Annotated in this window: 51 protein-coding genes and 1 tRNA gene (2 of these 52 cut by a window edge); 22 read left to right on the top strand and 30 right to left on the bottom strand. The window is 61.7% G+C overall.

Going from position 1 to position 57,438, the window contains the following annotated elements:
* Positions 1-2,335, bottom strand: partial view of an oligosaccharyl transferase, archaeosortase A system-associated gene (locus tag AC6I65_RS04100; protein WP_497902796.1) — the 5' portion only. The gene continues 716 nt to the left of window position 1, outside the view; 2,335 of the gene's 3,051 nt are visible here — the first part of the coding sequence; it begins with the start codon at positions 2,333-2,335; its stop codon lies beyond the left edge, outside the window.
* A gap of 282 nt (positions 2,336-2,617) precedes the next feature.
* Positions 2,618-3,532, bottom strand: coding sequence for an NAD-dependent epimerase/dehydratase family protein (locus tag AC6I65_RS04095; protein WP_497902795.1), 915 nt, complete (start codon positions 3,530-3,532; stop codon positions 2,618-2,620).
* A 134-nt stretch (positions 3,533-3,666) separates the two neighbouring features.
* Here AC6I65_RS04095 and aglG point away from each other — a divergent pair, with 134 nt between their 5' ends.
* Genes aglG through AC6I65_RS04075 form a run of 4 tightly spaced genes read left to right on the top strand, consistent with a single transcriptional unit; the run spans position 3,667 to position 8,130 of the window.
* Entirely contained in the window at positions 3,667-4,587 is a 921-nt protein-coding gene (gene aglG / locus AC6I65_RS04090; RefSeq protein ID WP_497902794.1) for a glucosyl-dolichyl phosphate glucuronosyltransferase, read from the top strand.
* A 50-nt stretch (positions 4,588-4,637) separates the two neighbouring features.
* A complete protein-coding gene (locus AC6I65_RS04085) occupies positions 4,638-5,801 on the top strand; it encodes a glycosyltransferase (RefSeq protein ID WP_497902793.1) in 1,164 nt (387 codons plus the stop codon).
* Positions 5,801-7,315, top strand: coding sequence for an alkaline phosphatase family protein (locus AC6I65_RS04080; protein ID WP_497902792.1), 1,515 nt, complete (start codon positions 5,801-5,803; stop codon positions 7,313-7,315). The genes AC6I65_RS04085 and AC6I65_RS04080 overlap by 1 nt, the downstream gene beginning before the upstream one ends.
* Before the next feature lie 29 nt (positions 7,316-7,344).
* The gene (locus AC6I65_RS04075) at positions 7,345-8,130 is read left to right on the top strand and encodes a polysaccharide deacetylase family protein (RefSeq protein WP_497902791.1); all 786 of its coding nucleotides are present in this window, start codon (positions 7,345-7,347) and stop codon (positions 8,128-8,130) included.
* Here the strand turns inward: AC6I65_RS04075 and AC6I65_RS04070 are convergent.
* From AC6I65_RS04070 to AC6I65_RS04060, 3 genes are all read right to left on the bottom strand, one after another.
* Entirely contained in the window at positions 8,111-9,244 is a 1,134-nt protein-coding gene (locus AC6I65_RS04070; protein ID WP_497902790.1) for a glycosyltransferase family 4 protein, read from the bottom strand. The two genes, AC6I65_RS04075 and AC6I65_RS04070, sit on opposite strands and share 20 nt — an antisense overlap.
* A gap of 83 nt (positions 9,245-9,327) precedes the next feature.
* The gene (locus AC6I65_RS04065) at positions 9,328-10,122 is read right to left on the bottom strand and encodes an FkbM family methyltransferase (RefSeq protein ID WP_497902789.1); all 795 of its coding nucleotides are present in this window, start codon (positions 10,120-10,122) and stop codon (positions 9,328-9,330) included.
* 186 nt (positions 10,123-10,308) lie between these two features.
* A complete protein-coding gene (locus tag AC6I65_RS04060) occupies positions 10,309-11,499 on the bottom strand; it encodes a sulfatase-like hydrolase/transferase (protein ID WP_497902788.1) in 1,191 nt (396 codons plus the stop codon).
* 126 nt (positions 11,500-11,625) lie between these two features.
* Here AC6I65_RS04060 and AC6I65_RS04055 point away from each other — a divergent pair, with 126 nt between their 5' ends.
* Positions 11,626-12,984 carry a sulfatase gene (locus AC6I65_RS04055; protein WP_497902787.1) on the top strand — a complete coding sequence of 453 codons (1,359 nt, stop codon included), beginning with the start codon at positions 11,626-11,628 and terminating at the stop codon, positions 12,982-12,984.
* A 352-nt stretch (positions 12,985-13,336) separates the two neighbouring features.
* On the opposite strand, the gene AC6I65_RS04050 is transcribed toward AC6I65_RS04055, so the two are convergent.
* The 6 genes from AC6I65_RS04050 to AC6I65_RS04025 form a co-directional block, all read right to left on the bottom strand.
* Positions 13,337-14,860 (bottom strand): flippase, encoded by a 1,524-nt coding sequence (locus AC6I65_RS04050; RefSeq protein WP_497902786.1) that lies wholly within the window; start codon positions 14,858-14,860, stop codon positions 13,337-13,339.
* Positions 14,861-14,864: 4 nt separating this feature from the next.
* A complete protein-coding gene (locus AC6I65_RS04045) occupies positions 14,865-15,926 on the bottom strand; it encodes a glycosyltransferase family 4 protein (protein ID WP_497903157.1) in 1,062 nt (353 codons plus the stop codon).
* A 118-nt stretch (positions 15,927-16,044) separates the two neighbouring features.
* On the bottom strand, positions 16,045-16,896 hold the full coding sequence (locus AC6I65_RS04040) for a TrmB family transcriptional regulator (protein ID WP_497902785.1): 852 nt from the start codon (positions 16,894-16,896) through the stop codon (positions 16,045-16,047).
* A gap of 80 nt (positions 16,897-16,976) precedes the next feature.
* Positions 16,977-17,984, bottom strand: a complete 1,008-nt coding sequence (locus AC6I65_RS04035) for an NAD-dependent epimerase/dehydratase family protein (protein WP_497902784.1) — start codon at positions 17,982-17,984, stop codon at positions 16,977-16,979.
* 4 nt (positions 17,985-17,988) lie between these two features.
* Positions 17,989-18,939: an NAD-dependent epimerase/dehydratase family protein gene (locus tag AC6I65_RS04030; RefSeq protein WP_497902783.1), complete on the bottom strand. Its 951-nt coding sequence runs from the start codon at positions 18,937-18,939 to the stop codon at positions 17,989-17,991.
* Complete coding sequence (locus AC6I65_RS04025; protein ID WP_497902782.1) at positions 18,932-20,101, bottom strand: NAD-dependent epimerase/dehydratase family protein; 1,170 nt, start codon at positions 20,099-20,101, stop codon at positions 18,932-18,934. Before AC6I65_RS04025 ends, AC6I65_RS04030 begins: the two co-directional genes overlap by 8 nt.
* 111 nt (positions 20,102-20,212) lie before the next feature.
* On the opposite strand from AC6I65_RS04025, the gene AC6I65_RS04020 reads away from it, so the two are divergent.
* On the top strand, positions 20,213-20,341 hold the full coding sequence (locus AC6I65_RS04020; RefSeq protein WP_497902781.1) for a DUF8595 family protein: 129 nt from the start codon (positions 20,213-20,215) through the stop codon (positions 20,339-20,341).
* Positions 20,342-20,648: 307 nt separating this feature from the next.
* On the opposite strand, the gene AC6I65_RS04015 is transcribed toward AC6I65_RS04020, so the two are convergent.
* Positions 20,649-21,005, bottom strand: coding sequence for a cell division protein SepF (locus AC6I65_RS04015; protein ID WP_253433197.1), 357 nt, complete (start codon positions 21,003-21,005; stop codon positions 20,649-20,651).
* Between the two features lie 193 nt (positions 21,006-21,198).
* On the opposite strand from AC6I65_RS04015, the gene AC6I65_RS04010 reads away from it, so the two are divergent.
* Positions 21,199-22,725, top strand: coding sequence for a S8 family peptidase (locus AC6I65_RS04010; RefSeq protein WP_497902780.1), 1,527 nt, complete (start codon positions 21,199-21,201; stop codon positions 22,723-22,725).
* A gap of 90 nt (positions 22,726-22,815) precedes the next feature.
* The gene (locus AC6I65_RS04005) at positions 22,816-23,529 is read left to right on the top strand and encodes a DUF1028 domain-containing protein (RefSeq protein WP_497902779.1); all 714 of its coding nucleotides are present in this window, start codon (positions 22,816-22,818) and stop codon (positions 23,527-23,529) included.
* A gap of 81 nt (positions 23,530-23,610) precedes the next feature.
* Here AC6I65_RS04005 and AC6I65_RS04000 read toward each other — a convergent pair whose 3' ends face one another.
* Positions 23,611-24,090, bottom strand: a complete 480-nt coding sequence (locus tag AC6I65_RS04000) for an RNA-binding protein (RefSeq protein ID WP_497902778.1) — start codon at positions 24,088-24,090, stop codon at positions 23,611-23,613.
* A 144-nt stretch (positions 24,091-24,234) separates the two neighbouring features.
* On the opposite strand from AC6I65_RS04000, the gene AC6I65_RS03995 reads away from it, so the two are divergent.
* Positions 24,235-24,522, top strand: coding sequence for a DUF7562 family protein (locus tag AC6I65_RS03995; protein ID WP_497902777.1), 288 nt, complete (start codon positions 24,235-24,237; stop codon positions 24,520-24,522).
* Positions 24,523-24,586: 64 nt separating this feature from the next.
* Here AC6I65_RS03995 and AC6I65_RS03990 read toward each other — a convergent pair whose 3' ends face one another.
* The 4 genes from AC6I65_RS03990 to AC6I65_RS03975 all read right to left on the bottom strand — a co-directional run bounded on the left by AC6I65_RS03990 (position 24,587) and on the right by AC6I65_RS03975 (position 28,698).
* Entirely contained in the window at positions 24,587-25,402 is an 816-nt protein-coding gene (locus AC6I65_RS03990; protein WP_497902776.1) for an ABC transporter permease subunit, read from the bottom strand.
* The gene (locus AC6I65_RS03985) at positions 25,399-26,382 is read right to left on the bottom strand and encodes an ABC transporter ATP-binding protein (protein WP_497902775.1); all 984 of its coding nucleotides are present in this window, start codon (positions 26,380-26,382) and stop codon (positions 25,399-25,401) included. Before AC6I65_RS03985 ends, AC6I65_RS03990 begins: the two co-directional genes overlap by 4 nt.
* Positions 26,383-26,703: 321 nt before the next feature.
* Complete coding sequence (locus tag AC6I65_RS03980; protein ID WP_497902774.1) at positions 26,704-27,165, bottom strand: response regulator; 462 nt, start codon at positions 27,163-27,165, stop codon at positions 26,704-26,706.
* A 45-nt stretch (positions 27,166-27,210) separates the two neighbouring features.
* The gene (locus AC6I65_RS03975; protein ID WP_497902773.1) at positions 27,211-28,698 is read right to left on the bottom strand and encodes a sensor histidine kinase; all 1,488 of its coding nucleotides are present in this window, start codon (positions 28,696-28,698) and stop codon (positions 27,211-27,213) included.
* Between the two features lie 262 nt (positions 28,699-28,960).
* On the opposite strand from AC6I65_RS03975, the gene AC6I65_RS03970 reads away from it, so the two are divergent.
* Entirely contained in the window at positions 28,961-30,262 is a 1,302-nt protein-coding gene (locus AC6I65_RS03970) for an RNB domain-containing ribonuclease (RefSeq protein WP_497902772.1), read from the top strand.
* A gap of 76 nt (positions 30,263-30,338) precedes the next feature.
* Here AC6I65_RS03970 and AC6I65_RS03965 read toward each other — a convergent pair whose 3' ends face one another.
* From AC6I65_RS03965 to AC6I65_RS03955, 3 genes are all read right to left on the bottom strand, one after another.
* Complete coding sequence (locus AC6I65_RS03965) at positions 30,339-31,649, bottom strand: RNA-guided endonuclease InsQ/TnpB family protein (protein WP_497902771.1); 1,311 nt, start codon at positions 31,647-31,649, stop codon at positions 30,339-30,341.
* A 223-nt stretch (positions 31,650-31,872) separates the two neighbouring features.
* A complete protein-coding gene (locus AC6I65_RS03960) occupies positions 31,873-32,421 on the bottom strand; it encodes a GNAT family N-acetyltransferase (RefSeq protein WP_497902770.1) in 549 nt (182 codons plus the stop codon).
* A 124-nt stretch (positions 32,422-32,545) separates the two neighbouring features.
* A complete protein-coding gene (locus tag AC6I65_RS03955; RefSeq protein WP_497902769.1) occupies positions 32,546-33,832 on the bottom strand; it encodes an MFS transporter in 1,287 nt (428 codons plus the stop codon).
* 254 nt (positions 33,833-34,086) lie between these two features.
* Here AC6I65_RS03955 and rtcA point away from each other — a divergent pair, with 254 nt between their 5' ends.
* The 4 genes from rtcA (at position 34,087) to AC6I65_RS03935 (ending at position 39,165) form a co-directional block, all read left to right on the top strand.
* Complete coding sequence (gene rtcA / locus AC6I65_RS03950; RefSeq protein WP_497902768.1) at positions 34,087-35,217, top strand: RNA 3'-terminal phosphate cyclase; 1,131 nt, start codon at positions 34,087-34,089, stop codon at positions 35,215-35,217.
* A 125-nt stretch (positions 35,218-35,342) separates the two neighbouring features.
* The gene (gene kdgK1 / locus AC6I65_RS03945; protein WP_497902767.1) at positions 35,343-36,296 is read left to right on the top strand and encodes a bifunctional 2-dehydro-3-deoxygluconokinase/2-dehydro-3-deoxygalactonokinase; all 954 of its coding nucleotides are present in this window, start codon (positions 35,343-35,345) and stop codon (positions 36,294-36,296) included.
* 174 nt (positions 36,297-36,470) lie between these two features.
* The gene (locus tag AC6I65_RS03940; RefSeq protein ID WP_497902766.1) at positions 36,471-37,643 is read left to right on the top strand and encodes a PGF-CTERM sorting domain-containing protein; all 1,173 of its coding nucleotides are present in this window, start codon (positions 36,471-36,473) and stop codon (positions 37,641-37,643) included.
* A gap of 103 nt (positions 37,644-37,746) precedes the next feature.
* Positions 37,747-39,165, top strand: coding sequence for a dihydrolipoyl dehydrogenase family protein (locus AC6I65_RS03935; protein WP_497902765.1), 1,419 nt, complete (start codon positions 37,747-37,749; stop codon positions 39,163-39,165).
* A 109-nt stretch (positions 39,166-39,274) separates the two neighbouring features.
* On the opposite strand, the gene AC6I65_RS03930 is transcribed toward AC6I65_RS03935, so the two are convergent.
* From AC6I65_RS03930 to AC6I65_RS03910, 5 genes are all read right to left on the bottom strand, one after another.
* On the bottom strand, positions 39,275-40,177 hold the full coding sequence (locus AC6I65_RS03930; protein WP_497902764.1) for a serine/threonine-protein kinase RIO2: 903 nt from the start codon (positions 40,175-40,177) through the stop codon (positions 39,275-39,277).
* Between the two features lie 326 nt (positions 40,178-40,503).
* On the bottom strand, positions 40,504-43,365 hold the full coding sequence (locus tag AC6I65_RS03925) for a PAS domain-containing protein (RefSeq protein ID WP_497902763.1): 2,862 nt from the start codon (positions 43,363-43,365) through the stop codon (positions 40,504-40,506).
* A 208-nt stretch (positions 43,366-43,573) separates the two neighbouring features.
* Entirely contained in the window at positions 43,574-44,611 is a 1,038-nt protein-coding gene (locus tag AC6I65_RS03920) for a metal ABC transporter permease (RefSeq protein WP_497902762.1), read from the bottom strand.
* Positions 44,608-45,393, bottom strand: coding sequence for a metal ABC transporter ATP-binding protein (locus AC6I65_RS03915; protein WP_497902761.1), 786 nt, complete (start codon positions 45,391-45,393; stop codon positions 44,608-44,610). The genes AC6I65_RS03920 and AC6I65_RS03915 overlap by 4 nt, the downstream gene beginning before the upstream one ends.
* A gap of 5 nt (positions 45,394-45,398) precedes the next feature.
* Positions 45,399-46,463: a metal ABC transporter substrate-binding protein gene (locus tag AC6I65_RS03910; RefSeq protein ID WP_497902760.1), complete on the bottom strand. Its 1,065-nt coding sequence runs from the start codon at positions 46,461-46,463 to the stop codon at positions 45,399-45,401.
* Between the two features lie 160 nt (positions 46,464-46,623).
* Here AC6I65_RS03910 and AC6I65_RS03905 point away from each other — a divergent pair, with 160 nt between their 5' ends.
* Positions 46,624-47,445, top strand: a complete 822-nt coding sequence (locus AC6I65_RS03905; protein ID WP_497902759.1) for a lipoate--protein ligase family protein — start codon at positions 46,624-46,626, stop codon at positions 47,443-47,445.
* A gap of 146 nt (positions 47,446-47,591) precedes the next feature.
* Here AC6I65_RS03905 and AC6I65_RS03900 read toward each other — a convergent pair whose 3' ends face one another.
* The 3 genes from AC6I65_RS03900 to pcp all read right to left on the bottom strand — a co-directional run bounded on the left by AC6I65_RS03900 (position 47,592) and on the right by pcp (position 50,031).
* Positions 47,592-47,885, bottom strand: a complete 294-nt coding sequence (locus AC6I65_RS03900) for a DUF5808 domain-containing protein (protein WP_497902758.1) — start codon at positions 47,883-47,885, stop codon at positions 47,592-47,594.
* 138 nt (positions 47,886-48,023) lie between these two features.
* The gene (thrC, locus tag AC6I65_RS03895; protein WP_497903156.1) at positions 48,024-49,196 is read right to left on the bottom strand and encodes a threonine synthase; all 1,173 of its coding nucleotides are present in this window, start codon (positions 49,194-49,196) and stop codon (positions 48,024-48,026) included.
* 217 nt (positions 49,197-49,413) lie between these two features.
* A complete protein-coding gene (gene pcp / locus AC6I65_RS03890) occupies positions 49,414-50,031 on the bottom strand; it encodes a pyroglutamyl-peptidase I (RefSeq protein WP_497902757.1) in 618 nt (205 codons plus the stop codon).
* 168 nt (positions 50,032-50,199) lie between these two features.
* Between pcp and AC6I65_RS03885 the strand changes: the two genes are divergently transcribed.
* On the top strand, positions 50,200-50,730 hold the full coding sequence (locus AC6I65_RS03885) for a DUF8050 family protein (RefSeq protein ID WP_497902756.1): 531 nt from the start codon (positions 50,200-50,202) through the stop codon (positions 50,728-50,730).
* A 148-nt stretch (positions 50,731-50,878) separates the two neighbouring features.
* On the opposite strand, the gene AC6I65_RS03880 is transcribed toward AC6I65_RS03885, so the two are convergent.
* Positions 50,879-51,304, bottom strand: coding sequence for a DUF5789 family protein (locus AC6I65_RS03880; RefSeq protein WP_497902755.1), 426 nt, complete (start codon positions 51,302-51,304; stop codon positions 50,879-50,881).
* 127 nt (positions 51,305-51,431) lie between these two features.
* Between AC6I65_RS03880 and AC6I65_RS03875 the strand changes: the two genes are divergently transcribed.
* From AC6I65_RS03875 to AC6I65_RS03865, 3 genes are all read left to right on the top strand, one after another.
* Positions 51,432-52,097: an HAD family hydrolase gene (locus tag AC6I65_RS03875; protein WP_497902754.1), complete on the top strand. Its 666-nt coding sequence runs from the start codon at positions 51,432-51,434 to the stop codon at positions 52,095-52,097.
* A gap of 132 nt (positions 52,098-52,229) precedes the next feature.
* A complete protein-coding gene (locus AC6I65_RS03870) occupies positions 52,230-53,567 on the top strand; it encodes a PQQ-dependent sugar dehydrogenase (RefSeq protein ID WP_497902753.1) in 1,338 nt (445 codons plus the stop codon).
* 120 nt (positions 53,568-53,687) lie between these two features.
* The gene (locus AC6I65_RS03865; protein WP_497902752.1) at positions 53,688-55,538 is read left to right on the top strand and encodes an outer membrane protein assembly factor BamB family protein; all 1,851 of its coding nucleotides are present in this window, start codon (positions 53,688-53,690) and stop codon (positions 55,536-55,538) included.
* 245 nt (positions 55,539-55,783) lie between these two features.
* On the opposite strand, the gene AC6I65_RS03860 is transcribed toward AC6I65_RS03865, so the two are convergent.
* A tRNA-Tyr gene (locus tag AC6I65_RS03860) sits at positions 55,784-55,857 on the bottom strand.
* 124 nt (positions 55,858-55,981) lie between these two features.
* Between AC6I65_RS03860 and AC6I65_RS03855 the strand changes: the two genes are divergently transcribed.
* From AC6I65_RS03855 to ftsZ, 3 genes are all read left to right on the top strand, one after another.
* A complete protein-coding gene (locus AC6I65_RS03855; protein WP_497902751.1) occupies positions 55,982-56,602 on the top strand; it encodes a double zinc ribbon domain-containing protein in 621 nt (206 codons plus the stop codon).
* Positions 56,603-56,817: 215 nt separating this feature from the next.
* Positions 56,818-56,997, top strand: coding sequence for a transcriptional regulator CdrS (gene cdrS / locus AC6I65_RS03850; RefSeq protein WP_253433115.1), 180 nt, complete (start codon positions 56,818-56,820; stop codon positions 56,995-56,997).
* Positions 56,998-56,999: 2 nt separating this feature from the next.
* Positions 57,000-57,438, top strand: the 5' end (the start) of a protein-coding gene (gene ftsZ / locus AC6I65_RS03845; protein ID WP_497902750.1) for a cell division protein FtsZ. The gene runs 809 nt beyond the window's last position; the window shows 439 of its 1,248 coding nt (coding positions 1-439); the start codon lies at positions 57,000-57,002; its stop codon lies beyond the right edge, outside the window.

The following is a 57,438-nucleotide window of genomic DNA, read 5'->3' as shown; positions in this document are numbered from 1 at the left end:
GGTCGGCCGCCCGTGCCTCCTCGAGCATCGCCGAGATGTTGTCCGCCTGGTCACCGACGGCTCCGACCCGACCGGAGCGGGTCGTCACCGGGTACAGCCCGTTCGGCGTCTGGAGCAACTGCGTCCCCACGATCGAGTACGAACTCGATTCGTGGACCAGTCGGTAATGCTCCATGCCCTCCGCGTCGTGGAGGTACAGCGAGGCGAGCATCGTGTCGTGGTAGGCCTCGCTCGTCGTCGGCACGTCGAACTCCTGGCCGCTGAGATTTGCCGTCTCCTGGGTCTGGAACCGACTGTACGCCGGGTTGGACCACTGCGTGATCGCACTGAACTTCCCACCGGCCATCTCATCGTCGATCATGACGTAGCGCATCTCACCTTCGTCGGCACTGTCGGCGTTCTCGAGGTCGCTGCGGATCGTGTCTTCCGGCTGATTCACCACCGGAACGCCCGCAGCGATCCCGTCGAGGATTACCTCACCGTGGGACTCCTCCTCGGCCAGCAGGTACCACGAGGACGACTGCGCGTTCTGCTGGAACGGGTTCGAGTGTGGAATGCGCTCGCCGTTGGTCGTGATCAGGTGGCCGTAGTCCCACCAGGACATCACGCCGTAGGAACCGCCCGGATAGTCGAAGTCGCCGTCGGCGGGGCGGTCGTAAGTTCCGTAATACTCGAGGTCGCTCTGGTTGCCTGCGCCCGCCCAGTTCCCGGGTTCGGGCGTGCTCTCGAGGAGCCACTGCGTCGACTCGTCCCAGGTCATCGCGTCGTCGCTCGGCCCGACGTTCTCGCCGCGCTCCCAGGTGGTGGTGCCGTCGGCCGCGATTGGCGGGAGCAGGGGCATGAACAGCATCACGACGATGAGGACGATCGCGATCACCTGGTAGGTCTCGACGTCGCGAATCGAGTCGGCCGTACGGTGGAAATCCAGGCTGAGGAGGCGGGCGATGTCCGCGACGAAGACTGCGTTGACGACCGCAACCGCGACCGCGAGGTAGTAGGAGAACCGCGTCTGGGTCGCCGCCATGCTGATCAGGAACAGCGACCAGACGATCACGAGGGTGTACTCGGCGCGCCACTCGCGTCCGAACAGCGGGCGAAGCAGGAGGAACGCGAGTCCGCCGAGCATCGTGAAGAACGCGGCTCCGAACTCGTTAAAGACGTACTGGGTGAAGTCGTCCGGAGGCTGGGCCTCCGAAACGGTGAGCGCCCCAGTCGAGGGGTCGAGCGGCAGTAGCCGTCTCGTGATATTTGTAATCACAGTGGAGTAGAGCTCGGGAACGATGACGGCCATCACGCCGAGTCCCACGATCAGGAGGCCGGCGATCGCAGCCGGGTAATAATGGCGGTCGACCTCAAGGTCGTCCCACTGGCGAGCGAACCAGGCCATGAACGCGCAGCCGAGTGCGACGCCCAGGGCAAGCGTCGGCTGGAGGTAGCCGAAGTGAGAGACGCTGCCGGACCACTGTTCGAACAGGAGCACGGATCCGATTGCCGTCACACCGAGGCTGACGGCCCCGACGAAGGCGACGTGGTCGGGAGAGATCCCTCGGACGTAGTCGACACAGAGCTGGATGCAGAAGAAGACGCCGAAGATACCGATCAGCAATACCGCCGAGGGCCAGACCCAGATGAACAGCGTGAGCGCGAGACCGGCAAGGACCGAGTAGATGGTTGGGCGACGAAGGGCGTCCCAGTCGCGGTCGGCGACGAGTTCGTAGATCGGGCGGTCACGTTCGCCCGCCCGGACGGCGACCATCATCGCGAGGACCGCAATCGCCATGAACAGCGCCTCGCCGATGTGATGGTCGAGCTGGCCGACGGCCGAGCGGTAGAAGAACGACCCCGGCACGAGCGCGAGGAGGACGACCGAGACGAGTCCACCGATGGTTCCGCCTAGTCGACGGCCCATGTAGAAGACGGGAATTGCGGTGAGCGCGCCCATCAGCGGGATGGACACGAGGGCGACCATGTAGAGGGTTTCAGGGGAAGGATTCCCGAGACCGACGATCATCGCCGCCGTGACGATAAGCTGGTCGAATAGCGTGCCGAAGTGGCCGACGTAGGTCCCTGTAGGGTAGCCAGTATAGACCTCATAAGGCATCGTGAATGGATAATTCTCGGCGGTCCACTGGATCGTCCGCCAGTGGTACCACGAGTCGACGCCGGACAAACGCGGCGAGCCGTCGGCGACGAAGTTCTCGTAGGACCGGAGGCGAGTCCACAGCATGAATAGTATCACCAGCCCGAGGAGGGGAAGGTGATACCACTCCTGCCACGCCTCGAGGGTGGAGGGCGTTTCGGTTCCCTCGTCGACGTGTTCAGTGTCAGTACTCATTACGTCCCACCAGTGCAATATGGCGAATAAACTTTGTTATCTGCTGTTGGAAGCTTTTGGTGAGACTGTTTTCATGTGTAGTTGACCGAATGAGAATCTGACCGTATCCAGCGCAATTCGTCCCAGCGATCGCAAAGAGCAAATTGGCCGATAGATCATAAAAACACGAGAGGTACGCCGTATTGAGTGATCAACACTGGTAGCCAACGCGGCTTAGTAAGTTCCTGAGCGCTATCGAGAAGCAGGCATTTACAGTTCTCGAATTCCAGGCTAACCACCGGCTTAGTCGAGGTAGGGCTGGCACACCATATTCACTCCATCTTCGAAATCGATCGAAGGGGCCCAACCCGTTGCTCGAGAGAATTTCGATGGGTCGGCACATGTGTGTTCGACGTAATCGTCAAAGGGACAGTCAACGTACTCTGGCTCGACATCAGTGCCGAGTTCATCATTGATCAGTTCGATCATCCTGTTGAAACTGTAGGCATCGCCCGTTCCGACGTTATATACCCCGCCAAGTTCGTGATCTGCAGCGAGTTCGAACGCGCGCACGACATCATCGACGTGAGTAAAATCTCGAGTCTGTGTACCATCGCCGAACACTTTTGGCGATTCACCGGCGGCAATTCGATCCGTGAACTGGGCGACGGTATTTGCGAACTTACCTTTGTGTTCCTCGTTACCTCCGAATCCTTGATAGACAGAGAACAGGCGAAGGCCAGCCATCGAGAGTCCATGGTGATTGGCATAGTATTCAGCGTAACGTTCGCGAGCCAATTTCGATGCCTCGTACCCTGTATGTGCCTCGACATCCATGCTTTCAACGGATGGTTCGGTCTGACTACCGTAAATAGACGACGTAGAGGCGTAAACGACGGTTTCACAACCCTGTTTACGCACCTGCTCAACCGCATTGACGAAGCCCTCGACGTTGATACGACATCCACGTCGTGGATCATCTTCGTGCATATTCCGAGAGGAGAGTGCTGCGAGGTGGAACAGGATATCAACATCGGACGGGAGGTCATCATCAAGGACGCTCACGTCGTGGAATTCGACTTCGTCGATAAGATTGTCGGTGGTCCCCAGGTAGAGATCGTCGACGACAACCACCTCATTTGTAGAAGCAAGATAGTTTGCGAGGTTAGAACCAATAAACCCAGCACCGCCCGTGATGAGAACGCGTTTTCCTTCCATGCACCAATGGTCTGCTCGTTTCATTAAATAACCTGATGTTCCGTTGGTTGCCATCGACAGTCCAAGTAACGGCTACCCTGCGCCCGAGGCCGTTTACCGAAATAACTAACTCTCTCAGTTTCGCAGGCCCGTACATGCGCGTCTCGGTGGTCGTCTGTGAACACACGCTGGACCGGTATCAGGACCTTCGAGATGCAGTCAATAGCATTCTCGCCCAGAGCCACAACGACATTGAACTTGTACTGGTAGCCGACGGGAACGAAGAAGTCTGCCAGCAATTCTATGAGGACTACGACGACCACGAAAACGTATCGATACACTGCAACGAAAACAATGTTGGGCTTCTCGAGAGTCGAAACAACGGGGCCCAAGTGGCGACCGGAGACGTGGTAGCGTTCATCGACGATGATGCCGTAGCGGATCCCGAATGGGTGGCCGAACTCGTCGAAGTATATGGGAACTTGAATGCGCTCTCTGTGGGTGGAAAAATGGTTCCACTCTGGGTGGCTGGACGACCGAGCTTTCTCCCCGAAGAGTTCTACTTTCTCGTCGGAGTTACCCAACGTGGATTCGCCGATGGCAAGGGTGAAGTTCGAAACACTTTCGGCTCGAATATCTCCTTTCGCCGCGAAGTTTTCCTCGATTTGGGCGGGTTCGATACAACTATTGGCGGTCGTCAGGGGGATGAGAACCTCCAGGGCGGCGAAACGGAACTGTGTGCCCGGCTTCGTAGCGAGTACAACCAGAGCGTCTACTACAACCCCGAAGCGGAGGTCGCCCACAAGGTGTTCGATTACCGGACAAAACCGCTGTGGTTGCTCGACCGCGCCTTCTGGCAAGGGTATTCCAAGCGCGGAATGGAAGTACTGGTCCCCGAATCGACCGGCGAGGAGTACGATTTTCTTGGCCGACTCTTCCGCAAGTTCGTCCCAGCACGTACGAGGAACCTCGTTCGTAACCCTTCTTTGGAAAAGGCCGTTCAATTCATCATGTTGTTCGCCTTTACCGGCGCTGTTGGGTTTGGTTACTTATATGGAATGACGAAGTGGCGTTGACGTGAACGCTTGCCGATACGCTTATACAGCCGACTTTGTTCGGTAGAAATATGAGTGACTCTTCAGTGGACGAGGACACAGACTTGCGGCTACGTGATCTCGACATCGCTATCGCCCACTGGGGAATCAACGCCTGGGGAGGCGCAGAATACCTTGCAACGATTCTTGCGGATGTCCTGGACGTGGACCGGATCTATACAATCGGAGAACCCAACCCAGATGATCCAAATCCGTATGGAAACGTACGGTTCGTAGACGTGACGGAGGATCTCTCTCCCCGCCTGCTTCGGAAGGTTCAGGCGCACGTAGGTCGACCTTTTGAATACGCTCTCTGGGAAGACGTTGATTGGCGTGAGTACGGATCTCCCGACGTGTTGATCACGTCGGGAGCGACGACTCGTTCGGTCATTACGCCGGCAAATACCTTGCATCTGAACTACTGCCACTCACCTCCGCGCTGGTTTTACGACCTATACCACGACCGAAAAGATTCCCCGACCGGGGTGCTCGCCAGACCACTGATTCGATATCTTCGGATGCGCGATCACACGATCGACCCGCGCGTAGACGGCTACTTCGCAAACAGCCCGATTATCGCTCAGCGCTTACAGAAATACTACAAACGTGATTCGGAGGTGCTGTATCCGCCCGTCGCCGTCGACTCCTACCACGAAGACGACGACGACAGGTTCTACCTTCATCTTGGCCGTCTCGACGAGGAGAAGGGCGTCCCAGAGGTGGTCGAAGCGTTTGAGGGACTCGACCATCAGTTGGTACTGGCTGGCGGCCGTGGCGACGTCGAAGACACGGTCGTCGAGAAAATAAATCGGAGTGAGAACCTCGTGTACCGCGGATTCGTCGATGAAGACGAAAAACGAGATCTATTGGCGACCTGTCGCGCTGTCGTGTTCAACGGCCGGAATGAAGACTTTGGGATCGTTCCGATCGAAGCGAATGCCAGTGGGAAGGCCGTCCTGGTGCGCAACGACGGATTCCCAGGCATATACGTTGATGACGGTGAGAACGGGTACCGTCACGACGGGACGCCGGCAGGGATTCGGGCCTCCGTCGAACGGTTCGAGTCGAACGGGCTCGACGGTGACCCTCGGTCCGAAGTCGAAACGTTCTCAACCGCTGCCTTCGAGAAGCAACTGAAATCGGCTGTCGTCGATCGGTACGAGGCGTTCGCGACGGCGGCGAGAGGGAACCACTGATGACTGAAACAATCGTACTCGGTCTCGACGGGGCGAACTGGGCGCTACTCAAGCCATGGCTGGAAGAGGAGCGCCTCCCGAACATCGAAGCGCTCCGGTCCGAAGGCGTCGTCGCAGATATGGAAAGCTGTCTCCCTCCGGTCACGTGCCCGAACTGGCGGTGTTACTCCACAGGAAAGAACCCGGGAAAGCTGGGCGTGTTCTGGTGGGAGCGCATCGACACGGACAGGCGCACGCTTACAACACCCGACTCGCGATCATTCAAGAGCGCCAACTACTGGGACTACCTCAACGAACAGGGCCGAACTGCGGGCATACTCAACCTCCCGATGACGTACCCGCCGTTCGAGGTCGATCGATTTCTCGTTGCAGGGGGGCCAGGAAGCGAGCAGAACAATTACGCCTATCCGTCTGACCTGGGTACGCGTCTCAACGACGAAGGATACGCACTTCATCCCGACCAGCCAGTTACCGGGAAAGACGATCGCGACGAAGCCGATGATCTCGTTGACCTGATCGAACGCCGACTGGAGACGTTTCACCACCTGCTCGAGGAGGAAGACCCGGACGTCGCACACTGTACGGTGTTTTACATTAACGTACTCCAACACTTCTTTTGGCGCGGTGAGCCGACTCGGCGTGCCTGGGAGGTCATTGACGGCCATATCGGACGACTCCGAGAGGAACATCCAGACAGCAACCTCTTCCTGATGTCGGACCACGGTTGTAAAAACGTCGATACAGTGTTTTACGCCAATAGCTGGCTCGAGGCCGAAGGATACCTGGTTTCCGAAAGCGAAACGTCGGATCTTCTCACGAAGTACGGCATCAACAAGAAGCGAATCTCGAAACTTGCCCACAAACTCGGCGTTCACGACCTCGTAACGCGGCTGGCACCCGATCGTTTGACGGACTCGATCCCGGAGGACGAGGAGGGCTACAAACGCGAACAGAAACTCGAGAAGATAGATTGGGAACGTTCACGAGCCATCGCCAGCGGACAGGGTCTCATCTACGTCATCGATAACGATCCCGATACGGTCGATACTATAATCGACGATCTGTCCGCGCTTACAAATGAGAAGGGCGATTCGATCGCTCGAGAGGTGATGCGTAGCGACGACGCCTACAGCGGCCCCTATACGGACGAAGCACCGGACATCGTCTTCGACCAGCGGCCGGGCGTTCACACGAGTGGAGCGATCGGACCGAATCCGGTATTCGACGACGTCGGACAGTGGGAAGCCGAGAACGTCCGGACAGGGCTCTTCCTTGCGAGCGGTCCGGATATCGAGGTGTCAACGATTGATCGCGACGTGATAATCACGGACATCGCTCCAACCGTTCTCCACAGCGTCGGCTGTGCAGTTCCGACGGACATGGATGGCACGCCGCTCCCGCTATTCGGCGACGATGCGTTCGATGAATGTGACCCCATACCGTTCGAGTCAGTAGATGCTTCGGGACGCCAGAGCGTTCAGAACCGGCTGGAGGACCTCGGGTATCTGGAATGACGGTTTGTCTCACCGGCGATGTCCACCACATGTCGCTCGAGACGCGCGATCAGGCGTACATGGACTGCACGGAAGTCGAGGCAGCTATCGAATACGCGGAGATTGCCGCGGAGTACGAGGTTCCAGTCACTCTTTTTCTGACCGGTAAATGTGTCTACGAAGAGCGAAATCGGGTCCGTGAACTCGCGGAGATGCCGAACGTCGAACTTGGTGGACACAACTATTGGGCGTTCACGACGCCTGTTCACCAACTGTGGCGTGCCGTGGAGAAGGCCACCGGTGGTCGTCTCGGTTCGTGGAACGGTCCGCGTGCTTTCCAGGACTGGGAAATCGGTAAAACGGTAGCGGCGTTCCAGAAGATTGAGGCTCGTATTACCAGTTGGCGCGACCACGCATACCGGCATGACAAACATACGGTATCACTGCTTGCGAAACATGACTTTACCCATTTTTCTGACCCGGTCGAACCGGCCGGCCACGTCCGGAAAAATGGTGACGTCACAGTCGTCCCGGTAAATACGCCACCTGATCACGAACACCTCTATCACGCATTTCGAACGCCGGAGTTCGTTACAGATGCCGAGTTTGACGGTCCATTTGGGGGAGACTCATATTACCCGGATGAATGGGCTTCGTGGGTATTGGACCATACTGATGCCAGGCTCAAAGCGACCGATATCACGACATTGCTTCTTCATCCTGCTTGCATGTACTTGGTTGACAAGTTTGATCTGCTACGAACGATTCTCGAAAGAGTTATGAATGAAAATCCTGTTACCATCTCCGAGGTTGAGGTTAACGAGTCCAAAATTTAGAAAAGAGGCTACTCTTTGTATCGACCGTATCACACATGTTACGTAGCTCCGCGACGATTTCTTGTCCAACTTTATCCGGGTCACTTACTTCGCTAACGTATGCCCGAGCGTTCTGAATTATTTCTTCGCGTTGTTCTTCGTAAAGCAACTGTGTGATAGCTCTGGTCAGTTCCGGATCGGTGGGCGAAGCGACTAATATGCCGGTTTCACCGTCGGTAATCTGCTCACCCAGGCCTTCGCAGTCGTTTGCCACGACTGGGCAGCCGGCGGCCATCGCCTCTTGGATGATATTTCCGAAACCCTCCTCGTATGAGACGTACACCATCGCATCTGCTGCAGCATATAGACCTTGAACGTCGTCAATGAATCCCAGAAAGTGCACCTTATCTCGGACATCATTCGAAAACGACGAGTCAATATCATTCTTGAGAGGTTCTAAATATGTTCCATCCCCTGCAATAATAAACTGTAAATCTTCATTGTCGTTTAGTATTTGCTCGATCTGAGGTAACGCATCTCTGAGCGCTTCGTACTTCTTTCTGAAGCGCAGGTTAGTAACGGTGATCAGGAGGCGGCTTCCATTGAGATTGAACTTTTTGCGGATAGCTTTTGGCGAGGCATCGGCGAAAGTATCATAAGCGAGTGGAACACCGATGGTGCCGATTCTGTCTGGGGTGGTCTCCGTATTCTTGATGATAGCACGTTCAACAGTGTTCGAAATCGTTAAATAACAATCTGATAGCCTAAACGTGATACGGTTTATGAATATTAATACGGTAATAAGGGCGATACCGCCATAATTCCGGTTAGTTACGTGCTCGCGTAACTTTTCGCGATTGATTTCCCAAATATTTCCACCAAGCCTAAGCGCGAACGGAATAGAATAGGCCACGGCAAGCAATGAGGCGATGAAACTTACGACGCCCGCGTGATCACCGATGACAATATCCACATTCTGATTCTTCAGTTCCCGTCGTCCATCCTTGGCCGTCATCACCGCTCGTTTTATCAGATTTGAGGAGGTGTTTGAAACTATAATAACATCTTCATTCGTTCGCTCAAGTGGGTTTGCAAGATTCTCTGTTCTATGGCCAGTGAATACAGCAATCTTCATTTATTTACTCCTATCGCATCGCTCTACAACAGCATAGTCTATGATAGTATTTGTGCTAATCACGGTTCGAATACACCGCTTTTTCATCGAACGGCTCTTAGAATTCCGCATCCACTCTCGTCTGGAGTCGCCTCAATGTTAAACCCATTTTCGAGGAGAAGCGAGTGGACGGCTTCGTCGTCAACACCGTGTAGTTCGCAATATATCCGTCTGACACCCTCAAGAATACCATCCATTCCCTTTAGGACCGATAGCTCAGCCCCTTCAACATCAACTTTAATGACTGTTGGTTTAGGCACGTTCTGCCCCGCTAGTTCGTCTCCACGGACACACTTGACTGTGATTGTATCACCATGCTGCCAATCTGAGAGCAACGAGCCCCGTCCTGCTCCAGCAGTTGCCCGATTGTCGAGCGTAAATTCTCTCGGCCCGGCAGATTCGGCGAGAGCTCTATCGACAACATGAGCCTGAAGATCGTTGAGCGCGAGGTTTTTTTCGATGGTTTCGACGTTCTCCTGCCAAGGTTCAATTGCGACAGTCTCCGCGCCGATCGTGGCGGCGAAGAGCGTATAGACGCCGATATTACTTCCAACGTCCCAGACACAATCGTCTGGGGTGAGATGTCGACAAAAATGTTCAATATTCGGTGATTCGTTATGGATTGCGCGGATGTGATCGAATTCACCGACGGTGCGATTGTGAATATCGACTGTGTGCGGCCCTATCGAGACAGATTTTGTGGAGGATGTGAGCGGCGCGAGCCGGCGAAACCGATCACGAGCACCCCAGAATAATTCATCAGCGGCCGAATGGACTCCTGTGGCACCGTTTGAACGGATCTCCGACACCGAATACCGAAGCCAATCGATGAATGTCATTGATCGATCACGGCGCCAAACTGACTACGCACCATTGTATTCCATCGGGGATTATCGTAGGATCTCTTGGACGTCATGCTCGTAATCATGGCTTTGATATTGTCAAGCAAAACCCTTTCAGTATCGTCTAAAGCTTCCGGTTTAACTTTACTCGCAACTACTGTGTTGTAGATTTATAATGATGTTTTAATCAATGTATCCGAGAGCTCTGAGTTGTTCTTCGTTTACCTCCGGGACTTCCGTTTCACCTTTATTCTCCTCGAATTCTGAAACCGGGTACTGGTGGGTCATTTCAGATGGCGATCCATAGGCCAACGCAGATTTGCCGAACGTTTGGACGAGTGGTAAAAACGAACGCGGCAATTGTGCTCTGTTCGCAGGCGCTTGCAACCCCTTGTAGAGTTTTCTGTGAATCGCAAAGATAATTCGTTCGAGCGGTGATCCAAACTGTTTGACAAATCCCCCGTTACTATCCCAGGCAGAACTGGCACTATACTCAACAGTTCCACCGTGAGCCCAAAAATCGGATCTAACAATACGGTTTGGATCGGGTGTGATTGTCCACAAATCAATACCATCAACGTTCGGTAAAGTACCTCGGTTAGTCGCGCTCATTGCTGTTGGAGCGAGGTCGGTCCCTGACGAGACCCATTCGAGGCGTTTCCCAGACGGAAGTCCTGCACCCATGAACACCGTTGGAACGCGGACTAATTCGGGACATATCGGGGAACCATGAGCGTATATCCCTCCCCTCTCTATTTCGCCGAGTAACTCGCCGTGATCACTCGTAAAAATGACGAGCGTATCCTCAAGGAGGTCGCGTTCCGAAAGCTGATCAACCGTATCGAGAAATCGATCCGCTGCAGTTTCTGCACCGCGTTTGTACATGTTCTCTAGTTGATCACTCTTTCCGGCAAAATGCTCGAAAAAGGGCGGTGAGCTATCCCACTTTACATTGAAGAAATCGTATGGAGCGTGAGCGCCCTTTTCGTGGACTACAATAGTAAATCCATCTTCGGCCTCATTGAGGTTATGTTGTTTTTCTAGATCGAGAACCCGATTCGGTGGTTTTTGTACAGGATCATCTATATCGACCCAGACGTTCCGCAAATCTAACCCTGCATTTGGTCCTTCAAGTAGTTTGGGCGATCGTTCGACAACGTCATTGAATCCCCAGACTCTATGTGTAGCGGGATATTGGCCAGTCATCATTGATGGAATGCTCGACGCTGTGTATGTACTCGCAGCGATAGTTGGCACAGTTACACCAAGATCTGATACCCGCTCCGGAAGGTAATCCAGACGAAGACTATCGACGATATATATCAGAACGTTCTCGACGGCATTTCCGTCGGCCAAATCTGAAATTCCTCCCATTGTTCCGTACTACAGAGGCCTATAAGATAAGCCCCGTGGTTATTTTGTGATGATGAGACAATGCTCCTCGATGAAAGGGATTGCTTTAGTAGGCGCTAAATCCAATTTGACATACTCACGAGGCCGATGAACAAACCACACGTACTCTTGATAACCGTGGACAGCCTTCGCTTTGATCGTTGTCCAAGACGTCCATATGGAACGGTCACAGCTCCGAACGTAGCCGAATTGAGCGAGGAAGCTATCACGTTCTCTCAGGCAGTCTCTAATGGACCGGCCACTCGTTCGAGCTTCCCAAGTATTTTGACAAGTACGCATCCGCTTGCTTACGGCGGTTATTCGTATCTCGACAACGCTAGACCGTTCATAGCGAAAACGCTTGCAGAAGAAGGATTCCAAACTGTCGGGTACCATTCTAATCCCCATCTGGGAGCTGATGAGAACTATGACATGGGCTTTAGCGAGTTTAGAGATGCCGCAGAAGGCTCAGAATCAATCGCTTCCACGAAAGATTTCGTAGAGCGGAGACTCGACACAGACACATGGCTCTACAAACTACTCCGCCGATTCTGGCACTACTTCACCATGTCGACAGGGACATCTGCTTACGCCAAGGCATCATCTATTACTGAAAACGCTCTTTCCTGGATAGATACCACTTGGGACGGTGAATCCTCATTTTTTATGTGGCTACATTATATGGACGTCCATTATCCGTTCTCTCCTCCGAACAAATATGTAGAACAAAATGGAGATACACCGATTCCAATGAGCCGAACTACCGAGCTTAATGGACGGATGCAGGAGGAGCCGGAAACACTCTTAGAGGAAGACGTTGATGACCTATTAACGCTATACGATGGCGAGGTCCGTTTTGTAGATGAGCAGATCGGGCACATCATCGAGCACTTGAGGAATATAGGTATCTACGAAGAGACCCTACTCGTGATCACAGCAGACCATGGCGAAGCGTTTGGAGAACATGATCGATTCGGCCACCATCCAAATCTATACGACGAACTATTGCGTGTCCCGCTAGTTATCCGAGTGCCGGGAACAGACTCACGTGACGTGGAACAACAAGTTTCGCTCGTAGACCTCGGTCCAACTATTTACGATATCGTCGACATCCCGATTCCCGATAACGTACAGGGGACGAGTTTCGCTCCCTTACTTCGTGGAGATACAATGGACGAACCAGTCGCATTAGTTACAGCGAAGGGTGGTGACCGACTTGCATGCAGGACCTCGCACTGGAAGTGCTTTTGGCGGCGAGACGACGAAACCGTCGAACTCTTCGATCTGAGGAGTGACCGTGAAGAGGTGATGGACGTAAGTACGGATAATCCTGAACATGTTTCTCGCTTTAAAGAGATTATGGAGGAGTATATAACCGAAGCCGAGGCGACTGACACTGACCTCCCGAAAATGTCGAAAAGTGATGAAGTCGAAGAACGACTAAAAGATCTCGGATATATCGACTAGGCGTGATCGAGCTGCCGAATCGGTTCTTAAACTCGGCTACCGCTAGCCGTGGTGACCTCGCCGTCTCGAATATCGCGGCGCTCATCCTCGACAACTGCCTAAAGCACTTCAACTAGCTCAAGAATTCGGAGGCGTGGTTTGTGACCATTGGCCAAGTCGACCTTTCAGGCCATCAAAGTACACTTGGCTATGATTGGCGGTCACAACCATTTTACCCGGGAGCGAGTCGATTGGACTGCTGACATACGGGAGTACGTATTTTAGGTTCTCATCGGAGGGCAAGCAATATTCATCGATTGTTTGGTCAGCCAGAATGGACATTCATTGAGGATATCTTCGAATAGTACGATCCTCACGAAAATCTATTAACCAATACATCGAATAACCAGATGTTGAGCCCATATTTTTCCTCCACCGACCTGATGATCATTACTTCGTATTGGGAGATACCAGTGACCAAGAGAATGCTTAGCAAATATGTCAAGGAGAATGCTACCGAAACAAGGATTAGCCAAACAAACGAGGCAGGAATTACTGGTATGACGAGTCCTGCAATAGCGATGAAGGGAAGAGAGATTAGAACAGGGATCAAGGTAGCAGATGAGAGCGGCGTCCGACCAGCGTAATAGCGAACCTGTATTGTTGCCAGCCCGTCACGGATAAGAAATGAGATCGCTGTTGCGACGGCGGCACCCATGATTCCGATTGCAGGAATCAGTATGACGTTAAAAACAATATTCGCTATCGCCGCGGCTGCGTTATTAAAAGAGAGGAACTTCGATTTTCCCAATGCTTGGAGGAGAGATCCGTGGACATTCAAGACATTAGTGATGCCGTATCCGATGGCTAATATTGTGAGGACAAGACCGCCTTCAGCATACTCGCCACCGTAAATTACACTAATGAACTCCGTTGAGAAGACGCCGAGCGGGAAAAAGGCACATACGCTTGCGATTACTAGCCAGCGAGTTATTGATTGGTACACCTCAATCATACCCGAGATATTCCCTTCTCCTTCAAGCCGGCTTGCCATCGGCGTTCCAATGAAGTTAAACGCGGTAGAGAACATCCCCATAAAACTCACGGCCGCGTACGCGACGCCGTAAACTCCAACCGCTGTACTCCCCAGAAAACGCAGAACGAGAAATATATCGGCACTTCTGTATATGAAGTTCGAGAGGCCGGTGATGGTAAATGGGAGAGAATATCGAAACACATCGGACCGGCGATCCTTATCGAGCGGTTTCGAGACCGCTGGAAGCGAACGATGGAGAAAATAGGCGGCAGCAACGAGACTGACGCCGTACGGGATCGCATATGCTGCAGCGAACCCGAACTGGTTGAGGCTTAATGTGACTGCTCCGACAATAAGCACTAGCCGAACGCTAGTGTGCAAGATGTTCTGAACGAACGCGTATCGTGTCGACTCCGATTGCCCACGTAAGCCGCTTAGTGCGACATTGAGAAGTGCAGCAAACGGAATTGCTGCACCGAAGACTCTAATGCTCGCTTCGACTGTTGGATCGTTGAATACGGTCGCCGCGATGAAGTCCGCATTGAGTGTAACTAGCAGCCCTAATGGTAGAGAGGCTATCACAGCCACGCTAAACGCAAACCGAGTAATCGCCCGCTTTTCCGAGTTATCTACCCGGGGAAGGTACCGTATCAGGCCCGAGGCTAACCCGAGGCCTCCAATAATCGCGCCCACGTTTAATAGCGCAGTCCCAGTCGTTAAACCGCCGAAACTGCTAACCGAGAGAAACCTTGCGGCGAGCACCTGCGCTATAAACGCGATAACTAGTTCGAGAAACAGCCCAACGTAGATGACGCTCGCGCCTTTGACCACGTCCCGGATTGCTTGATCGCTATCGCTCATCTGGTCACCCGATCACCTGTCGAAGAGCGCGTTCATATCGATCGTACAACTCGTCCCAGGAGAACCCTTTCTCGACGGCCGTTCGACCGTTCTCGCCGAGCCACTCACGTTCACGTTCGTCTGTCGCGAGGCGATCAATCACCGTCGCCAGTTGATCCGGTCGATGGGGATCACAGAGCAACCCTGTCTCGCCGTCCTGAACGATTTCCGGGACCCCGCCAACTCGAGTGGCCACGACCGGCGTTGCCGTTGCCTGCGCCTCGAGTATTACTCGCGGAAGCCCCTCAGTATGGGAGGGGAGAACGAACGCGTCGAACTCGTGGTACAGCGAGGGGATCTGCTCATATGGCACCGACCCGAGGAACGTAGCCGTTTCCCCGAAAATCTGCTCGAGTCGTCGTCGTTCCGGCCCGTCACCGGCGACGATCAGTTTGCAGTCAGCATCGACTGATTCGAGTGCGGTGGCGAGATCCTCGAGGCCCTTATACGGTTGAAGCCCGCCAACGTATCCCAGGCAGAGGCCACTCTCTTGAACCTCGATTCGGTTTTCGAATCGCTCGGAAAGCGTGGTCGGCACCAACTCCGGATTAAATCGGTCTACGTCGACTGCGTTCAGCACATTGAAGATACGATCCTCGTGGACACCGTACGTCTGAAGCTGAGAACCGATGTAATCACAGACCACGAAGTATCCGTCGTGAGGCGCACGGAGCCGTGTTCTGAAGGAAGCGAGGTCCAATCGCCCGAAGAGACTCTCCACCGGCGGGTCGAGGCTCGACCCGACGTGGACGACGTGAGGCACGCCGAGACTCCGTGCCGCGAGCAGTCCCGGAAGATACGTTTTCCGGGTCTTCGAGATGATGACATCGACGGCACGCCTCCGTCCGATTCGAATCGCTCGAATGAGCGTTCTGAGGGGCCCTTCGACGAATCGACACTGGGGGTCAACCGAAACCTGAAACGATCGTTCTGGCTTGGAGTTCCAGTCAAGAAGATAAACGTCGTGTCCTCGCTTTCGAAGTCCTGAAACGACATTTCGGACATGTATCGCACCACCTCGTACCATCGCATCGGAGAAAGAAATAGGCTCCTCGGTGAGGTAGAGGATACGCATTGTTTGAATATGCTGACGACTCGGCTAAATATCTCGCGGTCCAGTGTCTTCGGCTATGGTTAGTAATCGTTTAGGCCGATGGCCGTGACTCGAGGCTCTCATAGCTCCAGATCAAATCGAAATACCGCTTCATTCCCGCGACGAACGAGCCATTTTCCGTGATCGCGGCCTGGCGCTGATGGTTCGGAACGTCGGTCTCTTCAACCAGGAAGATCGCTTTCCCGGAATCGTACTCCATACTGGGATCGATAAACGTTCCGCGCCAGGGCAGTACCTCCTCACTGAATCGATATCGGATGGCGGGGTGTTCAGCGGCGATTCGATCTACGATATCCGCCTGTACCGCTGCTTTCTCCGGCGGAAGCTTACGGGGATCGAGGAACAACACCGAGACCTCGAGCCCTCGCTCGAGCGCGGTTTCGACCGTCGTTTCGATGTCCTCGAAGTAGGCGAAGCTGTTCGTAATCACGTAGACGGTTTCGGCCGCGTTCTGATAGAGCTGACGCGTCTCCGTCTCACTCGGGTCGCCGACGTCGACTACGTGAAAGAGTTCCGACGTCGGTGTCACGTCCTCGTTCGCTTGCTCGTACAGGGGCCCGAACGTCTCCAGAAACGTCGACTCGATGGAATCGATTTCGGTACAGTAGTCTTCGTACTCCTGGCGGCGATTCTCCTTCGCCCGCTCGAGAACGGTTTCCGGAGATTTCGGTTGATACTGCTTCGGCCGGCCGGGAATCACCTTGATGAAGCCGTAATTCGCGAGCGATTCGAGAACGCCGTACACGCGAGCCTTGGGGATGCCCGTCGCCTTTGCGATGTCCGGTGCAGTCGTTCGTCCGGCGCTCAAGAGATGCTCGAGTGCCGTCGCCTCGTACTCCTTCAATTCTAATTCCTGCAGCAAATCGGTTGGCTCGGTCCCCATAGCAGATATCCCACGGTTGGACTGTGAAACCGTAAAACCGTGTATTTATCCTCGAGCGATTCTGGTCTGAGGTCAGTAATTCAACGCTCTGCTCGCTGCAGGAGTTCTCGAACCGATTCTTCGATGGTGTGTCTTGGTGACCATCCAAGATGCTCGTCTGCCCTCGACGTGTCGACGGTGAAGCTTTCGACCATCGTTTCACCGCTTCGCGGGTTTTCGACGAGTTCGACGTCGACGTCGACGTTCAGTTCCTCTCGGGCGATCGCCTGAACGGTTTCCGCGACCGTCATCACGGAGGGATCCTCAGTGCCGGCAATCTCGTAAATCTCGGTGCCGGTATCGCCTGTCTCGAGTTGCTCGAGCAGCCGTTCGCAGCTGTGGATATACGCCCTGGCGACGTCTTTGACGTGGACGAAGTTTCTCGACTGGGTGCCCGGTTCGTACACCGTCAACGGCTCGTTCGACGTGGCTCGGTTGACGAAGAAGTTGATCACCGTCGGTTTCGAGACGACCGTTCCGTCGACCACGTGGTCGCCGTATAGGTTCGACTTGAGGAACAGATGGGCCGGAAACGCGCCGTCGGCCAGCGTGTCGATCGCGCATTCGCCGAGGAGCTTGGTTCGGCCGTACCAGTTGAGCGGGTCCCGTGGATCGTCCGCCGTAATCGGGAACGTGTCGGGGTCGCCGAGAACGGCCATGCTAAACGGGAACACGAGCGCAGATCCGTTTTTCCGACAGAACCACGCGACGTCGTTCGTTCCGGTGACGTTGACGTCGTAGGCGAGGTCGCGGTTGGTATCGCAGTCGTCGACCCCACTGATCGCGGCGAGGTGAAGCACGACGTCCGCTCCGTCGAGCGCCGATTCCAGCCGGTGACGATCTCGAATGTCGACGTGTTCGATGTCAACCGAGCCAACCGCGGAAACCTGACCTCGGTACTGGTTATCGATCGCGCGAACGGACCACTCGGGGTGCGTTTGTTCAAGCAGGTGAAGGACGCGGCTGCCGATGAATCCGGCCGCACCGGTGACGGCAATCGTCGGCGGTTCGTTCGTGTCGTCTTGCTTCGATGATCGTTGACTTGTCATAGTATCATTGCCTCGGATGTGATCGTTGTAACCGGTCTGCCAGATCCGAAATTCCCTCTCGTACGGTCCATTCCGACTCGAAGCCAGTTTCCGATAACCGGTCGAAGCTCACGTGATACGACGGCCCTGGGTGCTCGTCCTCCAGGTACGTGATATCGAGTTCCCGATCGAGTTCGTCTCGAACGAGTTCCGCGATGGTGGCGATCTGGTAGTTCTGGTCGTTCGCCCCCACGTTGTAGACCAGTTGCGGCCACGAGTTCGGGTTCAGCGCGGCGTGTGCGTAAGCTCTCGCGGCGTCTTTCACGTGAATAAACGGGCGCCAGTTACTCCCGTCACCGTAGACGGTAAGCGGTCGGTCGGTGAGCGCTCGGAACACGAAGTGGTTGATGACCAGGTTGAAACGAACACCCGGCGACCAGCCGTAGTTCGTGCTCATTCGGAGTGCCGTCCCGTCGAACCCGTACTCGTCGATTGCCTCGCGAAGCAACCCCTCGGATTCGACCTTGGACTCCGCGTACGGATTGAGCGGGTCCTGGTCGGTCGTCTCGTCGATGTCGGTGCTCGCGGTACGCCCGTAGTTGTTACACGACGAGGCGAAGACGACGTGTTCGATATCGAACTTCCCGGCAGCCGTGAGCACGTTCTCCGTCCCGTGGTAGTTGACCGCGAACGTCTCCTCACGGCGATCGTGCGTCGACGCTGCACCGGTAATCGCGGCGAGATGGATCACTCGATCGACGTCGCGCATCGCGTTCTCGACGTCACCGTACTCGCGGACGTCACCACGTCGAAACTGAACGTCATCGATGCGTCCGGCGAGGTTCGACGGCGAGCCAGTCGTCAGCGAATCCAGGACGCTGACGGTCCCCACGGCTTCCTCCTCGAGGAGGAGCGAAACGAGTTCGCTCCCGATGTACCCACAGCCGCCCGTCACGAGGACGTGCAGATCAGTCATCAGACGTCAGGACGCCGGGGAGGAACCGATCTTCGTGGGCCGTGACCGTCCGTTCGTGATCGACCAACGTTCCGAGAATCTGTCTGACGCCGTCCTCGAACGTCGTCGACTGGCCGTTGATCAGGTCCGCGTAGCGGTCGTGTTCGATCTCCATCTTGTGCGTCTCGTCCTCCTCGCGCGGGTTTTCGAAGTGTTCGACGTCGACGTCGAGATCGAACTCGTGGGCGACGGAGGCGATGGTTTCTGCAATCTCGACGATACTGATCGCTCGAGTTACCTGATTGTAGACGGCGAGACCGTCGTGGTCGGTCTCTTCGAGGGCGAGGCGCGCCAGCCCTTCGACCGCGTCCCCGAGGGCGATGAACGGCTTTCGCTGTTCGCCTTTTCCGTACACGGTCATCGGATAGCCAGCGATGGCCTGTGCACAGAATCGGTGGGTAACGACCCCGAAGTAGTAATCGAAGTCGAACCGGGTCGCCAGGTCGGGGTGTGCTGCGGTCTCTTCGGTTTCGGTACCGTACGTGATCGCCGTTCGCACGTCCGAGATTGGAATGTCGAACTGCTTGTGTGCCAGGCGCATATTTGCTGCGTCGTGCGATTTCGTCAGGTGGTACCAGCTACCGGCCATCGCCGGGAACGGGACGTCGTCTCGCTCGCCCTGGTTTTCCATCGTCGCCCCGCCCTCCGGAATCGGGAACGTGGGCGCCCCGTAGACGCCGGTCGTCGTCGTTTCGATAAAGTGGGTGTCCGAAAGCCCCGCTTCGTGCAGCCCCCAGAGCAGATTCCGCGTCGCCTGCATATTGTTGTGCTGCGTGTAGTTTGCCCGCTCGCCGTTGATCTGTGAGTACGGCGCGGACGGTTGTGCAGCGGTATGGACGATCGTCTCGGGTTCGTGAACCGAGAGCAGCTGGTCGACGAATGCTCTGTCGGTCAAATCACCCTCGACGAAGGAGAGGTTCTCGAGACCGAGCGCTTCTTCGGCCGCCTCCAGTCGCGCATCGATATCCGCGATCGGTACCGCTGTCGTCGATCCGACGGACTCTACCCACTCCCTCCTCGCGAAGTTATCGACCAGGACCACGCGGTCGTCGGTTCGCGATGCGATGCGCAGTGCGGTAGGCCAGCCGAGATATCCGTCGCCACCCGTAACCAGTATCGACATAGTTACTCATAATTTGAGTACATACCATATAATGCTTCTGCCATCGCCTGCGAGACCGAGGGAAAGTACTAAGACCTCGTGGAGAATTGAGTTACTCAGAAACTGAGTACCATGACCTCTGCAAACGATGAACCCCTGGCCGAGGATGAGCGAGACGATCGACACTTAGAGGACATTGCTGATGGGTGCGGGTGTACCGAAGTGTGGGAGCATCTAGCGCAGAAGCGAGAATCCGACTGACGGATCTGCTATAAAAGCGCCGAAGAATAGAGGAAACAACCGGATTACGACGCTTACAGTCCCAATTTAATCCGCAAACAACATGCTCCCGAGGCGAGAACTGAGCGCACGCTTCAGCGGGAACCAAACAGAACTGAGACCTCCAGATGCGGAGTATTCGGCCGAAAGGGTGCAGGGGCAGAGTCGACGAGAGTCGTTAGTAACGAACTTTGAAACGCCAATCGTGTTCACCATCGCTGCTAGTTAGTGTATGACAGAGGCCACGCTCGATGACGCTCGAGCCCTCGAGAAGCGAAGTTCCTGAACCTTACCGACCCAGTTTCTCCCGCCCGATCCGAATCCCGGTCGGGGTGATGATGAGCTGGTCGTCACCCTTCTGGACGATGTCGCCGTCGACCTCGCGGGCGACCTGTCGGAGTTCGTCGACGATGTGTTCGGTCGTGCTGTCCTTGGTGCGCAGGCGGGTGATGTCGGCGATGACGATGTCGCCGTCGTAGACGGCGTCTTTGATGTCGATGGCGTCAACCTGCCCCCCGATTTCGGCGATGTGGACGGACATTCCGGCGTCCCCGGTCGACGGCGTGACGTCGTCGAGGTCGAGTTCGACGTACTCGTCGGCGGTGCGCGTCTGCCCGCTGCCGAGGATCTTGCTCATTAATCCCATAGCGTCAATGGTCCCGCGCTGGAGTATAGTTCTTACGTCAGACGCTGTCTCGCGACTTCACGGTCCTCCCCGATTTCGTAACGGCAATACCAGCTTGTTGCAATCCACCTAATTGTTATTCGCCTATCAGATAGAATTCATTTTTCGGAGTATCATAAGAACATTTATATGGTAAAGTATGGTGAGTGTGGTCGTGGTTGATAATACCATGTCACGGGAACACATCTCACGACGAACGCTGCTGCACGGAGTCGGAGCTGGAGTCGCCGCGACGGCACTGGCCGGACAGGCGTCCGGACGGGGCGACGAGTATATCATCGGACTGCGAGCCAACAGCGGGTTCGAGGTCGCCAGCGAGCGAGCCAACAGTGTTCGGCTCGAGCTCGAGTTCGGCGACGTCGGCAAAGCGCTCTCGGGACGATTCTCCGAACAGGCGGTCGAGGCGCTCGAGAACAATCCGAACGTTCGCTACGTCGAGCAAAACGGTCGGATGCACGCCCTCGAGCAGACGACGCCGTACGGTATCGACCTGGTAGACGCCGACGTGGCGGTCGACAACGGCGAGACCGGCGCCGGCGCCAACATCGCGATCATCGACACGGGCATCGACGCCCAGCACGAGACGCTCTCGGCGAACCTCGGCGAGGGCTGGGCCGCGGGCGACGCGGAGTGTGACACCGGCTGTGGCGGCGGTCCCTTCGGCGGCGGCAACGACATCAGCGAGTGCCTCGAGGTCTGGGACGACGACAACGATCACGGGAGCCACTGCGCGGGGACGGCCGCCGCGGCCGATAACGGACTGGGCGTCATCGGCGTCGCCCCGGACGCCACCCTGCACGCGGTCAAGGTACTGGACTGTTCGGGCGGCGGCTCGTACGACAGCATCGCCGCGGGCATCGAGTGGGCTGCCGACCAGGGCCAGATCGACGTGTTGAGCATGAGCCTCGGTGGCGACGACTCGAGCGTCGTCCGCGACGCCTGTCAGTACGCCGACCAGCAGGGGAAGGTCATCGTCGCGGCGGCCGGAAACGACGGCCCCTGTTCCGACTGCGTGGGCTACCCGGCTGCGTACGACGAGGTCATCGCCGTCTCCGCGACCGATTCCAACGACGACCTCGCGGACTTCTCCTCGACCGGACCGGAGATCGAAATCGCTGCCCCCGGCGTCGACGTGCTCTCGTCGATCCCGCGCAGCGACTACGCCGAATTCTCGGGGACTTCGATGGCCTGCCCGCACGTCGCCGGCGCAGCCGCGAGCCTGATCGGTGCCGGCGAGGATCCCGCAAACGTCCGACAGCTCCTGAAAGACGGCGCCGAGGACGTCGGCCTCGCCAGCAACGAGCAAGGTGCGGGTCGGCTGAACGTGGCGAATTCGCTCGGACTCGACGGCGGTGACGATGACGACGGCGGAGACGGCGGTGACGGTGGCGACGGTGACACCGCACCCACCATCGACCAGTTCGCCGTCTCCACCAGCTCGAGCGGGCCCTGGTCGCGCGCGAGCGTCAGCTGGTCCGTCTCGGACGCCGACGGTGACCTCGCGAGCGTGACGACGGAACTCCTCTCGGGCACCAGCGTACTCGACAGCCAGACCACGAGCGTCAGCGGCTCGAGCGCCTCGGGCGAGGACGACCTGCGGACGCGTGACAGTCCCGACAGCGTCCGAGTGACGGTGACGGACGCCGCGGGCAACGAAACGAGCGACAGCCAGGCGTACTGAGCGGACGAGCCAGTTCGACCGTCCCTCGAGCACTCCCGGGCTGCCGGGAGACGTCCCTTTTTGCCGGCGGAGTACGTGCCCCCGGACGACATGACGTTCAGCATCTGCGTCCACGAGACGTACGAGGACGACGACGGCGAGGAACACGACCGGTTCGGCGTCGCCGTGACGACCCGGCTTCCCGGCGTCGGCACACTCTGCCCGTTCGTCAGCGAGAACGGGGCCGTCGCCACCCAGAGCCTGGTGAACGTCGACCTCGGTCGGCGAGGAATCCAGTACGTCGACGACGGACTCGCCGTCGAGGACGCCCTCGAGGGCCTGCTCAACGCGGACGAGGGGGCTTCGAACCGCCAACTCCACGGCGTCGACCGCGACGGCGAGTTCACGTTCTCGGGGGAAGACTGCAAGGACTGGTACGGACACATGAGCGGCGACGGCTACACGGTCGCCGGCAACCTCCTGACCGGGGAGTCCGTGATCGAGGCGACCGCGACGGCCTACACCGACTCGGGGGACGATGACACGCCGCTCGCCGAACGCCTGACCGACGCCCTCGCCGCCGGCCACGCCGAAGGGGGCGACAAGCGCGAGGAACTGCGGGTCCAGAGCGCGGCCGTCCGCGTCGCGACGACCGAGGAGCGCGAACTCGAGCCGTTCTACGACGACCTCCGGGTCGACGCGACCCTCGAGCCGATCGCGGACCTCCGGGAGACCTTCGACCTGGCACGGGAGGGCTACGAGACGGCACTCGAGAAGTACGAGGACGCCTACGAGGAGGACGACATCGACGCGAGCGAGGAGTGAGCCATCGCTCGAGGGTTGGATGTACCGTCGCTCGAGGGTTGGAAGCACGTAGGAGACCCGCAAACGCGAACAGGTCGAGCGTTATCCAGAAAAGGAGTAGAGGTCGTCGCCGACGTGGTGCAGCGAGTCGACGACCTTCCCCTCCTCGCCGACCATCTCCGTCCCCGAGACGCGAGCGCGCCCGATCGCCAGCACCTTGCCGTGGGACTCCTCGGCGATCAACACGAGGTCCCCCTCAGAGATTTCGCCGTCGGCTTCGGTGATCCCCGGGCGCATCACGTCCGCACCGTCGGAGACGAACGAGACCGCGCCCGCGTCGACGGTCACGATCCGGTAGTCGGGATCGTAGGCGTTCGCCCCGCGGACGGTCGGGAACGGCTCGTCGTCGAAGTAGGCGATTTCGGGGGCGCCGTCGACCAGGACGACCTCCCAGTCGCTGTCCTCGAACTCGACGCGTTCGTAGGTGTCGCCCGCGAGCGTGACGCCGAGACGGTTGGACACGGCCGTCTCGATCTCAGAGATGGCGTCGCTGCGGAGGTGGTGTCGCGATTTGACCTGCATACGCGCCACCACGGTCACGTCAGCTATAAAACGCCCGTCTCGAGGCCAGTTCGATCACGAGGTCACCGCCCGTCTCGGTCGTCAATCGTGACCGTCACACGTGCCGTGAGAATTGCTAAGTAGGCGCACACCAATAGCCGACGTATGTGGCTCTCCCGGTGGCGAACGGAGACCGTGACCTGCATCGCCTGCGGCGAGACGGTTCCGCGATCCGAGGCCCGCGAGTACGACAAGTACGGCAATCGCTGGGAACGCGAGGGCAAGACCTTCGAGTACTTCTGTAAACCCTGCGACGGCGACCTCTGTCGATACGGCCGTGACGGCCTCGAGGCCCAGCTCACCGACCTCGAGGCTGGCGAGCACTCCCAGGAGGCGTTTTTGCGGCGGTATCTGTGTTCGCTCGAGGAGCGCCGGCGGGTCGAGGAGCGGTGATCACGGGCCGCGCGGACGGTCGCAGGTGGGTGCGCGTCGACCTGAGGTCGATGTACATCGAACGCTAGAGGTCCGTCCGGTCGAACTGCAGATACCCCGCCAGCGGCGCGAGTATCACCCAGACGAGCAAGACTGCCACGCCGAACACCGACGGCGCATCCTCGCCGGCCCGGTCGAACACGTAGGCGTCGAGTACCCGTTCGTAGGCCACGCTCGGGGAGAGCGTCGCCACGTAGGGGCGCCACCACGGGAGTTCGTCGGGGAACTCGAGTCCCGAAAGCAGGTAGACGACGCCGTCGGGGACCACCCGCCAGACGAAGACGAACAGCATGAACACGCCGAAGGCACAGACGGCGGCCCAGGAGGGCGATCGGAGCAGTCCCGAGAGACCGATGCCGATGGCGACGTAGGCCAGTCCCAGACCGGCGGTGGCGAGCGTAAATCCGGCCAGCGCCGCCAGTGGAACCGTCGCGCCGAACCCGAGGAGGATCGCGACCGCGACGACGACGCCTAGGAGTAGCGGTGCGAGGAACACCAGGTACCGCCCGACCAGCGACCCGATCACGACGTCGCGTCGGTCGTGGGGCATTCCCAGCACGAGCGTGAGCTGGCCGCCATCGCGTCGCTTGACGATAGCCTCGTACGAGAGCATCAGCCCGGTAGCCGGGATCAGCACGATACAGAGCAACGAGAGCATCGTGACGAACTCGATCGGTTCGGGCGCCGAGAGGTAGTCGTGAACGCGAGCGCGTCGCACGTTCCGCACGTGAATGTAACCAAACACGCCGAAGACGAGCCCGAAGAGCGCCGCCATCGCGTACAGCTGGTAGTTGCGAATCGCGTCGCCGAACTCCTTGCTCGCGAGCAGTCGCCAGTTCATCGCTCGCCCTCCGTGTAGGAGACGAATAGCTCCTCGAGCGACGTCTCCGCGGTCGTAAAGTCGGTAATCGTCGCTCCCTGGTCGCGAATCGTATCCAGCACGTCGAGTTTCGCCTCCGTCGCGCAGGTGATCACGAGCGCGTCGCCGTCTCGACGCACCGAGGAGACGCCCGCGAGGGAGTCGACGGCCGCGACGACCGGTTCGAGGCCGACCTGTGCTCCTGGCGGTGGGTTCGATCCCGCCCCGACCTCGCCACCTGCAACGCGTTCACGAACCTCGCCGGCCGTCTCGAGTTCGACGACGAGTTCGCCGTCGCTCTCGTTAGCCGACCGGAGACCGTCGATGGTGTCGACGGCGATCAGCGAGCCCTGCCGGAGAATTCCCACTCGGTCGGCGACGGCCTCGACCTGCTCTAAGATGTGACTCGAGAAGAAGACCGTCGCGCCCCGGTCGCGTTCCTCGCGAACGATCTGACGCATCAGTCGGACGCCGTGTGGATCGAGCCCGGTCGAGGGTTCGTCGAGGATCAGGAGTTCGGGTTCGCCGACGAGGGCCATCGCTAGCCCCAGGCGTTGGGTCATCCCCTTCGAGTAGCCGATGGCCTTGCGGTCGGCCGCGTGGGCCACGTCGACGCGCTCGAGCAGGACGTCGGGGTCGTCGTCGGCGTCGTTGGCCGCGATGGCGTACTCGAGGTGCTGACGGCCGGTCATCGTCTCGAAGGGGGCGTACCCCTCCGGGAGAATGCCGGTCCGCTCGCGGACGGCGACGGGGTCGCTCGTCACGTCGTGACCCAGCACCTCGACCCGCCCACTCGAGGGGTGGGTGTAGCGCATCAGGATGTCGATAGTCGTCGACTTGCCGGCCCCGTTCGGGCCCAGGAAGCCGAAGACCTCGCCGGATTCGACCTCGAGGTCGATGCCGGCCAGTGCGGTGACGTCGCCATACCGTTTCGCGACGTCGTGGAGGGCAATCGTCGTCATCTCCACACACTCTCTGCTGGAAACATATAAATTCCAACGTGTTCTTCGCGAACTGGTTGATCGACTCGAGAGAGACGGAACGTGGTCGTTTCTGCACGGCGGCACAATACTATAAAAGGCATAGTAAATCACGGGTTGTGGTCGATGCTCGAGCGGGGGCAACTGCAGATGCTCAGGTGGGACGATTACAGATACTCGAACGCGGGCGACTGGCAGACGGCCAATGAAACCGTTCGCTCTCGCCGGGGTCGCGCTCCCGCAACGGCTAGCCGTTCTACGTGCAGGCGTCCCATACCGAGACCCGTTTTCTCCCGACTAGGATCACGAGGGCTGATCGACGTCGGCGAACTCCCCCGAAGGGAGCGACCCGGGCGAGGCCAGCGAATCCCCGATCGTTTTGACGAGCGAGATGAACTCGTGGGGGTCCACCGGTTTGACGAAGTACCCGTCCGCCCCCAGCTGATAGGTCTCCAGAACGTGGTCGTCTGACTGGGAGCCCGAGAGAACGAGTATCGGCGTCGAACGAAAGTCGGGGTCGTCGGTAATCCGCTCGAGCACTGCATTGCCGGTCAGTTTCGGCACGTTCAGATCCAACAGCACGAGGTCCGGTTTCGCCGCGGGTTCGTAGCCGTTTCGTCGATAGAGGTAGTCGAGCGCTTCCGCACCGTCGGTGACGACGGTCAGCGAACGCGGGACGTCGCTCTCGTCGAATCCGTTCTCGATGAGCCGAACGTCGCCGGGGTTGTCCTCGATTACCAGGATGTCGAACGGTTCCTCGGTCATTACTGTAAACCTGTGAACTACTGAGCCTGTGAGCTGTGAACCGATTTACGCCGCCGCGGGAAGAGTGAAGTAAAACGTCGTGCCGTCGCCCGGTTCCGAGTCGACCCAGATGTCACCGCCGTGGTGGTCGACGATCTTTCGACACAGCGAGAGCCCAATGCCAGTCCCCTGGAACTCATCGTTCGAGTGGAGTCGATTGAAGATGTCGAAGATTTGGTCGACGTACTCCGGATCGATACCGATTCCGTCGTCGGCGACCGAGAAGACGCAGCGGTCACCCCGTTTCTCGCCGGTAATCTCGATTCGAGGTATCTCGTCGCCACTGTACTTGATCGCGTTCGAGACCAGGTTCGAGACCAGTTGCTCGAGCTGGTGGGCCTCACCGCGGACCGCGGGTAACGGCTCGAGGTCGACTGTAGCATCGGTCTCGTCGATCTGCACCTGTAGATCGGTCAGCACGTCCTCGACGACGTCGTCGCACTCGACTCGCTCGAAGTCCGCCTCGTCCATGTCGATCCGCGAGTACGCGAGCAATCCGTTGACCATCTCCCGCATCCGGTCGGAGCCGTCCACGGCGAAGTCGATGTACTCCCGCGCCTCCTCGTCCAGGTCGTCCGCGTAGCGGGAATCGAGCAACTGGAGATAGCTCGAGATCATCCGCAGCGGCTCCTGTAAGTCGTGGGAGGCGACGTAGGCGAACCGCCTGAGTCGCTCGTTGGACTCCTCGAGTTCCGCGACCGTCTCGTTGAGTTCGGACCGCGCTAGAGCGCGGTCCACCAGCGTATTCAGCATTCGCTCGACGTCGCGGGTGGGTTCGTCGGGTTCGAAGAACTCCTCCGGCGGCGTGTAGTAGAAGTTGTGACAGACGGTGTCCTCGTACACCAGGTGCGGGTGCGTTCGGATAACGTCGACGAGCGTCTCGGGTGGGATGCGCTCGCAATCGTAGTGACAGAGGGCGATGCAGTCCTCGCCGCGAAAGAGGTCGTTGACGCGGCTCTCGTAGGCCATGAAGTCCTCGAGGGTCGCGTACTCGTCCAGGATGAAGTTCGTATTCGCGGTCACGCGAAGCGCCGGGTACTCCTCCTTCGCTTCCTCGATCGCGTCGGCGTACACCTCGAGCATGTCGTCGGGGTCGAAGCGCCCGGACCGGAGGTAGGTCTCCTCGAGCGAGTGGAACGTCAGCTGACCCGACTCGAGCGCCGCGTCGACGTCGACGTCGCCACCGCGGAGTTCCGCGAGGATTGCGGACTTCGGAAGGTCGTCGATGACGTACATGACCCGCTCGCCGCGCTCGATACCCTGTCGAATAAATGGGGCAACGGTGGCGAACCGTTCCTCGCGGGACCGGTAGAACAGCGCGATGTGCTCGCAGGTTTCCAGATCGTCGAGTCCGTCGAGCGGTTCGACCGTCCCGTGAAACGCCGGACTCGACCGAAGCGCCTCCAGTCCGCTTTCCAGGGTCAGCGAATCGACGGTGGCGGATTTCCCCGTCCGCAGTTCCTGCTGACGGCTCCGATCTGCCTTCTGACTCATTGTCACGTACCTCGATGTCTATCGGTAAGTAGCCTTTGCCTGTTCCCCGCCTTCCCTCCAAGAGAGTGGTAACATACGACACAATATGCCTTGTCACCCACTTGAAGCTCCCGGAGCGAATCGAGAATTGCAGCGGACCGTGTTTTGTTCGCACCGGTCGTTCCAGGACGCGTTCAGTTCCTCGACCACTTCGCACGGCTGGCACGAAACGCCGCGCACGCGTCCCGACACGACTTTGGCCCTCCTGTTCGTAGCCGAGGGTATGAGCGACGACGCACAGGCCGCAGCCGGCACGGCCGAGGGGCAAGGTCCCGTCCAGATCTCCGAAGACCTGGCCCGCCACCTCGAGAACAAGCGCGAAGACCTCTTCGAGAAGTTCGAGATCCGCGACGAGTTCCCCGCGAGTGTTCTCGAAGAGGCCAAGGAATTGACCGAAGATCCACAGGCGGACATCGACGCGGAACTTGAGCACCGGCGTGACCTCCGGGACATGACGACGTGGACGACCGACCCCATCGACGCCCAGGACTTCGACGACGCGCTCTCGATCGAAGAGCGCGAGGACGAGTACGTCCTCTGGGTTCACATCGCGGACGTGACCCACTACGTTCACCCCGAATCCGAGATGTGGAACGAGGCCGTCGAGCGCGGCAACACGGTCTACCTGCCCGCCTACACCATCCACATGCTGCCGCCGGTGCTGGCAGAGTCGGTCTGCTCGCTCGTGCCCAACGAGGAGCGACTGGCCCACACCGTCGAGATGCACCTCGACAAGGAAACGCTGAGCTACGAGTCCATCGACATCTACAAGTCCGTCATCGAGTCCGACGAACGGCTCACCTACTCGCAGGCCGAACAGCGACTCGAGGACCCCGACGCACCCCTCCACGAGGAGAACGCGCTCGTCTACGAGGTCGCCAACGAGATGCACGAGATCCGCAAGGAAGACGGCTCCCTCGTCCTGAACCCCAGCCGCGACCGCGCCCACACCATCATCGAGGAGTGCATGCTCAAGGCCAACAAGGCCGTCACGCACGAACTCATGTGGTCTCGCGGCGTCGAGGCGATGTACCGCGTCCACCCCCAGCCGACGCCCGACGAGTGGTCGAAGGCCCTCCAGGAAATCCAGGACCTCGACGGCGTCTCCATCCCCGGCGACACCTGGGACGAGCCCCGGAAGGCGGTCAACGCGACTCTCGAGACCGCGCCGGGCCGACAACTCGACAAGATCCAGTGGGCCGTGATGAAGGTGATGCCCCGCGCGAAGTACATGAACGACCCGTTCGGCGGCCACCACGCGCTCAACTTCGAGATTTACGGCCACTTCACGAGCCCCATCCGCCGCCTCTCGGACCTGATCAACCACTGGATCGTCTACCAGAACGACGTGCCGGAGAACCTCGTCGCCCTCTGTGACCGGGCCAGCGACAAGCAGAAGGCCGCCGAGACCTGCGAGCGCGAGTACAAACAGTTCCTCCAGGAGGTCGGCCTCGATCCGATGGCGGTGAACAACCGAGGGCTCGAGGTCGTCGAGGACGCTGAAGAGGCAGACAATACGCTGTAAACTACCCCACCCTACTCCCTCGGCGCAGACGCGCCTCGGTCCTCGAGGGTGGGGTTTTGATGTGGACTCCCGGAAATCAGTCGCCGGCAATAGGCCGGTGGCTCTTGCCGTTCACCGTCCCACCATTCACACGCAGGTCTACTTCTGCGTCTCCGCTCCCCGACGTGGGCGAGGAACGGAGTCTGTGTATCCGCTTCCGGGCGTAGCGTAGCCCGATGTTCTTCGCTCCGTTGTAATCCGCGTTCACCTCGTACCCGCACTTCGCACAACAGAAGCGTTCTCCGTGTCGGTTGGCTTCGTTCGTGAACCCACAGTCCGTCCGAGAACAGCGTTGGGACGTGTGGTTCGGCGCGACTTGTTCCACGGAGACGCCTTGTTCAGGCGCTTTGTACTCCACGTACTCGAAGAGGCGTCGGAACGCCCAGACGTGGTGCCACTTCGCCTGTGGAAGTTGCTCGCGTATGTCGGTCAAGTCCTCGAACGCGATCACGTCGCAACCGCGTTCGACGGCTTCCGTGACGATTTCGTTGGCGACGGTGTGGATGTACTGCTTGCGCCACGCTTCTTCGCGTTTCCCGAGTCGAAGCAAGGCGTTGTGTGCGGCTTGCGTGCCGCGCTGTTGCATCGCTCTACGTCGCTTCTCGAACTCACGACACCAGTGGTCGTACTCACTGCCCTGCCAGAACGTGCCGGTCGAGGAGACGGCGAGACTGTTGACGCCGAGGTCGATGCCGAGGACCGTTTGGTCGGGGTGCTCAGTATCTGCCAAGACCTCCGCGTCGTCGTCCCCAGAACGTGAAGCGTTCTGGTGTGCGGACGAGACGCGCGTCTCGTCAACGCCGTCCACCTCACACCGCCGGATCGAGATATTGAGGTAGAACTCGTCTGTTGCCGCGTCGTACCGAAGCGTACTCTCGCGGAACTCGTAGTCCTCGGAGAGAACGTACCGCTCGTAAGGCGTCGGACTGTCTGCCGGAAGAACGAACGAGGGTTCGACCCGACCTTCAACAGTTGCCAGCGACACCTTGTTCCGGTAGAAGGTCGCGCTCCGCGTGTCGTAGTCCATCGTTTCGGCGGTGAACGTCGGGCAAGAGACGCGCTGTCCCTTCTTCCAGCGTTCAACGACGCCTTTGATGGATTCGACAGCGCGACGTATCGCGGCCTGGACGAGTTGTGCCTGTAGGTCCGTCTCTTCGCGGAGGTCGGAGTAGAGCGCGTCTCGAACCCGCCGTTTGTTGATCCTGCATTCGGTGAACGAGGTTCCTGACCAACAGTAGTCGGCAGTTTGGTTCGCGCAGTACAGGTATTGCTCGGCGGTTCGATGGAGTGCGTCGCGTTGCTCGTCGGAAACGGCGAGTTTCACGACGGCGGTTCGACGCACGTCCATACTTCAGAGAAGACACGGCGGTACGTATACGTTCGGGAGTCAGTCGGTCGCAGTATGCTGGTTGTGTCGTCCCATGTCGGTTTCCTCTCCGGCCTACTCGCTTACTTCGTTCGCTCCTTGAGGCCGGAGGCTCCACCTTGAATTACGCTGAATTGCGGAAAACGCGGTTACACAGATTCGAGGAGAAAGTCCACGACTTCAGTCGTGGGTGGATATCAAGAACTCATAACAGCTTCTCGAGCAACGACACCCGATACGTCTCGCCCTCGAGTTCTTCGACTACCTCGGCGGCGGGTTCGTACCCTCGACCCTCGTAAAAGTCGATTGCGCGCTCGTTTCTCGCGAACACTTCGAGGCGAATCCGGTCGTAGCCGACGTCCTCGAGCGCTCGTTCTCCGCGCTCACAGAGCGACGTTCCCAGCCCGCGCCCCCAGTGACTCGAGCGAACGTAGAGGCGAGCGAGGTGGCCGACGGCGGGTTCGTCCGGCCACTGGCCGACGTGGACGAAGCCGGCGAGTTCGTCGGTTCGATCCGCTTCGCCATCGTCGGATTCGGGGGCGACGAGCAGGTGGCTGTCCCTCGACTGGATCGACTCGTGCAGGCCCTCGAGGGCGTACCACTCGTCGGTCACCGTCTCGACGGTCTCGGGGCCGAGGAGGTCGTCGTACGCGGCGTGCCAGCTCTCGCGGGCGACGGCCCGGATCGCTCGGGCGTCTTCGAGGCGCGCGGGTCGGACGAAGTGAGTGGATCGGTGGCGGCTCGAGTCGGTCACGATGGCTTGTCAGAGGGCAAAGACGAAAAAGTGTGCGGCTAGTTACGTTCTGGGTGAAACTGATAGCGTTCTTCCGGTTTCAGGCATCGGTCGACGCCTGGAAGGGTGCTACTCGTGCGGGCCGTCAGACGCTCGAGCCGTCCGCCGCATACCGATACAACCAGAGCGTACACGCGAGCGCGACAACGGCCGCGGCGGTCGCGATCACGAATGCCATCCGGTACCCGGTCGCGGTGTAGACGCGAACGCCGGCCTCGAGTTCGCCCGTCCAGTAGGTGTCGAGAGCGACGCCCATCGCCGTCGGGAGCACGGCGGCCCCGAAGAAGGCTGCGCCGTTGATCACGCTGGTCGAGATGCCGCTCGCGCTCGCGTCGTGGCGGTCTTTCACCAGCGGATACCCGAGGACGAACGCGCCGAGCAGGATGCCCGCTACGAAGAAGACGAAGCCGACGATGGCGATCGGGGGCCGCCCCAGCGCGGCGACGAGACCGATCGAGGCCACGTAGAGGACGCCGCCGACGACCATCAACTCGACGCGGCGCTCGAGGCGGTCCGAGAGCCAGCCGATCGACGGCGGGCCGACGATCATGCCGACGCCGCCGGCGAGGGTGTAGAGCGAGGCATGGGTCACGGAGACGTCGTAGGTCTGGACGACGTACGGAACGCCCCACAGCCCGAACAGCGTCAGGTTGAGTCCGGAGGTACAGAAGAGCATCACGCTGGCGACCCAGGTGACGCGATCGGAGAGCACGGTTCGGACGTGGCGGATGACGGCGGCCGTCGAGAGCGTCGGCTGGCCGGGCACGCCCTCGATCGGGTCGAAGCCGGCCCGTTCGGGCGTGTCCCGAACGACCGCGTAGACGACGACGCTGAACGCGACGCCGAAGACCCCGAGCGCGCCGACGGTCGCCCGCCAGCCCGCCGATTCCGCGGCGATCGCGAGCGGCGTGGTCGCGAGGACGCCGCCGACGCCCGAAACCGCGAAGCTGAGGCCGCTGAGGGTGGCGAACTCGTCGGCCCGGAACCAGCTGGCACAGAACCGGAGGATGCAGACGAAGATCACGCTCGCCCCGAGGCCGACGAGTCCGCGGGCGACCAGCGCCCCCGCGTAGCTGGTGGCCAGCGCGAACCAGATCGCGCCGACGTTCATCACGAGCCCGCCCGCGGCTGCCGTCCGTCGGGGACCGATTCGGTCGGCCAGGATCCCCGTCGGCAACTGCATCAGCGCGTAGATCCAGAAGAAAATCGCGTGGAGCGTTCCGAGCTGGGCGCCCGTGGTCCGGAATCCGGCCATCAGCTCCTCGGCGAGGACGGCCGTCGAGAGCCGGTAGACGTTCACGAGCAAGAAGACGACGCCGAGGGTCCCCCAGAGGAACCACCGGCGAGTGAGCGGGTCGCGCCAGCCTCGCATGACTGTCTTCTCTCGACTCGAGTGACCTAACGATTCAGGTTCCGGAAGCGTTCATCGCGAACGGGGTTCGAGAGAGATTCGCGGCTCCACCGGCGCCCTCCGTCACCGTTGTTCCATTCGACCGCAGTCCTCGCGTTCGTCTCGAGCGGTCGTGTCCGTCTCACTCGAGCGATCCCCACGGATGCGCCATGGCACACCCCGCGACGTGACACACCACGAGAAGACCTTTCCACGACGCGCTCGACCACGCAGGTATGCACACCCTCGACGGGTACGACGCCGGCGGCCAGTTCCTCCGGCGGGCGCTCACCCTCTCGGCGCTCACCGGCGAGTCCGTTCGCCTCGAGGGCGTCCGCGGCGACCGGCCGAATCCGGGGCTGGCGAACCAGCACCTGGCCGTTCTGGAGGCGATGGCGGCGATTACCGACGCCGAGGTCTCGGGTGACGAACTCGAGGCCGAGACGGTCGAATTCGACCCTCATGCGAGATCGGGCAGCGACGGCGCAGTCGAAATTTCGGGCGGGGAATACGCCGTCGACGTCGGCACCGCCGGCAGCCTCACCCTCCTCTTCGACGCCGTCCTCCCCCTCGCCGCCCGCCTCGAGTCGCCGCTCATTCTGACCGCCACGGGTGGGACGGACGTCACCTGGTCGCCGCCCGTGGACTACCTGCGCTACGTCAAACTCCCACTCCTCCGTCGGTACGGCCTGCAGGCCGCCGTTGAGGTCGACCAGCGCGGCTTTTATCCCGCGGGCAGCGGCCGACTGCGGCTTCACCTCGCTCCCTCGCGGTTCGAACCGCTCGACCTCGAAAGCCGGGGCGACCTCGCGGGTGTGCGCGTCTACTCGACGGAAGCCGCCGCGCTGGCCGACGCCGACGTCGCGAAACGGCAGGCGGAGGGTGCCCTCGGGCGGTTGCGAGCACGAATCGGTGCAGGTGAGGCGAATTTCGAGATCCGCGAGCGTGTCGAGACGACGGCCGAGAGCGCCTGTCCAGGTTCGGTAATTGTGCTGGGCCTCGAGTTCGAGCACGAGTTCGCCGACGGCTCGCCGGAAACCGCATCGAGGCCCCGTCTCCGGGCCGGCTTCGGCGCCCTCGGCGAACCCGGCAAACCGGCCGAGCGCGTCGGGGAGGAAGCCGCCGACGCCGCCGTCGCCTTTCTCGAGGGAAACGGAAGCGTCGACGTCCATCTCGCCGATCAACTCCTCGACTTCCTCGTTCTCGGCGGCGGCCGCCTGCGGATTCCGGCCGTAACCGACCACGTCGAGACGAGCCTGCGACTGCTCGAGGCGTTTGGCTCCGACCTGGATCTCGACCTCGAGCCCGAGCACCGGAAGAACGACGGCGGGTCGACCGTCCTGGTCGCCGAGACGAGTCTCGAGTGAGAGTGAAAGTGAGAGAGTGAGATACCGCCACCAACGACACAACTTATAGCACGGCCCTCCGTTTTGCGACCTATGAGCCAGCGATTCACTATCACCACCGTCCGACCGAACCGGGAGGGAGACGCGTGAGCGACCTCGTCACCTTCGGCGAGACGATGCTCCGCCTCTCGCCACCCGGGCACGAACGCCTCGAGACCGCCAGCGAGTTCGAGGTTCGCGCGGCGGGCGCCGAGAGCAACGTGGCCGTCGCCGCCGAGCGACTCGGCGCCGTCTCGACCTGGACCTCGAAGCTCCCGGACTCCCCCCTGGGTCGGCGCGTCGTCGGCGAACTCCAGCAGTACGGCATCGACACCGACGTCGTCTGGAGCGACGAGGGCCGCCAGGGGACGTACTACCTCGAGCACGGAGGCAAGCCCCGCGGAACGAACGTCGTCTACGACCGATCGGACGCCGCAATCACGACCGCCGAACCCCAGGAGTTCGACATCGACCTCATCCGGGACGCTCGGGTCTTCTTCACCTCGGGCATCACCCCCGCGCTGTCGCCGACCCTCCGAGAGACCACGGCACAGCTCCTGAAAGCGGCGCGACAGAACGACACGACCACCGCCTTCGACCTCAACTACCGGCGAAAGCTCTGGTCGCCCGAGGAGGCGCGAGACACCCTGACGAAACTGTTCCCCGGAATCGACGTGCTCGTGATCGCGGCCCGCGACGCCCGTACCGTGCTCGGCTACGAGGGTGACCCCCGTCAGCTCGCCCACAAGCTCGGCTCCCAGTTCGACTTCCGAACCGTCGTCGTCACCCGGGGCGACCAAGGCGCGCTCGCCTGGCACGACAACGTCGTCCACGACCACGACGCCTACGAGACCGAGACGCACGACCCCATCGGCACCGGCGACGCCTTCACGGGCGCGTTCATCGCTCGCCGGCTCTCCGGCGATGACGTCGGTCGAGCGCTCGAGTACGCCGCCGCGACGGCCGCCCTCAAGCGGACGATTCCGGGCGACGCTGCCCTCCTCACAAAGGCGGAAGTCGACGCGGTCGTCGCCGACAGCGGCGAGTCGATCTCGCGCTGAACCCCCACCCCACCCTCTCCTCCCACTCTCCCGCCCAGACCAGTGAGCGTCGTGAATCGAGGGGCGAGCGTCGTGAACTATCCTCCTGGACGCACTCGGGTGGTTTCGGACCCCGTTCGATTGGACGGCTCTGTCAGAACCCCTTTTATGGTGCGGGCGAACTGATCAGATGAAATGAATCGAAATGCAATCGTAGCCGTCCTCCTTGCCGCGATGCTCGGCGTCAGTCTCGTCGCCGCGGCCGGGGCCGGTGCGAGTTCGGCCGGATCGAGCGCGACCACCCAGAGCGAAACGTACACAGGGAGCCACCTCGAGTTCGAGACGTCGGGGAGCGCCCTGACGGACTACGCCGTCGGCGGCGAGACCCTCTTTTCGTCGGTCGCCGTGGACTCCCGAAGTAACGCCGGCGTCGGCGGCAGCGGAGGCGCCGGTATCGACCTCGGGGCCGTCGTGAGCCTCGAGGGCGCCGGCCTCTCGGTGAGCGCCGAGTCCCAGACGAGTACGCGAATCGAATCCGAGAGCGGCGCGACGCTGTCGGCCCACGACAACGAACGCGGGATTCTTGTCGTCCGGGCCGGCGGCGACGCCCAGGTCGTCGAAGCCCAACTCGGCGAGAACGTCCAGGCCAGCGCCGAAGGCGACGGCGAGCGCGTCGTCGTCGAGGGCGACGACCGCAACGGCGTCTTCCTCGTGATCGGCGACGGCGACGTGACCGTCAACGAGGAGGGCAACGTCACGGCCAGCCTCGAGGGCGAGTCGACGCTCGTCTTCCGGTCCTACGGGGACGGCGAGCGCACGGACGAGACGAAGTCCCAGGAGCAACTCATCGCCGACGGCTCGGCCGCCGCCGAGGTCTACGTCGAGCAGCGAGACGACGAAACCGTCACCGACTCGGTCACCTACGCCGAGGATCTGACCCTCGAGGCCAAGCAGGAGAGCGAACGCCGCGTCGACGTCACCGTCGACCGCGCCATCGAGGAGGGAACGATCGTCATGACGACGGTCGAAGAGGAGACCGTCGGCACGCTTGAGGACCTCGAGGTTCGCGTCGACGGTGAGGCTGCCGTCCAGGCGTCCTCCCAGTCCGAACTCGAGAGCGCGATCGGCGGCGAGGAATCCGCGTACATGGTGAGCCAGCACGCCGAGGCGGAGACGAAAGCGACCGTCTTCGTCGCGTTCAACCACTTCTCGGAGCGAACCGCGTCGATCGACGGCTCGGGTGCCGACGAGGGCAGTAGCGACGAAGACGACTCGAGCGCCGAAAGCGACGGTCTCCCCGGATTCGGGGCTCTCGCCGCGCTGCTCGGACTCCTCGGGACGGGTGTCGTAGCCAGGCTTCGACGCTAGACTCGTCGTCACGTTCGTTCTCGAAACGCCTTCTCCTGTCGCCAGTGACTCGTCTACGCACGACCGCACCAACGCCTATTGGGGAAGCCACCGTTTCGCCGATATGGACAGTCTCCACGTCGCGATTGTCGGCGCCTACGGGAGTGCGGGCGTCGCCGCCGCCGACGAGTTGCTCGAGCGCGCCCGAGAATCGGAAACCGACCTCGAACTGACGCTGATCGACGACGGTGAACCGGGCGGCGGCCTCTGCATTCTCCGGGGTTGCATGCCCTCGAAGGACGTCCTCTCGGCCGCCCAGCACCGCTATCAGGCGCGACACGACGGTCGGCTCGAAGGCACACCAACAGTCGATCCGGAGGAGATCGTCGCCCAGAAGGACGAGCACGTCCACGGATTCGCTGAGCATCGACGGAATCACGTCCACGATCTCGCCGACCGCGACGGCGTCGAGTTCCTCCACGAGCGCGCCAGGTTCGTCGACGACCGCACGCTCGCCGTCGGCGACCGCACGATCGAACCCGACTACGTCGTGGTCGCGACTGGCTCGACGCTCAACGTTCCCGATACGCCCGGCATCGAGGACGTCGACTACTGCTCGAGCGCGGACGTGCTCGACGCGACGTCGTTCCCCGACTCGGGAATCGTGATGGGCTTTGGCTACATCGGCCTCGAACTCGCCCCCTATCTCAGCGAGGTCAGCGGCGTCGACCTCACCGTGATCGAACACGACAACCGACCGCTCGAGGAGTTCGAGGACGCCTACGGCGACACCATCCTCGACCTCTACCGGGAGCAGTTCGACGTCGAGATTCTGACGAACACCGACGAGGAGCGCCTCGAATCGACTGCAGACGGTGGCGTCCGACTCACGGTCGACCGCGACGGCACCGAGGAGGTCCTGGAGGCCGATCAGCTCTACGTCTTCACCGGCCGCCGCCCAAACGTCGACGGCCTCGGGCTCGAGCACACGACCCTGGAACCGGAGCAGGGCTGGGTCGCGCCGACGATGCAGGCCGCCGCCAACGAGCGCACGTTCGTCGTCGGAGACGCCAACGGCCGCGAGCCGATCCTCCACGTCGCCAAGGAACAGGGGTTCGCCGCCGGGGAGAACGTCCTGCGCCACGCTCGAGGCGACGACCTCGAGCCCTACGCGAACGTCCCCCACCACGTCATCTTCTCGGGCCTGGGCACCTACCCGGTGGCCCGCGTCGGCCACACACCTGATACCGTCGCGGATTCGTCGATGGACGCGATTGTGGTCTCGAGGGAGGCGTCCGACGACGGCGTCTTCAAGACCAAGAACCACCCGGAGGGCGTCGCGACGCTGGTCGTCAGCGCCCGTGACGGGACCGTGCTGGGGTACCAGGGACTGCACCTCCACGCGGACGTGATGGCCAAGACGATGCAGGTAATCGTCGAGATGGGCCTCGACGTGCGAGAGGTTCCGGACCGGGCGTACCATCCGACCACGCCCGAGATTCTGGACGGGTTGTTCCGAGAGGCAGCAGCAGAACTCGAGTAGGCGGTTTTCGGCTCGAAGGGGGACGAGGGGCGTCTCCACAGCATCTGTTGCGGCGAGGCTCCTCGAGCGACGGGAAGATTACCTATAGCACCATAGAGTGTATCACGTCCTACACCGACAACGAATCGAACTCACCGGCGGCGATCTCGGCAGCGATCGCGTCGCTCTCGAGGTCTCCGGGCACGACTGACGGATATTTCCGCCGGAAGTAGCCCACCAGATTCGTGAGGTCGCGATCCAGGAACTCGCGGGCGTGTTCGTGATCGGTCGGCACCGCCTGCGGCCAGTCGAAGATCGTCACCCCCTCTTCAGCGACGAACACGTTGTACTCGCTCATGTCCGCGTGGACGTACCCCTCCTCGTACGCACGCGAGAGTTCTCGCAAGAGTAACTCGAGCACCCCCAGCACCTGGTCGTCCTCGAACCGGGTTCGCGAGAGTTCCACCCCCGGCATCTTCTCCATCACGATGGCGTGTCGGTTCTGGCCGATCGGTTGGGGTACCGAGACGTCGGGATACAGCGTCTCGAGGGCGTCGAACTCGCGTTCAGCCGCTTTCCGGGCGGTGTAGAGCCAAGACACGTGCTGATTCTCCGAGGTGTAATCGCGCTCGCGGTTGACCTCCCGGAAGTTGGTATAGCCCTCCCGGTGGTACTTCAGGGCCAGCGGCTTGTAAGATTTGACTTCGTAGACGTCGCTCTCCTTGCCGACGCCCAGCGGGGCGCCGAACTCCGAAATCGTGTCTCGCTCGACGAGTGCACGAAGGGCGAGGGCGTCGTAGCCCTCGAACTGGAGGGTGTACCCCTCGTACTGGATCGTCTTCTTCTCTACTAGCCCGCGCTTGAGACAGCGCTCGAGGCGGTAGTCCACCTCTTCGGGGGTGAGTCCCGAGAAGTTCGACAACTTCTCGCGCTGGACCCACTCCGAGAAGCGCATTCCCTGCTCGATCCCCGAGAGGAGATAGAAGTCCTCGGACTCGAGTTCTGCCAACAGCTCGGCGACGTTCCGCACCATGGGCGCCGTAGCCGCCGTGGACGTAAAAGTGCTCACAACCGCTCGAGCGGCCCGGGCGCCACGTGATAAACTGTATGTAGCTGTATCAAATCCCGTTTTGCCCGGTGGTCATGGCTCGTCGAGTGGCTCGCGGCGGAGCGCCCTGGTCACCGGATCTCGGCGCTCGAGAGCCGGTGTGGACCGAGAAGACCATGGTTCAGCGAGTAGGAGCGGAAATTCGACCGAACGGCTGATCACCGGAATTCGTCGCGGGAGAGAGCTTCCGTTGCGGGAGAGAGGTTTCGTCGCGAGAGAAGAACTCTCGTCGCGAGAGCGGCGACGTCCGTTCAGCCCTGGTCGGCGTCGTCCGCCGTCGGGAGCGTAAAGGTGAAGGTCGTCCCAACGCCCGGTTCCGAGTCGGCCCGGATCGTCCCGCCGTGACGCTCGACAATTCGTCGGCAAAGCGCGAGCCCGATGCCCGTTCCCGCGTGTTCCTCCTGACTGTGGAGGCGCTGGAACACCTCGAAGATCCGGTCGGTGTCGTCGGGATCGATACCGATTCCCTCGTCTCGGACCGACACCTCCCAGACGTCATCGGCTCGCTCGGCAGTCACATGCACGCGGGGCGGTTCGTCGCCGCTGTACTCGATCGCGTTGCTCAGCAGGTTCTGGAACACCTGACGCAACTGGGTCGGATCTCCCTCGACGCGAGGGAGGGACTCTGCCGTGACGTCGGCCCCGCTCTCCTGGATCGGGAATCGGAGGTCGGCCTGTGCGTCCGAGAGCACCGTCTCGAGATCGACGGGTTCGAACGCGTTCCCCTGGGTTTCCACCCGGGAGTACTCGAGGAGTCCGTCGATCATCTCGCGCATGCGCTCGGCCCCGTCGACGGCGAATTCCAGGAATTCCTCGCCGTCTTCGTCGAGTGCTTCGCCGTACCGGCGCTCGATCAACTGAAGATAGCTCGAGACCATCCGCAGGGGCTCCTGGAGGTCGTGGCTGGCGGCGTAGGCGAACTGCTCGAGGCGCTCGTTCGAGGCCTCGAGTTTTCGCTCGTACGTTCGGCGCTCGGTGATGTCCTGGGACATCCCGAGGGCGGCGAAGACGCCCCCGCTCTCGTCGCGAATTGGGACCGTCTGGAGCTGGTAGACATGCTCGCCGAGTTCGATTTCGAACGAGCTGGACTCCCCCTCGAGCGCGGCCTCGTATCGCGGCACGAGTTCGTCCTCGAGCGGCGCGGGGAGGACGTCCTCGACCGGTGCTTCGAATCCAGACCCGATCGCGACGTCCGCCCCGTCGAGAGGCGTACCACCAATCGTCTGGTAGCGGAGGTGCTCGTCGACGAGCGCGACGGCGCCGTTCGGGAAGTGTTCGACGAGCGTGCGGTAGCGCCGTTCGGACTCCTCGAGCTGGCGCTCGCGCTCTTTCCGTTCGGTGACGTCCCGGAAGTAGACCGAAAGGCCCGTCTCCGACGGATAGACGTGTATGTCTAGCCACGCGTCTAGCGGGTCGGGGTAGTGGAACTCGAACGAGGTCGGTTCCTGCGTCTCCATCGCCTGCTCGTATTCCTCGCGGAGTTGCGTGTTCTCGACCCAGTCGAAGACCTCCCAGACGTGCTCGCCGACGAGCCCCCGATCCTCGAAGTCGATTAACTCCTCCGCGCGCTCGTTGACGTGCGTGAACCGCCACTCGTCGTCGAGCGCGTAGAACGCGTCGGTGATTCGACCGAGGATTTCGCTCAGTTCGGTCTCGAGTTCCGACTTCCGTCGTTCCAGCTGGTGTTCTCGATCCTTGAGGTCGGTGATGTCCTCGCCGGCGACGATGATTCGTTCGACGTTCCCATCGGGATCGAGCACCGGCGCGGCGTTCACGTGCAGGTGGATGCGATCGCCGTCAGGCATTTCGACGACGACTTCTTCGTTGCGGACCGGTTCACCGGTCGCTGCAGCGCGCGCGGACGGCGTTTCGGTCGAGTCGAGCGGGTTCCCATCAGGATCGTAGAGTCTCCACTGACCGGCGCCGTCGGGATCGTCGAGGAATTCCTGTTCGGAAACGTCGAGGGTTTCCTGGGCCCGCCGGTTCGTCATCACCGTCTCCCCGTCGGCGTTCCAGACGCCGATGGGGATCGGCACCGTCCGCAGGAGTTGCTCGGTCTGGTCGCGCTCGCGACGGAGTTGCTGTTCGCGTTCGTGCTGTTCGGTGACGTCCTCGACGGAGAAGACGACTCGGTCGTCGTCGCCGTCGTCGTCGTCGCCGTCGTCGTCGATCGGTGCGGCGTTGATCGAGACCCACCGCCGACCGCGTGCCGGCGAGTCGATCTGGCACTGGTAGCCAAAAACTGGCTCGCCGGTTTCGACAACCTGCATCAACGGCCAGTCCTCGAACGGGATCTGCTCGGCGGCGGCATCGTAGACGTCCCACGTCTCGCGGTCGTGGTCGTGGTCGGTGAACGACGACGCCTCGGCACCGAGCCAGTCCAGGACTCGCCTGTTCGCCCGGGTGAGGTCCCCGTCGGGCGTGCTCACGAGGATCCCAACTGGGACGGTCTCGAGCACCTGGGCGGTGAAGTCCCGTTCCCGGCGGAGTTGCTGTTCGTATTCCCGACGCTCGGTCATGTCGCGAGTGACCTTGGTGAATCCGCGAAGCGTCCCCTCGTCGTCGTGGAGCGCCGTTATGGTGACGTTGGCCCAGAAGAGGGAGCCGTCCTCGCGAACGCGCCAGCCCTCGTCCTCGACGCGGCCCGCGGCGGTCGCCCGCTCGAGATTTCGCTCGGGAACGCCGGCGGCAGTGTCGTCGTCGGTGTAGAACGTAGAGAAGTGCTCGCCGACGATGTCGGCTTCGTCGTAGCCCTTGATCCGTTCCGCCCCGTCGTTCCAGCTGACGACGGTGCCGTCGGGGTCGAGCATGAAGATGGCGTAATCCTCGACCGCGGTGACGAAGGCACTGAACTCCTCTCGATCCGTTCGCCTATCGGGACGCTCAGCGTCGCTCGAGCGCCACCAGACTCGAGTCGACTCGTCGATTCGCTTCGACCGGAGCGTGCCTCGTTCGACGAGTTCCGACAGGGTTAGACGGGCAGACTCCAGGGAGCACTCCAGCTCGTCGGCGACCTCGGCGGCCGAAATCGGCGTCGAGGGGTCCTCGAGTCGCGAAAACACGCGTTGGACGTCCGCTCGAGTGCAGTTCGGAGCCGAACCTGGCGATTCCATTACGCCAAGACCTAGAGCCAGATGTATAAACGTATAGTGGTCTAGCGACCGGACGAAACCGTTCGAGGTGACCCACCTGGGAGCGTTCGAGATCCAGCCGATCGGGCCGTCACTCGAGGGAGGTTTCATCGCCGTCGATCGGTCACTCGAGGGAAGCCCCGTCACAGTCGATCGGTCACTCGAGGGGAGTCCCGTCACAGTCGATCGGTCACTCGAGGGGAGTCCCGTCACCGTCGATCGCGTCGACGTCCGGCGCCGACTCCTCGCGGTGGGTTCCGGCGAAGAGCTTGCCGAGGCCGACGCAGCCGACGTAGATGGCAACGGCGACCAGCACGACGACGCCGCCGGCGGTCGCCTCGGCGTAGTACGCGACCCCGATGCCGACGACGACGGCGAGTTCGGCGAGGACGACCGACGTCAGTAACGCCTGCGAAAAGCTTCGTGCGACCTGCGAGGCGCCAGCGACGGGGACGACCAGCATCGCTGCCACGAGGATGACGCCCATGATCTGCATCGCGCCGACGACGACCAGCGCGGTGAGCATCACCATCACCCGATTGTACCAGCGCACGGGAATCCCCGCAACCTCGGCGGCCACCTCGTCGAAGGTGACGTACAGCAGTTGATTCCGGGTGAGCGCGACGGTGCCGACGACGACGGCGAACAGCACCAGCAGCAAGACCGCGTTTTCGGCTGACACTGTAGAGAGGTTCCCGAAGAGGTACTGGTCGATCGAGACGGTGAGCCCGCCCGCGTTGAGGCTGATGAGCACCGTCCCGAGGGCGAACCCCGTCGAGAGGACGATCGCCATCGAGACGTCGTTGTAGGCGTCGGTGTACTCCGAGATGAGTTCGATGAGCAACGCAGCGATCACCGCGACGACGATCGCCGTCAGGTACGGCGACACCGAGAACGACAGGGTCGCATTGATGAACAGCCCGACCGCGACGCCCGCAAACGCGGTGTGTGCGAGGGCGTCGCCGATGAGCGCGAGCTGGCGGTGAACCAGGAAGGTGCCGATGAGCGGGGCCATCACGCCGATGCAGAGCCCCACCAGGATCGCCCGGTGCATGAACGCGTACTCGGGGTGGATCAGCTCGAGCCCGGTCGCGTAGTACAGCTGGGACAGGAGCCAGTACCACGCCTCGAGCAGCCAGTACAGCGGCTCGAGGGCGACGTCGACGGGTCCCGATTGCAGCGGGTCGTGAGGGCTCGACCCAAGCAGGCCGACGATTGACCGGCTCATCGGCGGTCACCTACGATGGCCGCTGCCGCCCCGAACGCCCGGCCGAGCGCGTCGCTCTCGACGAACGCCTCCGCCGTCCCGTCGAAGTACACCTCGCGATTGAGACAGACGATCCGGTCGGCATGGGCGGTCACTGCGCCCAGATCGTGTTCGATCAGGAGGACGGTGATCCCCGAAGCGTTGAGCGACTCGAGCAGGTCGTAGAACGCCTCGACCGATTCGGCGTCGACGCCGACGGTCGGTTCGTCCAGGACGAGCAGGTCCGCCTCGCCCGCGAGCGCCCGCGCGATGAACGCCCGCTGGCGCTGGCCACCGGAGAGGTTCGTGATCCGCCGATCGGCGAACGCGTCCATGCCGACCGTCTCGAGGGCGCGGTCGACGATTGCCCAGTCCGCCTCGTCGAGTCGGCCGAAGCGAACGTGGGGAAACCGACCCATCTTCACGACCTCGCGAACCGTGATCGGCATCTCCGTCGAGGCACTCGCCCGCTGGGCGACGTAGCCGACTCGAGCGCCGTCGTCGAATCGGTGGGCGGGTTGGTCGAACAGCTGCGCGGCACCCCGGTCCGGTCGGAGCAATCCGAGCGCGAGTCGCATGAGCGTCGACTTTCCGGAGCCGTTCGGGCCCACAATGGCGACGTACTCACCGGGGTCGACACGAAGCGAGACGTCCTCGACGACCGGAGTGGACGTGTACCCGAAGTCGACCTCGGACAGTTCGATGACGGGCGTATTCGGGTCAGCGGAGTTCGTCTGCGCCTCCTGATTAGCTGTAGTTTGCATGTGTCTCACTCGAAATTTCGCCACTCGTCGGCCCAGCCGTCCGGTCCGGCGCTCTCCGGCGATTCGTTGCCGAGGACCACGCTGAACGTGGGCATGTTGATGTTGTACGCAATCTCTTCGTACCCCCAGCCCGCATCGACCCACTCCTCGTAGACGCCGGCGTACGGTGTCACGGGGAAGTAGGCCTCGACGGGCGTCTCTGCGAGCAACTGCTCGGCCGGTTTGCGCGTCTCGAAGACCGCGGCACCGATGTACTCGATGTCGTTCTCCTCGATGACCTCTTTCGCTGCCACGATGTCGCTCGGTGACACGTTCCCGCTGGCAGCGAGGTTCGTGACCAGCGGGCGCATCTCGACGCCGTAGCGAACGCCGACGTACTGGAACGCGTTGTGAGCCGCGAGCTGGACCACGTTCCGCGAAGCCGTCTCGAAGATTCGCTCGTAGTCCGCGTCGATCCGGTCCAGGACGTCCGTCTTGTACGCCTCAGCGTTCTCCCGAAGTGTCTCCTCGTGGTCGGGGGCGACCTCGATCAGGCCGTCGGCAATGTTGTCGACGGAGCGCTTCGCACGCCGTGGGTCAAGCCAGAAGTGCGGGTCTTTGCCTCGTCCGTCGCCGACGCCCTCTTCTTCCGGGTCCAGGCTGGCTGCCAGCGAGACCAGTTCGACGCCCTCGCGGGCGTTGATCAACGCCGTGTCGACCCCGTCGTCCTCGAGGGTCTGAATCGCCCGATCGGCCCAGGGCTGGAACTCCGGGCCGACGTGGACGAACGCGTCCGCCTCGATGATGTCACGCGTGATGCTCGCGTCCGGTTCCCAGCCGTGGCCGTGGAGGCCGGTCGGAATCAGGTTCGTCACCTGGACGGGCGTGTTCTCGGCTATCTTGCGCCCGAAGTCGTAGAAGCTGAAAAACGACGCCGCGACGACCGGCGACCCGTCCTCACCCCTCGACGGACTCCCGCTGAGGCCCGCGAGACAGCCCGCGCTCCCGGCCACGAGGATCCCAGCGCCGCTCGCGAGTGCCTGGCGGCGGGATATCGTGTGTTCGTCAGACGACCGTGATCGCTCGCTCATTGTCGTGACGTAGCACCCACGAACTATAAAGTAGTTACTACTGAATTCTATTTTTAGATGGATCTAAATCAGATGCTCATGTGAAGATTCGTCGATGGTCGACGGTCGACGGTGACCGCACGTCGGAATCCATTTCTCGGTGGCCGACGAGCACACGGGTATGACCGACCTCGCCGACCGCGAGTGGCGCCTGATCAGGGACGACCCCAGGGACGGAGCAACCCAGATGTCCCTCGAGGAAATCGCCGCGCAGACGGCGCTCGAGGACGACCTGCGCACCGTTCGGGTCTACGACTGGAAGCCGAGCACGCTCTCGCTGGGCTACCAGCAAGAACCCGACACCGTCGACTGGGACTTTTGCGAAGAGCACGGGATCGGCGTCACCCGACGCCAGACCGGCGGTGGCGGCATCTACCACGATTCCGTGGCGGACATCTCCTACACCATCGTCGCCCCGGCCGCGGAAGTCCCCGGTGACCTGATGGACTGTTATGCCATGTTCTGTGAACCCATCCTGGAGGCGTTCTCCCGGATGGGCGTCGACGCCGACTTCGCGGGGGCGAAACAGGAGGCCATCTACCGCCCATCGTGTTACCTTCGGGACATCCACCCGGCTCACGACGTGGTGGCCCCCGCAGGCGAAGCCGAGGCGAAGAAGATCAGCGGCAACGCCCAGTACCGCCAGCGCGACGTCGTCATCCAGCACGGCTCGTTGAGTTTCGACCTCGAGCCCGAAACGCACGTCGGGGTCTTCGCCGCGGACATCGAGCCGCAGACGTTTACGGACCGCGTCACGAGCATCCGCGAGCAGGCGGGAATCGACCGCGAGGAGGCCGTCGACTGCCTCGCCAGCGCGCTCGGAGAGTGGTGTGACGCCGAGGAAGGCGAGTGGCGGGACGGGGAACTCGAGGCCGCGGCCGACCTCGCCGAGCGGAAGTTCGGTGCCGAGGGCTGGGTTCGCGACCGAGCACTCGAGGCCTGAGTCGACGCGCGACGGGGGAGAGAAAGGAGAGAACGGGCGCTCGAGGTCGTCGAATTCCAATTCGACATACGGGAAGAGAGACTCGAGGTTCGAAGGTCGAGACTCGGGCGAACGAAAGACGGTCGAAAAGTGCTACTGGAGACCGCTCAGTCGTCGCTCTCGTCGTCGACGATCACTTCGACAGGATCGATCGCCGACTCCGAGCCTGAGTCCGACTCCGACGACGGCGACTGTTCCTGCCAGAGCAGTGCGCCCGCGATGAGGACGACGATCCACGAGCGCCAGTTGGCCAGGTTGAGCGTGTAGCCGACGCCGAATGGCTTCTCGACGAGCATTCCCTTACCGGGTTGCCAGTACGACGAGAGCATTCGGCCGAAACTCGGTCGCTCGAAGTTGTACGGGACGCCGAAAATCTCACCGGAGGTCGGTTTGTCTGCCATACCCGGGCGTACACCGTCCGGTAATAAGAGTATTATGTACGCTCTCTTACGGCGCCCCCCCCCCCGTAGCGCCGTCACCTGCTCGGGACCGTCGCCGGCTGTCTCACTCGAGATCAAGCACCGACCCGAGACCGTACGTCACGCGGACTCGAGTACCGACTCGAGGTCCTCCTGGTCGACGACGGGCGTCGTCGGAACGTCGCCCCCGCCGCCGTAGCCGCGCCCTGTCAGCACGCAGGCGACCGTCTCGTCAGTGTCGATTTCCCCGCGTTCGGTCAGTCGGCGAAGCCCCGCGAGCGTGGTCGCCGAGGCGGGTTCGACGCGCACGCCAGCGTCGCGAGCCAGGCGGTCCTGGGCCTCGAGGGTCGCGTCGTCGTCGACCGAGAGGACGGCGCCATCGGTGTCTCGAACGGCCGCGAGCGCACGGGTGCCACTCGGCGGGTCGGCGTTGGCGATAGAGTACGCGACGGTCGCTTTTACGTCCGCAGCGGGATCGACGCGCTCTCGACCCGACCGGAACGCCGCGGCGATCGGATCGCAAGCTGCCGCCTGGGTCAGGTACAGTCGCGGCAGTGACTCGAGCAATCCGCCGGCGCGCAACTCCAGCAGTCCCTTCCAGACCGCGCTCGCGTTGCCGCCGCTGCTGACCGGGAGGACGATGGCGTCGAGGTCCGGGATACGCTCGAGGAGGTCGAACGCGAGCGTCTTCTGGCCCGCGACCCGGAGGGGAACGTCGGAGTTGAGAAACTGGATTCCGTGTCTACGGCCGAGTTCGAGGGCGTCGTAATACAGTCGGCCGTAGTCGCCGCGGACGCGGACGATTTGCGGGTCGAACCGGGCGATAGCTCGGATCCGCTCCTCGGCGATGTCTGCAGGGACCAGGACGGTGCAGTCGATTCCAACGGCCGCCGCGTGCGCCGCTACGCTTCTCGCCATGTTGCCGTGAGAGACGGTCCCGACGCGAACGACCCCGGCCTCGAGGGCGGCCGCGACGCCGACGGCGCTTCCTCGGTCCTTGAAGCTCCCCGTCGGGTTTCGCCCCTCGTCAACGAGCCATACGCGCGCCCCTGCGTAGCCTTCGAGAGAGCGGCTTCGCCAGATCGACGCGCCGCCAGCCTCGAGGTCGCCCGCTGGCTGGCTCGCCGGAAGCACCGCGTCGTATCGCCAGATCGATCGCCCGCTCGAGCCAGTGCCCGAGGGCCAGCGCTCGAGCGGCTCGATGGGCCGCCACAGCGGTTCGCCGCAGTCACACCGGGCTCGAGGGGGCTCGAACGTTCGTTCGCAGGCGTAGCAGACGCGCATCGGAGGCATTATCGGCCGTTCGGCCCGGAGGACGAAGACTTCCCGGGGCGGCACCATCGGCAATTGGGCGAAATCGGAACCCGTCGTCCTCGTCCGCCACCCTCGATCGTCGGATGACTCGCCGTCTGAGCGTCCACGAGTGCCTCGAGAGGTGAACCAGCAGGCGGAAGAAGTGGCGCAGATATACACCTGGTCGCTATATCAAATGCCCCGCAACTGGTGCGGTTCACTCCTCGAGCGCCGTCTTCAACCCCACCTCGAGCCCGTGTCGCATCGTCTCGAGCGCCATGCTCGGCTGGGTAGCCTCGCGGGTGGCCGCCTGCTCGTGGCTCAGCGGGACGTGGACGAATCCCGACCGAGTCTCGAGATCGTTCGTCTCGACGTACCGGCGAGTCGCGTAAAGGATGTCGTTACAGAGGTGGGTGCCCGCCGACGTCGACAGCGTCGTCGGAATGCCCGCCTCGCGCATAGCCGTCCTCATTTGGCGAACCGGGAGCGTCGAGAAGTACGCGTCCGGCCCCTCGACGTCGACCGGGTCGTCGACGACCGAGCGGTTGTCGTTGTCCGGCGTCCCCGCGGTGTCGCGGAGGTTGATCCCCACGCGCTCGAGCGAGAGTGCGGGTCGACCGGCGGCCAGGCCGAGCGAGACGACTAGCGTCGGGTCGTGGCGCTCGAGGTGCTCGACGAGCGCGGGACGCGCCCGATCGAAGGCTACCGGGAGTTCGCGCCCGACGACGGTCGCCCCTGCCACTCGAGTGCCGTCGAGCGCTGTGGCTAATTGGCTCGCCGGATTCGTTTCGAACTCGCCGAACGGTTCGTAGCCCGTCACGAGAATCGTCGACATGCGCCACTCGTTCGGGCACGCGGTGATGAGTTCTCCGGTCGCAGGCGGTCGCCACGCTTTTTTCGCCGCGTCACGGACGCTCGAGCGTGCTGAGACGAACGATCACCAGCGGTGGGAAACGGCGGGTGCACGGCCATTCTGAACGCGCGGGTGGCCGAGGTAGCCGCGGTGGCCGATAACGTGGCGTCCGTCGACGAGTCGGACGAGGTGAACGAGTCGGACGAGGCGGCCGACAACACGAGTCCCGAATCGGGGACAGGTGGCCAGAATCGCCGCCATCGAATCGTCCGCTGGCTCGCCCTGCTGTCCCTCGGCGTCGTTCCCTGGGTCGTGATCCGAACCAGCGGGACGACGCTGCTGTTTCCCTGGGGGACGGTCGTCCTCGAGACCGGGCACGTCACGCTCCTGCCGACGTTTCTCGACCAACCGGGGCCAACGCCCTCGTACCTCCGCTACTGGCCGCTCGGGAGTCTCGCCTACGCGCTCGCGCTCTGCTGGGCCGGCGCTCGAGCCATCGGCTTTCCCGCCGATCGGCGAGTTACGGCCGGCCTGATCGCACTCATCGGCGTCGCCGCTATCGGCCTGGCCGCCGGGTTCGGGGTCGACCCCAATCGAACCGCCTACCCGCTCGCGACGATCCACGCCCCCCTGGTCGCCGGCTGGCTGTGGCTCTCGAGGATGCCGAGAGGGGACGAGTAGACGACGCGCCCGGAGACGGTGGTTGGTTTGGAGCCGCGACGCTCGTCGACTCGAAACGGGGGGGCGGTAAACGGAAGCGTCGTCGCGGTCTTCGGCGAACGAGACGGTATGAACGAGACGGGGTGGACGACGGACGCTACTCGCTCGATCAGAGACCGCTGCCCCCGCTCTCACTCGGCGACCCCTGTTCCGCCTCGTCTAGCGACTCGAGGTCGCGCTCCAGGTTCGCCTCGGTTCGTCCGCCCGCCTCGCCGGTCAGCTGCCCGAAGATCGCCTCGCGTGCCTCCTCGGGCGTGTCGTAGGTCTCGCCGGCCAGCCGATCGAAGACGCTCCCCATCGTCTCGGTCTCGTTGGGCAGGTCGATCGGTTCACTTCCGTACTCGGCCGCGATTTCCTCGCTCGAGACCGGGTACTCGAGGTCGCCGAGACGCGCTTCGACGGTCTCGAGGATGTCCTCGGTCGATTCGGCTCGGGACGACTGGCGCTCTCGTGCGCGTTCCTGGACGCGTTCGGGGTCGGGGTCTCGCTGGTTAGAACCCGCACTCGAGTCAGCGTCTGGTGGCTGGTCGCTCATGGTCGTCACTACTACGAGCGGCGGAAAAAGCGGTTGGCTGGCGACTGCGGGGGAGGCCGTTTGGCACCGAAACGGGCGTCTCCAGAAGACCGAAACGATCACGTGATCCTGGCGTGCACGTTCGCGAGTGACAGCCTACGACGCGGTCATCTTCGACAGCGACGGCGTGCTCGTGCGCCCGCCGACCGACGACGTCCAGGCGGAGGCGACGACCGCCGCATTCGAAGCGATGGGCGTCGAGACCGTCGACCGGGCGGTCGTCGACGAACTCTGTGACGGCGTCCCCGCCGAGCGAGTCCGGGAACTCTGTCGCCGGTACGACCTCGGGCCGGAGTCGTTCTGGACGGCCTGGGAGGATCACGACGAACGATCCCAGTTTCGCCGGTTCAGGGACGGAACGCGCGGGCCGTACGACGACCTTGAGGCGGTCGAGCAACTCGAGCAACCCTGCGGGATCGTCAGCAACAACCACCACACTACGATCGAGTTCGTCCTCGAGTACTTCGATCTCGAGCACCTGTTCGAGACGTATTACGGTCGGGAGAAGACCCTCGAGAGCCTGGCGTTGCAGAAGCCGAACGGACACTATCTCGAGCGGGCGCTGGCCGACCTCGACGTCGAGGCCGGTCGTGCGCTGTACGTGGGGGATAGCGAGAGCGACGTGCTCGCCGCCCACCGGGTGGGAATGGACTCGGCGTTCGTCCGTCGGGATCACTGTCGGGACGTCGTGCTTTCGGAAGCCGCAACCTACGACGTGGCAGGCCTGGACGCGATGCCGCAGATCGTGCGGTAGGCGGTCGGGTTCGGAGTTCGCCGTGCAAACCGGCGGTCCGCTCTCGGTCACCTCGGGACCCATCCTCGAGGTTGTGACACCCTCACCCCGCCCTCGCCGGAGCTATTTATCTCGAAAACGAACGGTCACGAAATGCCTACCCGGCCGAATCGACTCTCCCGTCGCCGTCTGCTCGCCGCAACTGCGGCCGCTAGCACCGTGCTCGCCGGTTGTTCGATGCCCGACAGCGCTGGCGGGTTACAACCGGACGAGGATGGAGGTGAGGATCGAGAGAGCGATGGAGACGAATCCGCCGAAAACACACCCTCGAACGATTCCAGCGACGAATCACCCGAATCGCCGCTCGAGGCCGACGTCGACCCCACGCCGGTGCTCGTCGGCCTCGAGGTCCCCTGGGAGGTCGCGTTTACGCCCACCGGCGAGGTCTTCGTCTCCGAACGCGCGGGACGACTGACGCGCCTGGACGCGGAGACGCTGCTCGAGGCGGCCGACGATCCGATACGGGCGGGCGACGTTCCCGACGAGCGGCGACAGGAGTGGCCGGGCGAGTCGATCCAGGGAATCGCCGTCCATCCATCGTACCCGGATCCCGCGTACGTCTACCTGTATTACAACGTGGGCGGAGCGAACCGCGTCGGGCGGTTCGACGCAGAGGCGAGCGATCCGGAAGCGACCCACGAGGTGCTCCTCGAAGGCATCGCCGGGGACCACACGATTGGCGGCGAGATTACGTTCGGTCCCGACGGAGCGCTCTGGGTCACGGTCGGGACCGCTGAGAAAACGCCCGCGCAGGACCCCGGAAGCCTCGGGGGGACGGTTCTCAGGCTGACGCCGGACGGCGAGCCTTCACCGGACAATCCCGACATCGACGGCGCCGATCCCCGGGTATTTTCCTACGGGCACCGCAACCCGCAGGGAATCGCCTGGCTCGCCGACGACACGCCCGTTTGCGTCGACCACGGGCCGGGCGGCCGCGACGAAGTGGCCGTCCTCCGACCCGGCGCGAACTACGGCTGGCCGGGCGTTCAGGGAGGTCCCGACGACCCCGAATACGAGTCCTACGACGCCCGTGAGGATGTCGCCCCGCCGCTCGTCAACACTGGGCCGGACGACACGTGGGCGCCCAGCGCGTGCATTCGTTATACCGGCACCGCGATCCCCGCTTGGAGCGACCGGGTACTCGTCGGGACGCTCCAGGGGCAGAACGTTACCGTCCTCACGCTCCGCTCGCCCGATGCCGAACAACCGCCGCTCAAGGGCGATTCGACACGGTACGACGCAGCCTGGCTAGACGACTCCTACACGGTGACCGCCCACCGTATCTTCGAAGACGAATTCGGGCGAATTCGGAACGTCGTACAGGCCCCGGACGGGAGCGTGCTCCTCGCGACGTCGAACCGCGACGGCATGGATGCCGGGTCGTTTCCAATCGACGGCGACGACAGAATCGTTCGGCTCGGGTCGCCCTGATCGTATGAACCTCGAGCCTCCAGAAACGACGGTAGGCTTCACTGCACCCGTCACGTTTCTACGTCACGGAACTGTATAATAAGTTCCATAATAATATCCAGAGCGAGAGAGTCGGTGGGTATGCGGAGATTCACTCGACGAAACCTCCTCGGCGCAACGGGTCTCGCGCTCGGCGGCACGTTACTCAGCAGCGAAGGTCTCGCGGACGACGAGAGCCGCGACGCCTCCGAGCCCGTCTGGCCTCAGCTACAGTTCGACGCGGCGAAGCGCGGAAACGCTCCCCTGTCGGGCCCGTCGGAAAGCCTCCACGCGACGTGGCGGTTCCGGAACGTCGGCGAGTACGGCTGTGCCTCGGCACCCGCGGTAGCGGACGGAACGCTGTACTTCGTCTCGAACGACACCGGCGACGGCGGCGACGCTGACGATGGCCACTCGGGAGTCGTCCACGCGGTCGACGCCGGCGGGTCGGAGCGGTGGCGCACCCGTACGACGGTAGCGCAATCGTCGCCTGCGGTGGCCGAAGGGCTGGTCCTCGTCGGCGGCCACGGCGGCCCGTTGCTCGCCCTCGATGCCACTACCGGCGAGCAGCGCTGGTCGTTCGGCAACAGCTCGTACTACGAGGGATCGCCGACGGTCGCGGACGGTACCGTTTTCACCGCCGCTCGCGCGCCCGAGGGCGGGCTGATATTCGCGCTGAACGCGACGGACGGGTCCGTCGAATGGTCCGTCGAGGCCGACGTTCCCGGCAGTCCAATGGAGGTGACCGGCGTCGCCGTCGCGAACGGCGTCGCATACTTCGGCGTCGGCACGGACGCCAGTGAGGGCGCGCTGTACGCGGTCGACGCCAACACAGGTGACCAACGCTGGCGCGTAGACCTCCCACGCGCGGGACGCAATCCCGGAAACCTCTCGACGCCGACAATAGACGACGGACAGGTATTCTTCGCTACGAACAATGCACTGTTCGCGTTTACACCGGATGGAACGGAACGATGGCGCGAGGAACTCTCCGGCTTCACGCCCAGGTTTTTCACCGAGCAGTCACCTGCCGTCGCCGACGGGTCGGTTTATTTCCTCGACGGCGACGGGCTGATCGCCGTCGATTCGGCCACCAGTGACCGTCAGTGGCGATTCGCCCCTTCGAGCGTCACCGTAAGCAGTTCTCCGGTTCTGGTTGACGGGGCCGTCTACGTCGGAACGGAGGCGGCCGGAATATACGCCCTCGACCCCGATACGGGCGATCCCACCGGACAGTATCGACCGCAGCGGAACGCGGAGATTATCACCCCACCAGCGGTGGTCGACGGAACGGCGTACGTCGGGGGCTTCTCGGCTGCTGGCGAGGAGACCTTCGGCCTGGCCGCGGTGGTGGCAGGAGGCGACGCCACCGCATCAGCCGAACCCGCCCCATCCTTCACCGTCGTCCCCGACGAAATTCTGCGTGAGATGCCCGTCCATTTCGAGAACCGATCAGACGCCTTCGGCGACTTCGACGGCGACTCTGGGACCGCCGAGTTCCGCTGGGACTTCGACGGTGATGGGACGACCGATCGAACGACCGCGAGCACAGACAATTCGATCGCGTACGCCTACGACGAGAGCGGTCAGTACGAGGCGACGCTCGTGGTAAGTAACTCCTACGGGTGGACGGCATCGACGACGAGGACCGTGGAGGTAAGCGAGGAACGCTACGAGGCGCCGACGCCTCGCATCGAGACGGAACCATCGGACGCCCAGGAGACTCGCTTCGAACCCGGGACGACGGTTGTCCTCGACGCCTCCACCTCGTCCGGTGGCTCGAGAGATATCGCGTCTTACGAGTGGGAAATCGATGGATACGGAACGGTCGAGGGCGAACGAGTTCGCGTCGAACTCGAGGAACCGTGTGTGGAGTGGCCGGTCACGCTTACCGTCATCGACGAACTCGGGGCCAGCGAAGAGACGAGCATCGAGCTCCGAACCAGCCGCTGACAGCCTGGAACGGGCGCCGCAGTGCCGACAGGTCGATCCGATCTCGGCAACCCAGTCGCTCACTGCCACGTCGACCACCCCCGTTTCCACTCCCAAAATCGCAGGAAGTAGGCGACCCGCAACGGGTTTCAAGTTCTACTCCACTTTTGACGCCCGTTTTCGGAAAAATGAATCCGGTAGGAGGTACGCTGTAGTCTGCGTTTACGTCGGAATCGCTAACTACTACAGAACGGCCGGAAGATCAGTCCGCTCTCCCCGATTTGAACGGGGGGCAAGTCGATCTACAGTCGACTGCTCTACCAGGCTGAGCTAAGAGCGGTCACTCATACGTAGCAGACGAAGGCGGTATAAGGGTTATTATTCGTGCCGTGTGAGACACCCGTCGGACGCGTGGGAAGTTTCATATAGGATGAGTTATAATATGGTCGGTAACTGAATCGACCATGGGAAAGATCACGTTCCGCGCGGACGACGACCTCGTCGCCGAACTCGAGGCTTTCGACGCCTCGAAGAGCGAGGTCATGCGCGAGGCACTCCGAGCGTACCTGGACGAGCAGCCGACAGACGGTGTCGACGCCCGTCCGACCGACGACGCTCGCGCCGACGCTCCGGACGACAGCCTCGACGCCCTGCTCGAGGAACGGATCGACTCCCTGCTCGAGCAGCGATTGTCCGCTCGTCACTCGTCGAGCGGCCAGGACGTCAACGTCTCCATCGCGCTCGAGGGCGTCGAGGCGACGCGCGCACGCAAGACCGAATCCGCTTCCGCTGCCACCTCGGCTGAGGAAACGCGCACGGCCGACCGCTCGAGCCCCTCGAACGGCTCGACGCGAGACCAACCGGCGCGTTCGATGGAGGACCATTCCGCTCGAGGCGCGCACGCATGTGGCCAGTGCGGGACGGGACTCGAGTCCGAACACGTCTTCTGTCCCAACTGCGGGGAGAAGGCGACCCACCGCGTCTTCTGTGACTGCGGGGACGAGGTGCGATCGGACTGGGCGTTCTGTCCGAGCTGTGGGCGTCGAACGCCCGCAGCGGACGTGCTCGAGTCGAATCAGTCGTGACTGTCATACAAACGATTCCGTCGTAAGACACAGACGGTCACGGACGCCGATAGTTTTAATACATAGCAGCCTGTTGGCTACAGTCGCGTAAGACGGTTGTCTTACAGCGGGTGGAAGTCACCCGGGAATCGTCCGAAGTCGGGCGATTCAACGTGTAAGACACGCCGCGTCTGACAGGGGCGCGCACCGTCTTACCCAATACGGGGAATACAATAATGGAGCGTGTGACACTGCGAATACCGAAACAGCAGATCGAAGAAGTCGAACAGCTGGTCGAGACCGGGGAGTTTCCAAACCGGAGCGAAGCTATCCGTTCGGCCGTGCGAGAAATGATCAACGACCAGTACGAGGGTCGCCACGAACAGCCGGGTAAACGCGGCTGGGCGAAGGTGTAACGATGCAGGACATCGTGCAAGACGCCCTCGAGAACGCCGAAGAAGAGGCCAAGAACATGGACGGCTCCCTCGACGACGACGAGTTCGGGGAGCCCCGAATCGTCATCATCGGGTGCGGTGGAGCCGGCAACAACACGATCAACCGGCTGTACAACATCGGTGTCGAAGGCGCAGAGACGATCGCGATCAACACCGACAAGCAGCACCTGAAGATGATCGAGGCCGACACCAAGATCCTCGTGGGCAAGTCGCTCACGAACGGACTGGGTGCCGGCGGCGACCCCTCGATGGGCGAGCGTGCCACCGAGATGGCCCAGGGCACGATCAAGGAGGTCCTCGGAGACGCGGACCTCGTCTTCGTCACGGCCGGCATGGGTGGCGGTACCGGAACCGGTGCCGCTCCCGTCGCCTCGAAGATCGCCAAAGAGCAGGGCGCCATCG

The organism is Natronosalvus sp. KLKA75 (genome assembly GCF_059736265.1).
This window is presented reverse-complemented; position numbering and strand designations above follow the sequence as displayed.

Excerpts from the sequence above, each read along its gene's own strand:
- AC6I65_RS04095 (WP_497902795.1), bottom strand. The coding sequence starts at position 3,532 with ATGGAAGGAAAACGCGTTCTCATCACGGGCGGTGCTGGGTTTATTGGT.
- aglG (WP_497902794.1), top strand. The coding sequence starts at position 3,667 with ATGCGCGTCTCGGTGGTCGTCTGTGAACACACGCTGGACCGGTATCAG.
- AC6I65_RS04085 (WP_497902793.1), top strand. The coding sequence starts at position 4,638 with ATGAGTGACTCTTCAGTGGACGAGGACACAGACTTGCGGCTACGTGAT.
- AC6I65_RS04080 (WP_497902792.1), top strand. The coding sequence starts at position 5,801 with ATGACTGAAACAATCGTACTCGGTCTCGACGGGGCGAACTGGGCGCTA.
- AC6I65_RS04075 (WP_497902791.1), top strand. The coding sequence starts at position 7,345 with ATGTCGCTCGAGACGCGCGATCAGGCGTACATGGACTGCACGGAAGTC.
- AC6I65_RS04070 (WP_497902790.1), bottom strand. The coding sequence starts at position 9,244 with ATGAAGATTGCTGTATTCACTGGCCATAGAACAGAGAATCTTGCAAAC.
- AC6I65_RS04065 (WP_497902789.1), bottom strand. The coding sequence starts at position 10,122 with ATGACATTCATCGATTGGCTTCGGTATTCGGTGTCGGAGATCCGTTCA.
- AC6I65_RS04060 (WP_497902788.1), bottom strand. The coding sequence starts at position 11,499 with ATGGGAGGAATTTCAGATTTGGCCGACGGAAATGCCGTCGAGAACGTT.
- AC6I65_RS04055 (WP_497902787.1), top strand. The coding sequence starts at position 11,626 with ATGAACAAACCACACGTACTCTTGATAACCGTGGACAGCCTTCGCTTT.
- AC6I65_RS04050 (WP_497902786.1), bottom strand. The coding sequence starts at position 14,860 with ATGAGCGATAGCGATCAAGCAATCCGGGACGTGGTCAAAGGCGCGAGC.
- AC6I65_RS04045 (WP_497903157.1), bottom strand. The coding sequence starts at position 15,926 with ATGGTACGAGGTGGTGCGATACATGTCCGAAATGTCGTTTCAGGACTT.
- AC6I65_RS04040 (WP_497902785.1), bottom strand. The coding sequence starts at position 16,896 with ATGGGGACCGAGCCAACCGATTTGCTGCAGGAATTAGAATTGAAGGAG.
- AC6I65_RS04035 (WP_497902784.1), bottom strand. The coding sequence starts at position 17,984 with ATGACAAGTCAACGATCATCGAAGCAAGACGACACGAACGAACCGCCG.
- AC6I65_RS04030 (WP_497902783.1), bottom strand. The coding sequence starts at position 18,939 with ATGACTGATCTGCACGTCCTCGTGACGGGCGGCTGTGGGTACATCGGG.
- AC6I65_RS04025 (WP_497902782.1), bottom strand. The coding sequence starts at position 20,101 with ATGTCGATACTGGTTACGGGTGGCGACGGATATCTCGGCTGGCCTACC.
- AC6I65_RS04020 (WP_497902781.1), top strand. The coding sequence starts at position 20,213 with ATGACCTCTGCAAACGATGAACCCCTGGCCGAGGATGAGCGAGACGAT.
- AC6I65_RS04015 (WP_253433197.1), bottom strand. The coding sequence starts at position 21,005 with ATGGGATTAATGAGCAAGATCCTCGGCAGCGGGCAGACGCGCACCGCC.
- AC6I65_RS04005 (WP_497902779.1), top strand. The coding sequence starts at position 22,816 with ATGACGTTCAGCATCTGCGTCCACGAGACGTACGAGGACGACGACGGC.
- AC6I65_RS04000 (WP_497902778.1), bottom strand. The coding sequence starts at position 24,090 with ATGCAGGTCAAATCGCGACACCACCTCCGCAGCGACGCCATCTCTGAG.
- AC6I65_RS03995 (WP_497902777.1), top strand. The coding sequence starts at position 24,235 with ATGTGGCTCTCCCGGTGGCGAACGGAGACCGTGACCTGCATCGCCTGC.
- AC6I65_RS03990 (WP_497902776.1), bottom strand. The coding sequence starts at position 25,402 with ATGAACTGGCGACTGCTCGCGAGCAAGGAGTTCGGCGACGCGATTCGC.
- AC6I65_RS03985 (WP_497902775.1), bottom strand. The coding sequence starts at position 26,382 with ATGACGACGATTGCCCTCCACGACGTCGCGAAACGGTATGGCGACGTC.
- AC6I65_RS03980 (WP_497902774.1), bottom strand. The coding sequence starts at position 27,165 with ATGACCGAGGAACCGTTCGACATCCTGGTAATCGAGGACAACCCCGGC.
- AC6I65_RS03975 (WP_497902773.1), bottom strand. The coding sequence starts at position 28,698 with ATGAGTCAGAAGGCAGATCGGAGCCGTCAGCAGGAACTGCGGACGGGG.
- AC6I65_RS03970 (WP_497902772.1), top strand. The coding sequence starts at position 28,961 with ATGAGCGACGACGCACAGGCCGCAGCCGGCACGGCCGAGGGGCAAGGT.
- AC6I65_RS03965 (WP_497902771.1), bottom strand. The coding sequence starts at position 31,649 with ATGGACGTGCGTCGAACCGCCGTCGTGAAACTCGCCGTTTCCGACGAG.
- AC6I65_RS03955 (WP_497902769.1), bottom strand. The coding sequence starts at position 33,832 with ATGCGAGGCTGGCGCGACCCGCTCACTCGCCGGTGGTTCCTCTGGGGG.
- rtcA (WP_497902768.1), top strand. The coding sequence starts at position 34,087 with ATGCACACCCTCGACGGGTACGACGCCGGCGGCCAGTTCCTCCGGCGG.
- AC6I65_RS03940 (WP_497902766.1), top strand. The coding sequence starts at position 36,471 with ATGAATCGAAATGCAATCGTAGCCGTCCTCCTTGCCGCGATGCTCGGC.
- AC6I65_RS03935 (WP_497902765.1), top strand. The coding sequence starts at position 37,747 with ATGGACAGTCTCCACGTCGCGATTGTCGGCGCCTACGGGAGTGCGGGC.
- AC6I65_RS03930 (WP_497902764.1), bottom strand. The coding sequence starts at position 40,177 with ATGGTGCGGAACGTCGCCGAGCTGTTGGCAGAACTCGAGTCCGAGGAC.
- AC6I65_RS03925 (WP_497902763.1), bottom strand. The coding sequence starts at position 43,365 with ATGGAATCGCCAGGTTCGGCTCCGAACTGCACTCGAGCGGACGTCCAA.
- AC6I65_RS03920 (WP_497902762.1), bottom strand. The coding sequence starts at position 44,611 with ATGAGCCGGTCAATCGTCGGCCTGCTTGGGTCGAGCCCTCACGACCCG.
- AC6I65_RS03915 (WP_497902761.1), bottom strand. The coding sequence starts at position 45,393 with ATGCAAACTACAGCTAATCAGGAGGCGCAGACGAACTCCGCTGACCCG.
- AC6I65_RS03910 (WP_497902760.1), bottom strand. The coding sequence starts at position 46,463 with ATGAGCGAGCGATCACGGTCGTCTGACGAACACACGATATCCCGCCGC.
- AC6I65_RS03905 (WP_497902759.1), top strand. The coding sequence starts at position 46,624 with ATGACCGACCTCGCCGACCGCGAGTGGCGCCTGATCAGGGACGACCCC.
- AC6I65_RS03900 (WP_497902758.1), bottom strand. The coding sequence starts at position 47,885 with ATGGCAGACAAACCGACCTCCGGTGAGATTTTCGGCGTCCCGTACAAC.
- thrC (WP_497903156.1), bottom strand. The coding sequence starts at position 49,196 with ATGCCTCCGATGCGCGTCTGCTACGCCTGCGAACGAACGTTCGAGCCC.
- pcp (WP_497902757.1), bottom strand. The coding sequence starts at position 50,031 with ATGTCGACGATTCTCGTGACGGGCTACGAACCGTTCGGCGAGTTCGAA.
- AC6I65_RS03880 (WP_497902755.1), bottom strand. The coding sequence starts at position 51,304 with ATGAGCGACCAGCCACCAGACGCTGACTCGAGTGCGGGTTCTAACCAG.
- AC6I65_RS03870 (WP_497902753.1), top strand. The coding sequence starts at position 52,230 with ATGCCTACCCGGCCGAATCGACTCTCCCGTCGCCGTCTGCTCGCCGCA.
- AC6I65_RS03865 (WP_497902752.1), top strand. The coding sequence starts at position 53,688 with ATGCGGAGATTCACTCGACGAAACCTCCTCGGCGCAACGGGTCTCGCG.
- AC6I65_RS03855 (WP_497902751.1), top strand. The coding sequence starts at position 55,982 with ATGGGAAAGATCACGTTCCGCGCGGACGACGACCTCGTCGCCGAACTC.
- cdrS (WP_253433115.1), top strand. The coding sequence starts at position 56,818 with ATGGAGCGTGTGACACTGCGAATACCGAAACAGCAGATCGAAGAAGTC.